Origin of the sequence: Chryseomicrobium imtechense (genome assembly GCF_041475995.1) — a bacterium.
Taxonomy (GTDB): domain Bacteria; phylum Bacillota; class Bacilli; order Bacillales_A; family Planococcaceae; genus Chryseomicrobium; species Chryseomicrobium aureum.
Genome location: NZ_JBGOBM010000002.1, coordinates 1 through 57,671, shown reverse-complemented (window position 1 = coordinate 57,671; position 57,671 = coordinate 1). Strand labels below are relative to the sequence as shown.

Annotated in this window: 54 protein-coding genes, 1 pseudogene and 1 other annotated feature (1 of these 56 running past the window's edge); of the genes and pseudogenes, 4 read left to right on the top strand and 51 right to left on the bottom strand. The window is 42.7% G+C overall.

What is annotated here, in order from left to right:
• The 12 genes from uvrC to zapA all read right to left on the bottom strand — a co-directional run.
• A protein-coding gene (gene uvrC / locus AB5N96_RS01940) for an excinuclease ABC subunit UvrC (protein WP_499704502.1) crosses the window boundary here: on the bottom strand, nucleotides 1-301 show its beginning. 1,493 nt of this gene lie to the left of the window's left edge; 301 of the gene's 1,794 nt are visible here — the first part of the coding sequence; the start codon lies at nucleotides 299-301; its stop codon lies beyond the left edge, outside the window.
• Nucleotides 302-392: 91 nt separating this feature from the next.
• Nucleotides 393-707, bottom strand: a complete 315-nt coding sequence (gene trxA / locus AB5N96_RS01935) for a thioredoxin (protein WP_204590345.1) — start codon at nucleotides 705-707, stop codon at nucleotides 393-395.
• 103 nt (nucleotides 708-810) lie between these two features.
• Nucleotides 811-1,785, bottom strand: a complete 975-nt coding sequence (locus AB5N96_RS01930) for an electron transfer flavoprotein subunit alpha/FixB family protein (RefSeq protein WP_499704501.1) — start codon at nucleotides 1,783-1,785, stop codon at nucleotides 811-813.
• Nucleotides 1,786-1,820: 35 nt separating this feature from the next.
• Complete coding sequence (locus AB5N96_RS01925) at nucleotides 1,821-2,591, bottom strand: electron transfer flavoprotein subunit beta/FixA family protein (RefSeq protein WP_204590343.1); 771 nt, start codon at nucleotides 2,589-2,591, stop codon at nucleotides 1,821-1,823.
• A gap of 21 nt (nucleotides 2,592-2,612) precedes the next feature.
• Entirely contained in the window at nucleotides 2,613-3,386 is a 774-nt protein-coding gene (locus AB5N96_RS01920; RefSeq protein ID WP_499704500.1) for an enoyl-CoA hydratase, read from the bottom strand.
• Between the two features lie 13 nt (nucleotides 3,387-3,399).
• Nucleotides 3,400-3,984: a fatty acid metabolism transcriptional regulator FadR gene (fadR, locus tag AB5N96_RS01915; protein ID WP_204590341.1), complete on the bottom strand. Its 585-nt coding sequence runs from the start codon at nucleotides 3,982-3,984 to the stop codon at nucleotides 3,400-3,402.
• Nucleotides 3,985-4,059: 75 nt separating this feature from the next.
• Complete coding sequence (locus AB5N96_RS01910) at nucleotides 4,060-5,754, bottom strand: long-chain-fatty-acid--CoA ligase (protein ID WP_499704499.1); 1,695 nt, start codon at nucleotides 5,752-5,754, stop codon at nucleotides 4,060-4,062.
• A gap of 249 nt (nucleotides 5,755-6,003) precedes the next feature.
• Nucleotides 6,004-6,420, bottom strand: a complete 417-nt coding sequence (locus AB5N96_RS01905) for a DUF350 domain-containing protein (protein ID WP_204590339.1) — start codon at nucleotides 6,418-6,420, stop codon at nucleotides 6,004-6,006.
• A gap of 63 nt (nucleotides 6,421-6,483) precedes the next feature.
• Nucleotides 6,484-8,850, bottom strand: a complete 2,367-nt coding sequence (locus AB5N96_RS01900) for an endonuclease MutS2 (RefSeq protein WP_499704498.1) — start codon at nucleotides 8,848-8,850, stop codon at nucleotides 6,484-6,486.
• 13 nt (nucleotides 8,851-8,863) lie between these two features.
• A complete protein-coding gene (polX, locus tag AB5N96_RS01895; protein WP_499704497.1) occupies nucleotides 8,864-10,570 on the bottom strand; it encodes a DNA polymerase/3'-5' exonuclease PolX in 1,707 nt (568 codons plus the stop codon).
• Between the two features lie 69 nt (nucleotides 10,571-10,639).
• Nucleotides 10,640-11,191: a CvpA family protein gene (locus tag AB5N96_RS01890; protein ID WP_392454027.1), complete on the bottom strand. Its 552-nt coding sequence runs from the start codon at nucleotides 11,189-11,191 to the stop codon at nucleotides 10,640-10,642.
• Nucleotides 11,184-11,456 carry a cell division protein ZapA gene (gene zapA, locus AB5N96_RS01885; RefSeq protein ID WP_204590335.1) on the bottom strand — a complete coding sequence of 91 codons (273 nt, stop codon included), beginning with the start codon at nucleotides 11,454-11,456 and terminating at the stop codon, nucleotides 11,184-11,186. The genes AB5N96_RS01890 and zapA overlap by 8 nt, the downstream gene beginning before the upstream one ends.
• Nucleotides 11,457-11,533: 77 nt before the next feature.
• On the opposite strand from zapA, the gene rnhC reads away from it, so the two are divergent.
• Nucleotides 11,534-12,454 (top strand): ribonuclease HIII, encoded by a 921-nt coding sequence (gene rnhC, locus AB5N96_RS01880; RefSeq protein WP_499704496.1) that lies wholly within the window; start codon nucleotides 11,534-11,536, stop codon nucleotides 12,452-12,454.
• Between the two features lie 339 nt (nucleotides 12,455-12,793).
• Here rnhC and pheT read toward each other — a convergent pair whose 3' ends face one another.
• The 6 genes from pheT to AB5N96_RS01850 all read right to left on the bottom strand — a co-directional run bounded on the left by pheT (nucleotide 12,794) and on the right by AB5N96_RS01850 (nucleotide 20,384).
• Nucleotides 12,794-15,202: a phenylalanine--tRNA ligase subunit beta gene (gene pheT / locus AB5N96_RS01875; RefSeq protein WP_499704495.1), complete on the bottom strand. Its 2,409-nt coding sequence runs from the start codon at nucleotides 15,200-15,202 to the stop codon at nucleotides 12,794-12,796.
• A gap of 12 nt (nucleotides 15,203-15,214) precedes the next feature.
• Nucleotides 15,215-16,252 carry a phenylalanine--tRNA ligase subunit alpha gene (pheS, locus tag AB5N96_RS01870; RefSeq protein ID WP_499704494.1) on the bottom strand — a complete coding sequence of 346 codons (1,038 nt, stop codon included), beginning with the start codon at nucleotides 16,250-16,252 and terminating at the stop codon, nucleotides 15,215-15,217.
• A gap of 43 nt (nucleotides 16,253-16,295) precedes the next feature.
• Nucleotides 16,296-16,518 (bottom strand) — a binding site (T-box leader).
• Nucleotides 16,519-16,555: 37 nt separating this feature from the next.
• The gene (locus AB5N96_RS01865; RefSeq protein ID WP_499704493.1) at nucleotides 16,556-17,320 is read right to left on the bottom strand and encodes a TrmH family RNA methyltransferase; all 765 of its coding nucleotides are present in this window, start codon (nucleotides 17,318-17,320) and stop codon (nucleotides 16,556-16,558) included.
• 304 nt (nucleotides 17,321-17,624) lie between these two features.
• Nucleotides 17,625-18,587 (bottom strand): ornithine carbamoyltransferase, encoded by a 963-nt coding sequence (gene argF / locus AB5N96_RS01860; RefSeq protein WP_499704492.1) that lies wholly within the window; start codon nucleotides 18,585-18,587, stop codon nucleotides 17,625-17,627.
• Nucleotides 18,588-18,737: 150 nt separating this feature from the next.
• Entirely contained in the window at nucleotides 18,738-19,829 is a 1,092-nt protein-coding gene (locus AB5N96_RS01855; protein WP_204590329.1) for a M42 family metallopeptidase, read from the bottom strand.
• A gap of 66 nt (nucleotides 19,830-19,895) precedes the next feature.
• The gene (locus AB5N96_RS01850; RefSeq protein ID WP_499704491.1) at nucleotides 19,896-20,384 is read right to left on the bottom strand and encodes a dUTP diphosphatase; all 489 of its coding nucleotides are present in this window, start codon (nucleotides 20,382-20,384) and stop codon (nucleotides 19,896-19,898) included.
• Nucleotides 20,385-20,475: 91 nt separating this feature from the next.
• On the opposite strand from AB5N96_RS01850, the gene AB5N96_RS01845 reads away from it, so the two are divergent.
• Nucleotides 20,476-20,865, top strand: coding sequence for a sigma-w pathway protein ysdB (locus AB5N96_RS01845; protein WP_499704489.1), 390 nt, complete (start codon nucleotides 20,476-20,478; stop codon nucleotides 20,863-20,865).
• Nucleotides 20,866-20,876: 11 nt separating this feature from the next.
• Here AB5N96_RS01845 and AB5N96_RS01840 read toward each other — a convergent pair whose 3' ends face one another.
• The 33 genes and pseudogenes from AB5N96_RS01840 to AB5N96_RS01680 form a co-directional block, all read right to left on the bottom strand.
• Nucleotides 20,877-21,137 carry a DUF1294 domain-containing protein gene (locus tag AB5N96_RS01840; RefSeq protein ID WP_338032453.1) on the bottom strand — a complete coding sequence of 87 codons (261 nt, stop codon included), beginning with the start codon at nucleotides 21,135-21,137 and terminating at the stop codon, nucleotides 20,877-20,879.
• Nucleotides 21,138-21,412: 275 nt separating this feature from the next.
• Complete coding sequence (rplT, locus tag AB5N96_RS01835; RefSeq protein ID WP_094944136.1) at nucleotides 21,413-21,772, bottom strand: 50S ribosomal protein L20; 360 nt, start codon at nucleotides 21,770-21,772, stop codon at nucleotides 21,413-21,415.
• 36 nt (nucleotides 21,773-21,808) lie between these two features.
• Nucleotides 21,809-22,009 carry a 50S ribosomal protein L35 gene (rpmI, locus tag AB5N96_RS01830; protein ID WP_094944135.1) on the bottom strand — a complete coding sequence of 67 codons (201 nt, stop codon included), beginning with the start codon at nucleotides 22,007-22,009 and terminating at the stop codon, nucleotides 21,809-21,811.
• Between the two features lie 31 nt (nucleotides 22,010-22,040).
• Nucleotides 22,041-22,559 carry a translation initiation factor IF-3 gene (gene infC, locus AB5N96_RS01825; protein WP_338032455.1) on the bottom strand — a complete coding sequence of 173 codons (519 nt, stop codon included), beginning with the start codon at nucleotides 22,557-22,559 and terminating at the stop codon, nucleotides 22,041-22,043.
• Between the two features lie 251 nt (nucleotides 22,560-22,810).
• Nucleotides 22,811-24,745, bottom strand: a complete 1,935-nt coding sequence (thrS, locus tag AB5N96_RS01820) for a threonine--tRNA ligase (protein WP_499704488.1) — start codon at nucleotides 24,743-24,745, stop codon at nucleotides 22,811-22,813.
• A 312-nt stretch (nucleotides 24,746-25,057) separates the two neighbouring features.
• Nucleotides 25,058-25,771, bottom strand: a complete 714-nt coding sequence (locus AB5N96_RS01815; RefSeq protein WP_204590325.1) for an ABC transporter ATP-binding protein — start codon at nucleotides 25,769-25,771, stop codon at nucleotides 25,058-25,060.
• Nucleotides 25,768-27,327 (bottom strand): ABC transporter permease, encoded by a 1,560-nt coding sequence (locus AB5N96_RS01810; RefSeq protein WP_499704615.1) that lies wholly within the window; start codon nucleotides 27,325-27,327, stop codon nucleotides 25,768-25,770. The genes AB5N96_RS01815 and AB5N96_RS01810 overlap by 4 nt, the downstream gene beginning before the upstream one ends.
• 598 nt (nucleotides 27,328-27,925) lie before the next feature.
• Nucleotides 27,926-28,993: a Fe(3+) ABC transporter substrate-binding protein gene (locus AB5N96_RS01805; RefSeq protein WP_499704487.1), complete on the bottom strand. Its 1,068-nt coding sequence runs from the start codon at nucleotides 28,991-28,993 to the stop codon at nucleotides 27,926-27,928.
• 93 nt (nucleotides 28,994-29,086) lie between these two features.
• Nucleotides 29,087-30,031 (bottom strand): primosomal protein DnaI, encoded by a 945-nt coding sequence (dnaI, locus tag AB5N96_RS01800; RefSeq protein WP_392454039.1) that lies wholly within the window; start codon nucleotides 30,029-30,031, stop codon nucleotides 29,087-29,089.
• A 5-nt stretch (nucleotides 30,032-30,036) separates the two neighbouring features.
• Nucleotides 30,037-31,371, bottom strand: a complete 1,335-nt coding sequence (locus tag AB5N96_RS01795; RefSeq protein WP_392454040.1) for a replication initiation and membrane attachment family protein — start codon at nucleotides 31,369-31,371, stop codon at nucleotides 30,037-30,039.
• Nucleotides 31,372-31,385: 14 nt separating this feature from the next.
• Nucleotides 31,386-31,853, bottom strand: a complete 468-nt coding sequence (gene nrdR, locus AB5N96_RS01790; protein ID WP_204590321.1) for a transcriptional regulator NrdR — start codon at nucleotides 31,851-31,853, stop codon at nucleotides 31,386-31,388.
• Nucleotides 31,854-31,954: 101 nt separating this feature from the next.
• Complete coding sequence (gene speD, locus AB5N96_RS01785; RefSeq protein WP_204590320.1) at nucleotides 31,955-32,329, bottom strand: adenosylmethionine decarboxylase; 375 nt, start codon at nucleotides 32,327-32,329, stop codon at nucleotides 31,955-31,957.
• A 211-nt stretch (nucleotides 32,330-32,540) separates the two neighbouring features.
• Entirely contained in the window at nucleotides 32,541-33,560 is a 1,020-nt protein-coding gene (locus AB5N96_RS01780; protein ID WP_204590319.1) for a glyceraldehyde-3-phosphate dehydrogenase, read from the bottom strand.
• Between the two features lie 111 nt (nucleotides 33,561-33,671).
• On the bottom strand, nucleotides 33,672-34,274 hold the full coding sequence (gene coaE, locus AB5N96_RS01775) for a dephospho-CoA kinase (RefSeq protein ID WP_499704486.1): 603 nt from the start codon (nucleotides 34,272-34,274) through the stop codon (nucleotides 33,672-33,674).
• Nucleotides 34,275-34,283: 9 nt separating this feature from the next.
• Nucleotides 34,284-35,156, bottom strand: a complete 873-nt coding sequence (gene mutM, locus AB5N96_RS01770) for a bifunctional DNA-formamidopyrimidine glycosylase/DNA-(apurinic or apyrimidinic site) lyase (RefSeq protein WP_204590317.1) — start codon at nucleotides 35,154-35,156, stop codon at nucleotides 34,284-34,286.
• 12 nt (nucleotides 35,157-35,168) lie between these two features.
• Entirely contained in the window at nucleotides 35,169-37,796 is a 2,628-nt protein-coding gene (gene polA, locus AB5N96_RS01765; protein ID WP_499704485.1) for a DNA polymerase I, read from the bottom strand.
• A 73-nt stretch (nucleotides 37,797-37,869) separates the two neighbouring features.
• Nucleotides 37,870-38,802 (bottom strand): protease modulator HflC, encoded by a 933-nt coding sequence (gene hflC, locus AB5N96_RS01760; RefSeq protein WP_239584904.1) that lies wholly within the window; start codon nucleotides 38,800-38,802, stop codon nucleotides 37,870-37,872.
• A 44-nt stretch (nucleotides 38,803-38,846) separates the two neighbouring features.
• On the bottom strand, nucleotides 38,847-39,806 hold the full coding sequence (gene hflK, locus AB5N96_RS01755; protein ID WP_392454045.1) for an FtsH protease activity modulator HflK: 960 nt from the start codon (nucleotides 39,804-39,806) through the stop codon (nucleotides 38,847-38,849).
• A gap of 169 nt (nucleotides 39,807-39,975) precedes the next feature.
• A complete protein-coding gene (locus AB5N96_RS01750) occupies nucleotides 39,976-41,193 on the bottom strand; it encodes a carboxylate--amine ligase (RefSeq protein WP_204590313.1) in 1,218 nt (405 codons plus the stop codon).
• Between the two features lie 14 nt (nucleotides 41,194-41,207).
• Nucleotides 41,208-42,629, bottom strand: a complete 1,422-nt coding sequence (pnpS, locus tag AB5N96_RS01745) for a two-component system histidine kinase PnpS (RefSeq protein ID WP_204590312.1) — start codon at nucleotides 42,627-42,629, stop codon at nucleotides 41,208-41,210.
• Nucleotides 42,626-43,330: a response regulator transcription factor gene (locus AB5N96_RS01740; RefSeq protein WP_204590311.1), complete on the bottom strand. Its 705-nt coding sequence runs from the start codon at nucleotides 43,328-43,330 to the stop codon at nucleotides 42,626-42,628. The genes pnpS and AB5N96_RS01740 overlap by 4 nt, the downstream gene beginning before the upstream one ends.
• A gap of 48 nt (nucleotides 43,331-43,378) precedes the next feature.
• Nucleotides 43,379-43,855, bottom strand: coding sequence for a MaoC/PaaZ C-terminal domain-containing protein (locus tag AB5N96_RS01735; protein WP_204590310.1), 477 nt, complete (start codon nucleotides 43,853-43,855; stop codon nucleotides 43,379-43,381).
• Between the two features lie 66 nt (nucleotides 43,856-43,921).
• Nucleotides 43,922-44,182: pseudogene (locus AB5N96_RS01730) on the bottom strand (transposase zinc-binding domain-containing protein); the annotation flags it as partial.
• Nucleotides 44,183-44,281: 99 nt separating this feature from the next.
• Complete coding sequence (gene icd, locus AB5N96_RS01725) at nucleotides 44,282-45,547, bottom strand: NADP-dependent isocitrate dehydrogenase (RefSeq protein ID WP_204590309.1); 1,266 nt, start codon at nucleotides 45,545-45,547, stop codon at nucleotides 44,282-44,284.
• A gap of 73 nt (nucleotides 45,548-45,620) precedes the next feature.
• The gene (citZ, locus tag AB5N96_RS01720) at nucleotides 45,621-46,736 is read right to left on the bottom strand and encodes a citrate synthase (RefSeq protein ID WP_204590308.1); all 1,116 of its coding nucleotides are present in this window, start codon (nucleotides 46,734-46,736) and stop codon (nucleotides 45,621-45,623) included.
• A 347-nt stretch (nucleotides 46,737-47,083) separates the two neighbouring features.
• Nucleotides 47,084-47,470, bottom strand: a complete 387-nt coding sequence (locus tag AB5N96_RS01715) for an FxsA family protein (RefSeq protein ID WP_204590307.1) — start codon at nucleotides 47,468-47,470, stop codon at nucleotides 47,084-47,086.
• Nucleotides 47,471-47,482: 12 nt separating this feature from the next.
• A complete protein-coding gene (pyk, locus tag AB5N96_RS01710; protein WP_204590306.1) occupies nucleotides 47,483-49,243 on the bottom strand; it encodes a pyruvate kinase in 1,761 nt (586 codons plus the stop codon).
• 18 nt (nucleotides 49,244-49,261) lie between these two features.
• Nucleotides 49,262-50,221: a 6-phosphofructokinase gene (pfkA, locus tag AB5N96_RS01705; RefSeq protein WP_392454048.1), complete on the bottom strand. Its 960-nt coding sequence runs from the start codon at nucleotides 50,219-50,221 to the stop codon at nucleotides 49,262-49,264.
• 171 nt (nucleotides 50,222-50,392) lie between these two features.
• On the bottom strand, nucleotides 50,393-51,346 hold the full coding sequence (gene accA / locus AB5N96_RS01700; RefSeq protein WP_499704484.1) for an acetyl-CoA carboxylase carboxyl transferase subunit alpha: 954 nt from the start codon (nucleotides 51,344-51,346) through the stop codon (nucleotides 50,393-50,395).
• Nucleotides 51,340-52,203: an acetyl-CoA carboxylase, carboxyltransferase subunit beta gene (gene accD / locus AB5N96_RS01695; RefSeq protein ID WP_204590303.1), complete on the bottom strand. Its 864-nt coding sequence runs from the start codon at nucleotides 52,201-52,203 to the stop codon at nucleotides 51,340-51,342. Before accD ends, accA begins: the two co-directional genes overlap by 7 nt.
• The gene (locus AB5N96_RS01690; protein ID WP_499704483.1) at nucleotides 52,200-52,832 is read right to left on the bottom strand and encodes a FadR/GntR family transcriptional regulator; all 633 of its coding nucleotides are present in this window, start codon (nucleotides 52,830-52,832) and stop codon (nucleotides 52,200-52,202) included. Before AB5N96_RS01690 ends, accD begins: the two co-directional genes overlap by 4 nt.
• A gap of 108 nt (nucleotides 52,833-52,940) precedes the next feature.
• Nucleotides 52,941-55,958, bottom strand: coding sequence for a DNA polymerase III subunit alpha (locus AB5N96_RS01685; protein ID WP_499704482.1), 3,018 nt, complete (start codon nucleotides 55,956-55,958; stop codon nucleotides 52,941-52,943).
• A gap of 9 nt (nucleotides 55,959-55,967) precedes the next feature.
• Nucleotides 55,968-56,894 carry a DHH family phosphoesterase gene (locus AB5N96_RS01680; RefSeq protein WP_499704481.1) on the bottom strand — a complete coding sequence of 309 codons (927 nt, stop codon included), beginning with the start codon at nucleotides 56,892-56,894 and terminating at the stop codon, nucleotides 55,968-55,970.
• A gap of 90 nt (nucleotides 56,895-56,984) precedes the next feature.
• On the opposite strand from AB5N96_RS01680, the gene AB5N96_RS01675 reads away from it, so the two are divergent.
• On the top strand, nucleotides 56,985-57,287 hold the full coding sequence (locus tag AB5N96_RS01675; RefSeq protein WP_499704480.1) for a YtpI family protein: 303 nt from the start codon (nucleotides 56,985-56,987) through the stop codon (nucleotides 57,285-57,287).
• A 151-nt stretch (nucleotides 57,288-57,438) separates the two neighbouring features.
• Nucleotides 57,439-57,671, top strand: a 233-nt coding sequence (locus tag AB5N96_RS01670) for a transposase (protein WP_499704479.1), incomplete at its 3' end; no start/stop codon positions are given.

Sequence of the window (57,671 nt, the reverse complement as noted above, 5' to 3'; positions counted from 1 at the left end):
ATGGATACGTCTTGTCGTCTTTAAGCATGACATTGTATTTAGGGTCATGCTTTTTGATTAGATGAAGCTCTAGAATGAGTGCTTCTAAGTCGGACGACGTGACGATGTATTCAAAGTCTTGGATGTCCTGCACGAGTCGCTGAGTCTTCCCATTATGTGTTCCCGTGAAATACGAGCGGACTCGGTTTTTTAACACTTTTGCCTTCCCGACATAAATGATGGTTCCGTTGCCATCTTTCATCAAATAGCACCCAGGTTGTTCGGGAAGGATCTCTGATTTTTGCCGAACGAGTTCGTTCATATGTGCACCTACTTTCTGCACGCGTTCCGTACAAGTGTTCGAGTGGTCCTTTGAAAAAACCGGAATCCCCTAAGGACTCCGGCTCTATGACTTACGCGTGTTTGTTTACTAAGTTTGCAAGGTTTTCTTTTGGTTGGTAACCAACCACTTTATCGACTGGTTGACCGTCTTTGAAAAGGATCAATGTTGGAATCGACATAACCCCGAACTGGCTAGCAGTTGCTTGGTTCTCATCTACATCTAACTTTGTAATTTTTACTTTGTCAGATAGTTCGCCGTCAAGCTCTTCAAGAACTGGAGCGATCATTTTACATGGTCCACACCATGGTGCCCAAAAGTCTACTAATACTAAACCTTCTTGAGTATCTTGTGCAAATGTTGCATCTGTTGTGTGTGTAACTGCCACGATAATTCCTCCTTCATTTGTATCTATATGCGATTATATCAAATGATACCCGAACCACCTAATAATAAAACTCGGCTTCCGTGAAGGAAGCCGAGTGATTGGTTTACTTCGATAAAACTGCGCGGAACTCTTCTGTTAGAAGTGGAATGACTTCAAAAAGATCTCCTACAATTCCGTAATCTGCAACTTTGAAAATGCTTGCTTCTGGGTCTTTGTTGATTGCAACAATGACTTTTGAGTTCGACATACCCGCTAAATGCTGGATTGCTCCAGAGATACCTGCTGCGATGTATAAGTCAGGTGTAACAACTTTACCAGTTTGACCGATTTGTAATGAGTAATCTACATAATCCGCGTCACATGCTCCGCGTGATGCACCAACTGCTCCACCTAATAGGTCAGCAAGTTCTTTTAATGGCGCAAAACCTTCTGCACTCTTCACACCACGACCACCCGCTACAACAACTTTCGCTTCCGAAAGATCGACGCCGTCTGTTGATTTGCGCACAACTTCTTTAATGATTGTACGTAAGTTCGTGATATCTACTGATACAGATCCAACTTCAGCAGTCTTGCCTTCTTCTTTCGCAAGAGGAGCGATGTTGTTTGGACGGATTGTGATGAATTTTAACTCATCTTTTAATTTTACTTTTTCGAACGCTTTACCAGAGTAGATCGGACGAACGAATACTGCGTCGTCTCCTTCTCCTTCGATATCTGTTACATCGGATACTAGTCCGACTTGTAGTTTTGCTGCAACTTTAGGAGATAAATCTTTTCCTAGAGCTGTGTGACCAAATACGATAGCATCTGGCTTTTCTTGTTCGAAAACAGCCATCAATGCTTGACCGTATCCATCTGAAGTATATTGTTTTAAATGTGAGTGTTCTACAGTGATGACGCGGTCCGCACCATAAGCACCTAGTTCAGCTGCCAAGTCGCCGACTGAATCGCCAAGTAAAACTGAGACAACTTCTCCGCCACCTGAGATTTTTTTACCTGCTGCGATTGCTTCAAATGAAACGTTACGTAAAGATCCTTCACGGGATTCAGCTAATACAAGTACTTTCGTTGACATGCTAAGTTCCTCCTTCAGTGTTGTTCATATCAGATTTAGATTACTTTTGCTTCCGTGCGGAGTAAGCCGACAAGTTCCTTAACTTGGTCTTGTAAGTCGCCTTGTAGAACTTTTCCAGCTTCTTTCTTCGGAGGAAGATAGATTTCGATTGTTTCTGTTTTTGCTTCTACATCATCTTCGTCGATATCTAAATCGTCTAACTCGATCTCTTCAAGAGGTTTTTTCTTTGCTTTCATGATACCTGGAAGAGATGGGTAACGTGGTTCGTTCAATCCTTGTTGTGCTGTCACAAGAAGTGGAAGCTTTGTTTCAAGCTCTTCTGTGTCTCCTTCTACATCGCGTTTGATAGAGACTGTATCTCCATTGATTTCTAGGTTTGTGATGGTCGTTACATAGTTAATGCCTAATAATTCTGCAACACGAGGACCTACTTGACCTGATCCACCATCGATCGCGACGTTTCCTGCAAGAATAAGGTCTGCCTCTTTGTCTTTCAAGTATTCCGCTAGCACGTGTGCTGCACTGAACTGATCCAATTCTTCCACATCTTCTGTATTGATTAAAACTGCTTTGTCAGCACCCATTGCTAGAGCTGTACGTAGTTGCTTTTCTGCTTCTTCGTCACCCATTGTGATGACGGTTACTTCGCCGCCGTGTGCGTCACGGACTTGAATAGCTTCTTCGATTGCATACTCATCGTAAGGATTGATGATGAATTCTGCACCGTCCTCTTGGATGTGGCCACCAGAAACGACGATTTTTTCTTCTGTATCGAATGTACGTTTAACTAAAACATAAATATTCATTGAATTCCCTCCAAAAGTGAATTAATTTCCTTTAAAGTTTGGTTGACGTTTTTCTAAAAACGCTGTAATTCCTTCTTTGGCATCTTCTGACACGAAAACGGTTCCAAAAGAATGCGCTTCAGCGTCTACACCTTTATGATACGAGTCATCTTTTGTATATTGGAGCATTTCAAGTACGTATTTCATCGCAACTGGACTCTTTTTTGCAATTTTAGCTGCCAGCGCATGTACAGTTTCCTCAAACTGTTCTTCTGGAACAGCGTGATTTGCAAGCCCATAATGCGCTGCCTCTGTACCACTAATTGGATCACTTGTTAAGAGCATCTCTGCTGCTTTTGCGAAACCAACATAGCGTGGAAGACGCTGCGTTCCTGCAAAACCAGGAATCAATCCTAACTGCAATTCCGGAAGTCCAAGCTTCGCGTTTTCCGTCACGATGCGAATGTGACAGCTCATTGCGAACTCAAGACCTCCACCAAGTGCTGCTCCATGAATCGCAGCGATGATTGGTTTTGAGAATGTTTCAACACGTTCAAAAATGTCTTGCCCGTTTTTCGCTAGTTTTGAAAATTCTTCTCCGCTTGTGATTGACGTGAATTCTTTGATGTCTGCACCTGCTGAGAAAAAGCGTCCTTCCCCTTTGAACACAATTACGCGTACATCGTCATTGTTTTCAACTTCGTCTAAAAACGAATTGATGTCCAAAATCAATTGACGTGATAGTGCATTTGCTGGTGGACGATTCAATGTGACGACTGCCACATGATCTTTAGTTTCCAATGAAAGAAATTCCATTCGTTCACATCCCCTATTCAGCTTTGATGGCATTAACTAACAACTGATGGACTTTTGATGAGAGCGCTACCAAATTATATTTGTATTCGTTCATCACCCATGTCGTAGTTGTCTCATCAATTGTACCAAAAACCATCTGTCTCGCTAAGCGAATATCCATATTCTTATCGAATTCTCCGTTTGCGATGCCTTCTTTTAGTATCGTATCGAGTAAAACCAAATAGTTTTTTAACACTGCGTTGATGCGTAAACGAAGTGCAAGATTCGACTGGCGAAGCTCCAACTGAGTCACTGTTGCAAGATGACGATCCGCAGATAGCACGGTAAAATGATTTTCGACCATTTTGTATAGTTTTTCAGATGCACTGATTGGTTCTTCGATGATTTCATGTAGACGATCCGCAAACATTTCCATCTTTTCATCAAACACAGAAATTAAAATGTCTTCTTTGTTTTTGAAATACAAATAGATGGTGCCATCTGCGACGCCTGCCTGCTTCGCGATTTTGGAGACTTGGGATTGATGGTACCCGTTCTCGGCAATCACTACTATGGCCGCATCAATGATTTGTCGGTATTTAGGTTTTTCCTTCTTCATCATCTCAACCCCAAAAATAAAAATATGAATGACTATTCATTCATATTTTTATAGTAGTATTTATTTTGTTTTCTGTCAACTCGTTTGTGCTTGCTTTACTTTCTCTTTTTCCTCTTCAATCAATGTACGACGCAATATCTTCCCGACAGCTGTTTTTGGCAGCTCATCACGGAATTCATAAAAGCGTGGTACTTTGAATGAAGCAAGTTTTGTACGGCAATACTCATTGAGCTCGTCTTCTGTAATGGTATGGCCTTCTTTCAAGACGATGTATGCCTTCACTGTTTCACCACGGTATGGATCAGGAATTCCAGCAACCACACATTCTTGGATTGCCTCATGTTCATAGAGCACTTCTTCAATTTCGCGTGGGTAAATATTAAACCCACCAGCAATGATCATATCTTTTTTACGGTCTACTACATAGAAGTAACCATCTTCATCCATATAGCCAAGGTCACCTGTGAGCAACCAACCCTCCCGAAGTGTCATTTCTGTCTCTTCTGGGCGGTTCCAATATCCCTTCATCACTTGAGGGCCTCGTACAGCAATCTCTCCTACTTCTCCGACTGGTAGTGGTTCTGTAGAATCCATTTGGAATACAGCAGAATCTGTGTCGGGCCAAGGAATTCCTATAGAGCCTTTCACACGCTTATCTGTATACACCAAATTTGCATGTGTGACTGGTGACGTTTCTGTTAATCCGTATCCTTCAACTAGTCGTCCACCCGTGACGCTTTCAAACTTCTCTTGAATCTCAACTGGTAAAGCGGCCGAGCCACTGATACATGCATTAATAGAAGAAAGATCATATTTCGATAAGTTTGGTGAGTTTAAAATACCAATATAAATGGTTGGTGCGCCTGGGAATAAAGTAGGCTTTTGCTTGTCAATTGTTTTGAGAGCGGTTTCAACATCAAATTTAGGAAGCAAGATCATCGTGTTTGCCTGCATTACCGACAAGACGAGGACTGTGGTCATTCCATAGACGTGGAAGAATGGTAAGATTCCCATTACACGCTCTTTGCCGTCTTCACACTCATATAGCCAATGTTTACACATTGTCACGTTGGTGACAAGATTTTTATGCGTCAACATAACACCTTTCGGGAATCCTGTTGTACCCCCTGTGTATTGTAACATCGCTAAGTCATTCTCAAAATCGACGGGAGACGTGATTTTTTCCGCCTTGCCGACTTTCATGACTTCTGTAAACAAGTGATTGGATCCACGATGTTCTACTTTTACGCTGAACCCGTACTGCTTCTTTTGGATGAACGGGTAAATCATATTTTTAGGGAACGGAAGATAATCTTTGATTCCCGTGATGATGAGGTTTTCAAGGTCTGTCTCTTGCATGATTTTTGAAATACGTGGATATAAAATGTCGAGTGTGATAATGGCTTTTGCACCGGAATCTTTTAATTGGTATTGAGCTTCTCGTTCCGTATAAAGTGGATTCGTTTGAACGACGATTCCGCCAGCATATAAAATACCATAATACGCAATGACACCTTGTGGACAGTTTGGCAGCATGATCGCTACACGATCCCCTTTTTCAATGCCAAGTGTTTGTAAGTAGTTTGCAAACTTTAATGATGACTCGTACAGTTCTTGGTAATTCATCTCTTTCCCCATGAAATGAATCGCCGTGTTGGATGAAAATTTTGTTGCAGATCTTGTTAAAAACTCTTGAATCGGAATTTCTTCATACGTTAACGTGTGCGGAATTTGTTCTGGATAGTGCTTTAACCATACCTTTTCTGCCATGTGAAGACCCCCTTGATTAGAATAGCGTGAATATTCCTAACTTTAGTATATGAAAAAATGAATGGGTATTCAATGAATTTATCAAGTTTTTCATGACTTCTATCAAAAAAATAACAAGAATCGCCTTGATTTCAATGAATTCTAGGCAATCCTTGTCGTTTAGCGCAAAAATACGTAATATATACCAACTGCTATAAATAATACACTTACTACAAGTAAAACTTTAGCTAACTTTTCCATACGTCACTCCTAGTTTGAGATACTGGCCCCAATGACAAAGGATAAACCGACCGATAGTATAAAGGAAATGAAACCGACAGAGCGATTGTCTTTTTCAATTTCTTGATCGACATTGAAGGATGGGGTGAGAAATTCAAATAACCAATACGCGATGATGAGAAGTGCAAATCCAAATGTTCCCCATCCAATCATCTCTAAAAAAGACGCATGCTTTTCGATGGAAAAGCGAAAGATATTTGCTACACCAAATATCTTCCCACCAGTCGCCATAGCAACAGCTATGTTCCCATTTTTAATTTCTTTCCAATTATCGTACTTCGTGACCACTTCAAATAGAACCATCGCAATAATAAGGCATAAGATCACGACACTAAAATAACCTGCTGATTCTACAAGTGGGTGTTTCCAAAATGATAAAAGTGTCACACCGATTCCCCTCTACTTTTGACTGTTTCATAGATGTACGTTTTAGTTCGTGAGAGGTTTCATTTATTTTAATTCAACGATTGTCACACCATATCCACCTTCGCCTGCTTCACCAAAACGATAGCTTTTTACACGACGATCCTTCTTCAACATCTGTTGAATCCCTGTTCGAAGTGCTCCAGTCCCTTTTCCGTGAATGATTGACACACGCGGATAGTTGGCAAGCACTGCATCATCTAAATATTTCTCTGTTCGAAGCAGAGCATCTTCATAGCGTTCGCCTCGTAAATCAAGCTCTAATTTAACGCCACCAGCCGAACGTCCCGCAACGTTATGCACGGAAACAGTTTTGAGTGGTTTGTCCGGCTTCACATACTCAAGGTCAGACTCATTCAACTTCATTTTCAGCACACCGATTTGAACCGCCCATTCAGTAGCTGAGACTTTTTCAAGCAACGTTCCTTTTTGACCGAATGACAACACTTTTACTTCGTCTCCAGCTTGCAAGTTTTCTGCGCGCTGCTTCTTTTGTTTTTCTTTTTTTAGCACTGGATTTGTAGGAAGAGCATTTTCTAAACGTTTTCGAGCGTCAATGAGTTCATGTTCTTTCACACCAGCAGCTGCTTGTTTTTGAAGCTCCCGAAGTTCTTGTACAACTGCTTCAGACTCACGGCGCGCGTCTTCCACAATTTTGCGCGCTTTTTCACGCGCTTTCTCTGCTAATTGCTCTTTCTTCCCTTCATAGGCTGCAAGTTCTTCAGCAAGTTGACGCTTCAATTGCTCTGACTCTTTTAAAATACGTTTTGTTTCATCTGCATCTTGTTCTGCCCGTTTGCGGCTTTCTTCCAACGAAGCAATCATCGTATCGACTTCACTACGGTCTGTTCCCGTAAAGCTTTCAGCATGTTGAATGATGTGATGTGGAAGTCCAAGTCGTTTGGAGATTTCAAAAGCATTACTTCGCCCCGGAACGCCTAGTAAGAGTTTGTAGGTCGGACTAAGCGTCTCGACATCGAATTCCACACTAGCATTGACAACACCCGGCCGGTTGTAGCCGTACGCTTTCAATTCAGGGTAGTGCGTTGTCGCCATCACGCGTGCACCTTTTCCATGCACTTCGTCCAAGATAGAGATGGCCAGTGCCGCCCCTTCCTGCGGATCAGTCCCCGCACCTAACTCATCAAAAAGAATGAGGGATTTGTCATCAAATTTCTTTAAGATGTCTACAATATTGACCATATGGGAGGAGAATGTACTTAAACTCTGCTCAATGGATTGCTCATCCCCGATGTCTGCAAAAATCGATTCAAAAATAGCGACTTCGGAACCGTCTAATGCTGGAATCGGGATACCACTTTGCGCCATCAGTGTGCACAGTCCGACTGTTTTTAATGTAACGGTCTTTCCTCCTGTATTTGGGCCGGTAATGACAACTGCTGTGTCAGGATCCCCAAACTCAATTGTATTTGCGACCGCTTCACTTTTAGAAATGAGTGGATGGCGCGCGCGTACTAATCGAATGCGTCCTTCTTGATTAATGAGAGGTCGCGTACAGTTTTCAGCCGTCCCGTATTTCGCTTTTGCAAAAATTGTATCAAGTGTAGCCATTGTTTTGACAAGATGGAATAAATCAGATGCCACAATCTCGACTTGTAACGTCAGTTCTTTTAAAATGCGTTCAATTTCTTCTTGTTCTTTCACACGTAGTGCTCGTGCGTCGTTATTTAACTGCACAACAGCGTTTGGCTCGATGAACAATGTTTGTCCTGATGAAGATTGATCATGGACAATGCCGCCGTAGTGACTGCGGTATTCTGCTTTTACAGGAATTACGTAGCGATCATTACGAATCGTCACAATCGCATCGGATAACATCTTCGTGGCATTTTGACCACGTGTATAACTATCCAGTTTTTCTCGAATACGTTGGACAGCCGTGCGCAGTTGTGACCGGATCGAGCGTAGTGTTTGACTCGCGGAGTCTAGCACCATTCCATTTTCATCCACGCACGCGTTGATTTCATGTTCAAGCTCTGTCAAGACTGGAATACTTTCTGTATATCCGTGTAGGTGCTTTACGGAGAAGTCTTCTGCATCTCGCACATCTTCTATGAAGCGGCGAATAATTTTACTCGCTCGGATCGTGGAGGCAATCTCCATAAGCTCCGTTGCACTCAAAATTCCACCGATTTGCGCACGGCGGGCATGCGGGCGAATATCAAATAAACCGCCTAGTGGCACGTTGCCTTTCACGCGTAAAACTGCTAAAGCTTCATCTGTTTCTTCTGTCCACTGTTCAATTTCCGAAAAATCTGTTGAAGGTTTCAACTCTTCAATCATTGCCTTTCCGACGGAAGAGGTCGTATAGGTTTTGACGTGTTCAATTACTTTCGGAAATTCTAATGTCTTCAGCGCTTTTTCTGTAATCATTGTGCGCCTCCTTTTACTTACGAGCTAAATAGTCGAGTAGTTGTTTGGGTTGCCATGTGTTGACGATCAATTCTTTTTTCAGCCATGCTTTTTGCGCATGACGTACACCGATATCCATAAAGCGTAAATGGTCAAGATGATGGGCATCTGTATTGATTGCCACTTTCACCCCTAACTTTTGTGCGCGCTCTAACCAATTCACTGCAAGGTCTAATCGGTATGGATTTGCGTTTAATTCGACAATCTTATCGAACTCTTTTGCCCATTGTAAGAGTTGTTCTACATCTGGCTCGTATCCCGGACGTTCTCCGACTATTCGTCCTGTCGGATGCGCAATCATGTCGACATTGGGGTTCGAGATTGCTGTATATAAGCGTTCCATAATTTTCTCTTGTGGTTGCGAAAAGCTAGAATGAATCGATGCAATGACAAAATCAAGTTCTGCCAGGAGTTCGTCCTCAAAGTCGAGTGTTCCATCCGGTAATATGTCCATCTCCGTTCCAGATAAGATATGAATACCGGGATATGACTTTTGGAGTTCTTTAATTTTTTTGTTTTGCTCACGTAGTTGTTCAGGAGTCAATCCGTTCGCGACCCGCAGATAGCGCGAATGATCAGTGATGATCATTAGTTCATAGTCTTTTGCTAGGCATCCCTCAATCATTTCTTCTAATGAATGGGCACCATCTGACCATGTCGTATGCATGTGTAAGTCTGATTTTATGTCTTCTAGTTGCACAAGCTCGTCAAGTAGATCGAGTTTATCGAGTTCTTGCCCGGACTCCCGGACGCCCGGTGGAATGAATGGCAAATCGAAGTCTGCGAAGAATGCTGCTTCTGATTCGTATGTCGTCACCGACCCATCTTCTTTTTCCACTCCGTATTCACTGATCTTCCAGTCGCGCTCTTTCGCGAGTTGACGCATCCGAATATTGTGGTCTTTCGAGCCGGTGAAGTGATGCAGTGTCGAGACAAACTCTTCGTCTTTCACAAATCGGAAATCAACATCCACGCGTTCCGGTTTAGCAAGTGCTACCGACATTTTCGTATCTCCATTGGCAATCATTTCTTCGATATCTAATGTTTCTTTCAGAAGTTCCTTGACTGCTGGGACATCTGTCGTTGCAATGACGAAGTCGAGGTCTTTACTCGTCTCTTTCGTGCGTCGGAATGAACCCGCAACAGATGCACGTGAGACGGCTTCATGATTGTGTAACAGTGATTCAATGTGCGCCACAATCGGTTCAAGTTTCCAAATCGGATACCGGTCTGGGCGGCTTGCAAGTTGGTCGAGCTCTTTTAAAATCTTTTCTTCTGTCTTTTTACCGAAACCTGCTAGGGCCTGGACTTCGTTCTTCTCGCAAGCTTCACGCAGTCCTTCAAGTGTTTCAATACCTAGTTCTGCGTGCAGTTTGGCAATTTTTTTGCCTCCCATTCCAGGGATTTGCAACATCTCCACTAAACCTTGTGGTACTTTTTCCTCGAGCTCTTTTAACAGACTCGACTCTCCGTCGTTTAATAAGTCGGTAATCACGCCTCCGGTAGCGGCGCCAATACCTTTTAACTTTGTCGGATCCTCCATCTCGGAGAGGCTTCGAGAATCCAGTTCTAATGTTTGTGCCGCTTTTCGAAAAGCACTGACTTTAAACGGGTTCTCTCCTTGCAGTTCCATTAGAAGTGCAATGCGCTCAAGTGCGCGAATGATTGTTTTTTTATCCATGACGTACCACTCCTTTGTCGTAAAAGCGAGAAAAACTCCTCCCAACTGGCGAGAGAAGTTTTTGATTCGTTATGCGGAACGGTTCTCCTGGTAGATATACCACCAGTCCTTCACCGCCTCTGATAAGAAAGGTGTATTTTCTAAAACAAAATTAGCGATTGCTGACCCACCGATTGCCGTCTGAATCATGTCTACAGGCAGTAGCGCTAGTACATACAGCAATACAAATAGTAGGAAGTAAATTTCGATAAATCCTAAAATCGCACCTAAAATACTGCTGATTTGTCCGAGCACTGGTAAAAACTTAAGGAAATCAAACATAGAGGCAACGATTTGTAAGGCAAATTTTACAATAAAGAAAATAAGTGCAAATGCAATGATACGATAAAACGTTTGATCAAGATCTAGTGTTTCCACTGCAAATGATAATTGCGAGTTCGATGTGATGGCTGGGAATGGAACCCACAGCACAAACTTTTCTGCGAGAGGTTTGTAATACTTGAAGGCAACAATCAAAGCGACGACGAATCCAATCATATGGATCAATTGTACAATCAGTCCACGCTTTGCCCCTACTATGATGCCTCCAACAAGAATAATCAGTAATAAAATATCAATCATTTAGACCGCCCTTTAACTGTTTCAATTGCTGTTCAAGTTCTTCTAGTTGTTCTTTCACTTTTAAATAGTCGTGCATCGTATTGACGGCTGTTAGTACGGCAAGCTTTGCCGTGTCAAGACTTGGATTTGCCGATTGGATCTCACGCATTTTATCATCGACCATCGTCGCGACTAAACGCATATGTCCTGCTGGCTCGTACCCTGCCATTTTGTATGTAGTACCGTAAATATCCACAGCTACTCGTGTAATTGTTTGATCTGACAAAGACAAGACCTCCTCAGAAAATCCTAATAACTATGATACCATGAAGTGGAGAGAGATGGAAAGAAAGGAACATAGCTATGTCAAACATTGTCATCGTATTAGATAAATCCCAAATAAATCATTTGATTTCGCAGTATGATTTGCACGCAATTCCTGCTAAAGCTCCTGGAATGGTATTTGCCGCTAAGCTTCCAGACGCACGCATCAGCGTTTACAAGTCTGGAAAAGTGATGTTTCAAGGAGACGGTGCCACGCGTGAAGCAGAACAGTGGCAAGCTTTTACGTCGTCTGAACCTATTCAGTCGAATTTGCTGCCAGAAGGTTTTCATAAATTGTCCGTTATCGGATCTGATGAGACAGGTACGGGTGACTTTTTCGGACCCATCACTGTTGCAGCATGCTATATTCCTGCCGATAAAATTTCGCTTGCCGAAGAACTTGGGTGCAAAGACTCTAAACAATTGAACGATGCATTCATACGAAAGGTTGCACCGGATATTAAAGCAGCCTTTACCCACAGTATTCTTATCCTTCCCATGGCCAAGTATAATGATGCGACTGACAAAAAATGGTCGCAGGGTAAAATCAAAGCGTTGTTGCACAATCAAGCATTAAAACACGTCTTGCGGAAACTCGGTGATGAAAAACCAGATGCAATTTTGATTGATCAGTTTGCGGAGAAAAGTATCTATTATCGTCATATCGCGAAGCAAAAGGAAATCATCGAAGAGAATGTGTATTTCGCCACAAAAGCAGAAGGTCTGCATGTTGCTGTTGCTGCCGCCTCTATTTTAGCGCGCAATGCGTTTTTAGAGGAGATGGACAAGTTGTCTCAGCAGGTCGGCGTCACAATTCCTAAAGGCGCCGGGGCAAAAGTTGATGAGGTTGCTGCACGGATTCTCCACAAGAAAGGATTGGCGTATTTAAAGACGTTGACAAAGGCGCATTTCGCGAATACACAGAAGGCTATTAAGATCGCTGAGAAGTTGAAACATTGATAAACAGCACCTTCTGATTTAGAGGGTGCTATTTTCTATACTAAGAAGTGCGAATTAGTTTCCATAAAACGACTTCGGTAGAAGAAATCTAGATTTGGGTAGAATAAATTACACTTTGGGTACAATAAAACTGCATTTCGGTAGAAGAAATTTCATTTTCGGTAGAAGAACGGTCGCTCAGTTTTCAAGCTACCAACTTTTCTTGTTATAAACCCTTCACTACTTCCCCTAAACCTACTCTTTTTCTCCCCAACCACTAGAAAAAGGGCTGATTACAATCAGCCCTCAAGTCATAAAGCCCTTACTAGGAAAAGATTCAACAGGATTTCACTCTAAAACTTATCCGCGTAGTTCCGCATTTGCTTCTGATGCTAGGGCAGCGACTACTTTATCATGTGCCGCCACTACTTCTTCATCCGTCAACGTCCGCTCCGCATCTTGATATGTGATTGAGAATGCAACAGACTTCTTATCATCTGCCATCTTCTCCCCTTGGTACAAATCAAACAGACGAACTGCTGAAACTAAGCGACCACCCGAACCACGAATAATCGTTTCAAGCGTTGACGCCGGCAATGCACGGTCCACAACTAATGCAATATCGCGTGTGATTGCTGGGAAACGCGAAACTGGCGTGTAGCTAATTGTTGGTTTCTGTTCAGTAATCAACCGCTCCAAGTTTAATTCGAATACAAATGTATCTTTCAAATCAACACGTTTTTGTTCATTCGGGTGCAATTGACCGATGAAGCCCACTAGCTCTTCCCCTAAAAAGATTTCTGCTGTGCGACCAGGGTGCAAGCCGTCCATCTTCGCTTGTGTGTAGGAAAGTGTCACGCCTAGCTTAGCAGCAAGAGCTTCCACGATACCTTTTACAACGAAGAAATCAACTGGCTTTTTCTCACCTTGCCACATGTGATCTACCCAAAGACCTGTCACGATTCCAGCCACATGCTCGATTTCAGTAGGAAGCTCGTCCACACCATTGTCTAGGAAGACTGAACCTACTTCATAAAGCGCAACACTCTCAACACGGCGCGCAACATTGTAGCTCGCCGCTTCAATTAAGTGAGGAATTAAACTTTGACGAAGGGTGCTGCGTTCTTCTGACATCGGCATCAATAACTTTGTTACGTCCGCTTGATGTAATGCAAACTTTTGCGACTGCTCATGGGATGTTAATGAGTATGTTACAGCTTGATAGAGGCTAGCCCCCTCAAGTGTTTGACGCACAAGACGACGCTTTGCTTGGTAAGGTGACAACCCACCTGCTTGATGTGCGCCTTCTGGGAGAGTCATCGGGATGCGATCATAGCCGTACATACGCGCAATCTCTTCGACGATATCTTCTGGAATAACGATATCTTGGCGACGAGTTGGGGCGTCAATATAGAACAAGCCGTTTGCAACCTCAAACGGAAATTGTAGACGTGTCAAAATGTGCTGCATTTCATCCAATGAGATTTTCATCCCTAAACGTTCGTTGATGAAGTCTGGAGACACTATGACTTTTTTCGGTGTTTTATCAAGTTCATCGACAACAACTGAGCCTGTTAACACTGTTCCACCTGCAAGTTCTGTAAGTAGTTGTGCTGCTCGCTCTGCTGCTGCTTCCACACGGTTCGGGTCGACACCTTTTTCAAAACGTGCCGATGCATCCGAACGAAGGCCAAGTTTCTTCGACGTTTGACGAACAAAACTGCCTGTGAAATAAGCAGACTCAAGAACGATCGTTGTCGTCTCGTCACTTACTTCACTATTTGCACCGCCCATGACACCCGCAACTGCAACAGGTACTTCACCATTTGTAATTACAAGGTCCGTATCCGCAAGCGTGCGTTCTTGATCATCGAGCGTCGTGATTTTTTCGCCTTCTGATGCCATACGAACAACGATTTTTTTCGTTTCCAATCGGTCATAGTCAAACGCATGTAGTGGCTGACCATATTCCATCAAAACATAGTTCGTGACGTCAACAACATTGTTGTGTGGACGTACACCAACAGCCATCAAACGGTTTTGTAGCCATTGTGGGGATGGTCCGACTTGAACATCTTTAATGACTTTTGCACTATAGTAAGGGTTTGCGTCTTTCGCCTGAACCTCTAATGCTAAGTAATCTGCCGCTTTTTCAGAGCCTTCTGTGTAGCTGATTTCTGGAAGTTTCACGTCTTTCCCTAAAATCGCTGCTACTTCATAAGCTACACCAAGCATGCTCATCGCGTCTGCACGGTTTGGAGTCAAGTCGAGCTCCAACACTGTGTCGTGGAGTGATAAATACTCAAGCGCATCTGCTCCGATTTCCGCCTCTTCCGGCAATACAAAAATGCCATCTGCAAATGCTTTTGGTACTGCTTTCCCTTCGATGCCTAACTCTTGAAGCGAACAGATCATACCATGCGATTCTTGCCCACGTAATTTTGCTTTTTTAATTTTGAAACCGCCTGGTAGACGTGCGCCTGGAACGGCGACTATGACTTTTTGTCCTGCATCGACGTTTGGTGCGCCACACACGATTTGCGACAATTCGTCTGCTCCTACATTGACTTGGCAGATGTTTAATTTATCTGCTTCCGGGTGCTTCTCTTTGGAAACAACATGCCCAACCACAATATTTTTCATATCTTGTGAACGAACTTCCAGTGCATCGACTTCAATGCCAGAACGCGTAATTTTTTCAGCGAGTTCAGACGGGTTTTCGCCTGAAAGATCGACGTAGTTTGCTAACCAATTTAGTGATACTAACATATGCTTTCCACCTTACCCTTCCGTGCGTTCAAACTGTTGAATGAACCGCATATCGTTTGTATAGAAGTGACGAATATCTTCGACTCCGTATTTCAGCATCGCAATACGCTCTGCTCCGATTCCGAATGCAAATCCCGATACTTTCTCCGGGTCGTATCCTGCCATCTCTAAAACATTCGGGTGTACCATTCCGGCCCCTAAAATCTCAATCCAGCCAGTGCGCTTACATACAGAACATCCTGAACCGCTACATTTGAAACACGAGATATCCATTTCAACGGATGGCTCAGTGAACGGGAAGAAGCTTGGGCGTAGACGAATTTCACGGTCTGAGCCGAACATTTTCTTGCCGAGTAAGTCGAGTGTTCCTTTTAAGTCCGTCATGCGAATGTTTTCGCCTATGACGAGTCCTTCAATCTGCATGAACTGGTGTGAGTGTGTTGCGTCATCGTTGTCACGTCGGAATACCTTACCTGGACAGATAATGCGAATCGGCTCGCCTTTTTTCTTTTCCATCGTTCGTGCTTGCACGGGAGACGTATGCGTACGTAATAGAAGTTCTTCTGAAATATAGAACGAGTCTTGCATATCACGTGCTGGGTGCCCTTTTGGAAGGTTCAGTGCTTCAAAGTTATAGTAGTCTTTCTCTACTTCTGGACCTTCTGCGATTTCATAGCCCATACCGATGAACAAGTCTTCAATTTCTTCGATGACTTTTGTTAATGGATGGTGATTCCCGATTTGTACAGGACGACCTGGTAACGTGACGTCGATTGTCTCATTCGCAAGTTGCGCTTCCACTGCAGCCGCTTCAAGTTCTGTCATACGTGCATCTAAAACAGCCGTGACTTCTTGGCGCATCTCATTAACAAGCGCCCCCATCTTCGGTCGTTCTTCAGCAGGAAGTTTCCCCATGCCTTTTAATAGATCCGTGATAGGCCCTTTTTTTCCGAGATAAGCTACACGGACGTCTTGCAATTCTTTGACTGTTGAAGCGGCTTGGATTTTTTCAAGAACTTCTTGTTTTAACGCGGAAAGTTGTGCTTCCATTGTCGATTCCTCCTTATTTTGACAAAACAAATAACTCGCCCCAAAAAGGGACGAGTTATCATCGCGGTACCACCCTAGTTATCATGCTAAAAGCATCATCACTCAAACGAATAACGGCTCGGAACCGGCCACCTTTACATTTCTGGTCCAAGTGGCAGCTACCTGGGGTGAACTTCTAAGAAGACAATGGGAAGTGGTTTCAGTCTAGCCACATTCTCCCTGAGCCATTGTGCTCTTCTTATACTTTTCCCGGTCATTGCTGTTGTATTTTCATACTCATTATACGAGTCAGTTCTAGGAATATCAAGCTTTTTCAGCGAAGTGATAGAGTACGATGGCAGAGGCAATGGCTACATTCAACGACTCTGCCTGTCCATAAATCGGAATTTTCACGCGTGCATCCACTTGTTCTAAAAGGTTCGCTTGCACGCCCGCTCCTTCATTCCCTAAGATGAACGCCATTTTGTCAGAAGGTGCGACATCCTTATAATTTTTGGCACCTTCTAGAGCAGTTCCAATCAAGACAAATCCTTCGTCTGCTAAATTGGCGATCCAGTCTTCGAGGTCCGCTTTCACAACAGGTAAATGGAATGTTGAGCCTTGTGCTGAACGCAGTGTTTTCGGATTAAATGCATCTGCACTTCCTTTGCCTAAAATCACAGCATCCACTCCTGCTGCATCTGCCGTGCGGATCATAGTTCCGACATTTCCTGGGTCTTGCACAGCGTCAATCAGCAATACACGAGACCATGCGTTGAGTGCGAGCTTATATGCAGGTTGTTGGCAATGTGCGAAAATCCCTTGAGTATGTTCCGTATCTGCTAGTTCCTGAACAACTTCTGGACTGATTTCAAGCAGTTGAATGTCCTCGGTCTGCCATTTATGATCGAGAGTAGCATGGTCGCCAATCATAATGTGTTTGACCATACCAGGCACTTTGAGTGCTTCTTCTACTAAATGATGACCTTCTACAATAAATTCTTTTGTTTTTTCACGTTCTTTGCGAACGGTTACGAGCTTCTTCCAATGCTTGACGAGTGCATTGCTTTTTGATTCGATGCGCTTCATAAAAGCCTCCTATTTTTTCTTTCAGTGTATCATACCTTTTTGTATAAAAAAGACTATCAGAAAACATACTATACAGGAAACGGAGGGATGATGAAATGGCTTTTCAAATTCGCGAATCAATCTCATCAAGTGTCGCAGGTTCCACTTCCGAAGACATCTACTCGATGATCGAGGATGCTGTTAAATTGCTTGAAAAAACAATCCATTAAAAAAATGGCCCAGCGTCTCCCGGGCCATTTTTATGTACTTATTTTTATGCCCTCTGGCACGAATGTTCTATAGCGGACACCTGCCGTTTTAGAAATTATAAGAGTGAGGCTAGTACTGCCTTTTGTGCATGTAAACGATTTTCAGCTTGTTGGAATACATAAGAATTCGGTCCATCTATCACACTCGCTGTCACTTCTTCTTCGCGGTGCGCAGGAAGACAGTGTAAAAATACATAATCCGACTTTGCATGCGCAACTAAGTGATCATTTACTTGGAATTGTTCAAATGCTGCAAGTCGTGCTTCCGCTTCTTGTTCCTGTCCCATCGATGTCCACACATCTGTGTAGATACAGTCGGCAGATTTCACAGCTTCCACAGGATTGCTTGTCACTGCGTATGACCCTCCATTGGTAATGGCAAGTTTTGAGATCTTTTCACTGATCCACTCAACAGGTTCATACCCTTTCGGAGATGCGATATGAATATGCATCCCCATGTGCGCTGCGGCAATGGCTAAAGAGTGCGCGACATTGTTGCCATCTCCGATATACGCAAGTTTTTTCCCTGCAAGTCCTCCTTTAACTTCTTGAAGAGTGAGAAGATCGGCAAGTGCTTGGCACGGGTGAAACAAATCAGTCAACCCATTGATTACTGGAATCGACGCATGCTCTGCAAGTTCTTCTACCATCTCGTGGGAATTTGCACGAATCATAATACCGTCTAAGTAACCGGATAATACTTTCGCAGTATCTGGAATGCTCTCTCCGCGTCCGATTTGTAAATCCCGAGAATGCATAAACATACCATGCCCTCCTAACTGTTGCATGCCTACTTCAAATGAAATACGCGTGCGTGTCGAATGCTTCTCAAAAATCATTCCAAGTGTCTTCCCTGCAAGAAGTGGAGGGCATTTTTCTTCTTTTGTTAAAAACTTCAGATTTATTGCTAGTTCAAGAAGTTCTTTTACTTCTTCAGTTGAGTAATCAAAAAGTGTCAACAGATCCTTCCCTTTCAAACTCTCTACAGGTTTAATGTTCACCCATTCTAACAACTTCATATTGCCTCATCTCCCTAAAATGTATATTCATGTACTTTATATTATAAATATACATAACAGTGTATGTCAATGCATGAAATAAAATAACCCCTGCAGTTATCACAAAAGGGAGCGAACTCGCTTTCGTGTAACCCAGGGGTTAAACTTCTATTAGTTGAACTTCAATGTCTCAACCGTATCTTTATCCAATTTTTTAATGACTTCAACAATCAATTTCACAGCATTTTCGTAATCGTCACGATGCAAAATACCTGCATGCGAGTGAATGTAACGTGTCGCAACACCGATTGCAACTGCTGGTACTCCATTCATCGTCAAATGAATTGCACCTGCATCTGTTCCGCCTCCAGCAATTGTTTCGAACTGGTACGGGATACCTGCTTCATCTGCTGTGTCGACAACTAGGTCACGCAATCCTTTGTGAGAGACCATAGAAGCGTCGAACAGGACGATCTGAGGACCTTCGCCCATTTTTGACGTTGATTCTTTTGGTGTAACACCAGGTGTGTCACCTGCGATACCGACGTCAACTGCAAATGCGATATCTGGTTGCACTTTCATAGCTGCAGTTTTCGCACCACGTAGACCCACTTCTTCTTGCACTGTTCCAACACCGTAGACCGTGTTTGGATGTTGTTGATCTTGAAGGCCTTTTAAAACATCAATCGCAATGGCACAACCGATACGGTTATCCCATGCTTTTGCAAGAAGCAATTTCTCATTGTTCATCACGTGGAATTCGAAATAAGGTACAATCATGTCTCCTGGTAATACACCCCAAGACATTGCTTCCTCTTTAGAAGAGGCACCGATATCAATAAACATATCCTTGATATCTACTGGCTTTTTACGAGCTTCTGGTGATAAGATGTGAGGCGGTTTTGATCCGATGACTCCAGTAATGTCCCCTTTTTTACGCGTAACAATCGTCACACGCTGAGCAAGCATGACTTGATTCCACCATCCACCTACTGGTTGGAAAAATAAGAATCCTTTGTCGTCGATACGAGATACCATAAAGCCAACTTCATCTAAGTGACCTGCGACCATGATTTTCGGTCCATCTTCTGTAGAACCAGTTTTTTTCGCAATCAAGCTACCTAAATTGTCATATGAAATTTCATCAGCAAATGGCGTGATGTACTTTTCCATAACCTCTCGTGCTTCACGCTCATTGCCTGGAATTCCGCGTGCATCTGTTAAATCTTTTAGCATTGTCAATGTTTCATCTAGCTTCGTCATTATTTCGACCTCCTAAACAATCTATTCCCATTATACGAAAAGACTGAATAGAATGTAAACAACAAGTTAGTATCCTGTCTGTTGTCTAGTATAATTTACTTCATTTTTGGCGTGGTACGCCTCGACCACTTCATCCGTTGTGAACCCAAGAAGTCGTGCAATTTCTGCATAGCCTTCCCATATTGAAGTATAGTTTTTTGCAGACGGCACTTGTTGGAAATTCGAAATTCCTTTGTAAGTCGCTAGAAATGCTTCATTTAAATCCATATATTCTGCTCCGATTGGCCATTCAATGAGCTCATCGGCAAGTGACTTTTCAATTCCTATCGAGAGCAGGAAGTGAATCGAATCCACATATTCTTCGAGAATAATCGCTTTTTCAGAAGGCCCCTTATCACTCCAAAACTTGAAACTTCTCGTTTCGTTGGCCAGTTCTCCAAGTTCTACTAATAGAGCAATCACTTTTCGGTCAAAAACATCTTCTTCAATACCACGTTTTTGTTCAATATAGCTATCTAATTCTCGTTGCATCTTCACTAAAGATTGGAGATTCAAAGTTTTTCACACCTTTTTCAAATAGTTTGAAACCAAATCAATTTTGGTTCGTATAGATAATGGAATGGTTATGTATAAAGGGAGTGGTATCATGATATTTCGGCTCGTACTGATAGTTGTTGTCGCCTACGCATTGTATAAAGTCATGCGATATTTACTCGATCCAAAACGAAAATTGGATGAAGCGGTGCAACAGGAGTCCTACTATTTTTATGACGACAGTAAAAATGCGCGAAAAAACTTTTTGATCGCGTACCAAGGTACGTTATTTGAAGGTGAAAAATACCTCGGCACAACAGAAGACGCATTCGACGTCGTCTCCATTTTTGTCTGGGCACATGACGCTACAAAACTGCAAGGAATGACGCGTGAAGATTTTTTATTCCTTGAAAAAGAGATTCAGCTTAGCTATCCAAATGCCGTAATCAGCTGGAAGAACCCAATCGAACAGTTGATGAAAGGTTACCGAGAGTCCGTGTAAACGGGCTTTTTTTAATTGTAGAGATATACAAGTAAAAACAGTTGTGCTACGGCAAGCATTAAAAATCCGATTCGGAAAGATGTATGTTTGGTCTTATGACGAAACATTTGCATCCCCGCGTAAGCACCTGGTCCTCCTCCAAGAATTGCGAGCAACCACAGTGTTTTTTCAGGAATACGCTGCCCTCCTTTTTGTGCTTGTCGTTTGTCATGGCGCATTGTGAATAGTGCAGCGATCGACATCCCAACGACGATGATCCACATGTATTCCATGTTTAGACGCCCCCTTTCTTTACTTAGTGTATAGGAAAATTACCGGAGGAACAAAACAAAGTTACGAGTTGATTCGTAACTAGTTTTCCCCAAGAGCAAGTTTTACGCAATGGAGGGGCTGACTCTGGAGGGATTAAAAGTTGGAACGTGAGGCCCCGCAGGAGTGTGCGACGAGGAGACTCACGATCCGCCCTCGGAAAGCAGCCCCGGAATGGAGCACAACTTACGAAAAAAAACTCCCCTTCCATAAAGGAAAGAGAGCTCATAGCTTGAACTTATTTGTCCATTGCTTTTTTAGCAGCATCTGCTAACTGAGTGAATGCAGCAGCATCCGTTACAGCTAGGTCAGCTAACATTTTACGGTTAACTTCGATACCTGCTAATTTAAGACCGAACATTAAACGGCTGTAAGAAAGACCATTCAAACGTGCTGCCGCGTTGATACGTGTGATCCATAATTTACGGAAATCACGTTTCTTTTGACGACGGTCACGGTATGCGTACATACCAGACTTCATAACTGCTTGGTTAGCAACTTTATAAAGTGTGTGTTTTGAACCGTAGTATCCTTTAGCTAATTTAATGACTTTTTTACGACGCTGACGCGTTACTGTTCCACCTTTTACACGTGGCATATTAAACAACCTCCTGCTATTTCATTTATAGTCGAATTACTTCATGTACGTTAATAGTGTGCGGATGCGCTTGTAGTCGCCTGAAGAAACTACTTTAAGCTTGCGAAGTTTACGTTTCGCTTTTGTAGATTTGTTTCCAAATAAGTGGCTACCATATGCACGGTCGTGCTTAAGTTTACCAGTACCCGTCTTTTTGAAGCGCTTAGCTGCTCCACGGTGAGTTTTCATTTTCGGCATGTCGAATTCCTCCTAAACAATTTCTAAATGCTTATTTCTCGTTCTTTGGCGCTAAAACCAAGAACATGCTGCGTCCGTCCATTTTCGGTTTCTGCTCTACAGTAGAAACCTCTGCACATGCTTCTGCAAAACGATCAAGGACACGTTGTCCAATCTCTTTATGCGTAATCGCACGGCCTTTGAATCGGATCGATGCTTTCACTTTGTCCCCTTTTTCAAGGAACTTAATGGCATTACGAAGTTTCGTTTGGAAATCATGTTCGTCAATCGTCGGGCTCAAACGAACCTCTTTCAATACAACGATTTTTTGATTTTTACGAATCTCGCGATCTTTTTTCTGCTGTTCGAATTTGAATTTACCATAATCCATAATACGAGCAACAGGTGGCTTGGCTTGAGGGGCCACAAGGACAAGGTCTAAGTTAACGCGAGCAGCAATCTCGAGTGCTTCGTTACGTGTTTTGAGTCCAAGCTGATCACCATTTTGGTCAATTACACGAATTTCTCTTGCACGGATGCCTTCGTTTACATACATGTCTTTGCTAATAATAATCCACCTCCAAATAGTATCGCGAATACAAGGTCGGGTATGAAGTGCAGTTGCTATTCACAACTTGTACCCATATAAAAAGCGGGCAGACATCTCTGTCTGCCCGCCGCTATACGACATGCAAAATTGCATGTGAAAGTCGTTCTTGTGCGAACCAGTCAACAAAGAGTCGAACAGGTGAGAAGCGGGCAGCCTCTTCTTATACCACAAACATGTATTCAATAACCTTATTTACTATAGCACCTGAACAATCAGTTGTCAACAGATGACTGCACTTCTTTTACAATATGCGCAAAGAAGTCTTCAATTGCCATGCTCTCTGATTTTTGTTCGCCGTATTTACGGACGTTCACTTCGCCTGCTTCTTTTTCTTTATCCCCAAGAACCAGCATGTACGGAATCTTTTGCATCTGGGCCTCACGAATCTTGTAGCCAAGTTTCTCTTCACGGTCATCAATGTGCACTCGGAAGCCTTTTGATTTGAATTTCTCTTCTAATTGCTTCGCGTAGTCATGGTGTACTTCGTTTGAAACCGGAATAATCTGTACTTGGACTGGAGCCAACCATGTTGGGAATGCCCCTTTGTACTCTTCAATAAGGAAGGCAACAAAGCGTTCCATAGTAGAAACGACTCCACGGTGGATAACGACTGGGCGATGTTGCTTTCCATCTTCTCCGATATAGTTCAAGTCAAAGCGTTCTGGAAGAAGGAAATCAAGTTGTGCAGTCGACAACGTCTCTTCTTTTCCAAGAGCCGTCTTGACCATGACATCAAGCTTTGGTCCGTAGAATGCTGCTTCGCCTTCTGCTTCATAGTACTCAAGGCCAAGCTCGTCCATCGCTTCTTTTAACATCCCTTGTGCACGTTCCCACATTTGATCGTCATCGAAGTATTTCTCAGTGTCAGCCGGATCTCGGTATGACAAACGGAACGAGTAATCTTCTAAGTTAAAGTCTTTGTATACTTCTAAGATTAATTGAACAACGCGTTTGAACTCTTCTTTGATCTGGTCTGGACGAACGAAGATATGCGCGTCATTTAAAGTCATGCCGCGAACGCGTTGCAGCCCGGATAGAGCACCTGACATCTCGTAACGGTGCATTGTGCCAAGCTCTGCAATGCGAATCGGCAAGTTCCGGTACGAGTGAATGCCGTTCTTGTAAATCATCATGTGATGCGGGCAGTTCATCGGACGAAGAACGAGCTCCTCATTGTCCATTGCCATCACAGGGAACATGTTTTCCTGATAGTGATCCCAGTGACCACTTGTCTTGTACAGTTCCACACTTGCCATGACTGGAGTATACACATGATCATAGCCAAGCTGTACTTCTTTGTCGACGATGTAACGCTCGATAATGCGGCGGATTGTTGCGCCTTTTGGTAGCCATAACGGGAGACCTTGACCAACTTTTTGGTTGTTCATAAATAGGTCGAGTTCTTTTCCGATTTTGCGGTGGTCACGTTCTTTTGCTTCTTCAAGTAAACGAAGATGTTCTTTCAAATCTTCTTTAGTGAAGAATGCAGTCCCGTAAATACGCTGAAGCATCTTGTTGTCACTGTCTCCACGCCAATAAGCACCGGCAACGCTCAATAATTTGAACTCTTTTAACTTCCCAGTTGATGGCACGTGTACACCACGACAAAGGTCGAAGAATTCACCTTGCTCATAAATCGATACTTGTTCATCCGCTGGAATCGCCTCAAGCAACTCGAGTTTATAAGGATCCTCAATTTCAGAAAAACGTGCATAGGCTTCGTCACGCGATACATCGTGTCGTGTGATTGCAATATTTTCGTTAATGATTTTTTTCATTTCTTTTTCAATTGTAGGAAGATCTTCAGATGTGATGGCAGTCTCCGAATCAATATCGTAGTAGAATCCACCTTCAATGACTGGACCTACACCAAGCTTTGCATCTGGATATAGTCGTTTCACAGCTTGCGCTAACAAGTGCGCGGATGAATGACGTAAAATTTCAAGTGCCTCGGGTGCGTCGGGTGTGATGATTTCCATCTTTCCACCTTCAGCAAGCGGTGCTTTCAAATCAACAAGTTTGCCATCGATCTTAGCAGCGAGCGCTTTTTTTCGAAGTCCTGGACTGATTGACTGAGCAACATCTTCCATCGTTGTGCCCTGTTCAAACTCCTTAACAGTGCCGTCTGGATAAATCAATTGAATCATACGAATCTCTCCTTTTCATGTGGTGCGGAACGCAAAAAATCCCCGTCCCAATAAAGGGACGAGGAATAAATTCGTGGTTCCACCCTTCTTCTGTCTACACGGATGCAGACGAAGCTCTACGTCGGATAACGGCCGGTGCCGGTATGCATTGGTTTGCATACTGTTCAGAGGTGGTAATTTAAGGGCTATCCATAAGAAGCTCACAGCCTAGGCTTCTCTCTCTAAAATGGCAGGACCAAAAATCATGTCCTCGTCACTACATGTAACGATTATGAAAATTAGTATACCGATACGGGCACGATTGTGCAAGACTTATTTCAAGATGACCTCTGGACGCTTGAGTGGTGTACCCAACATGTCGCAAGGGCGGCCAATCTTGGATATCTTTCCTTTGTCGAGTTTGACGATGCGATCCGCAATCGTATGTGCATCATCTTCATCGTGTGTCACAAAAATCGAAGTGATCTGGGCACGTTTTAAAATCGAGTACAATTCTTCTCGGATTTTGTATTGCAGTTCTTTATCTAAATTTGAGAACGGCTCATCCAGCAGTAACAACTTCGGATTTGGCGCTAAAGCACGTGCGAGAGCCACACGTTGTTGCTGCCCGCCACTCAGTTGATGCGGATACCGTTTCTTATATTCCGTCATCTCAACTAATTCCAACACTTCATTTGCACGCTTCAATCGGTCCGTGCGTGATAATTTGCTAAGACCAAATTTCACGTTATCGAGCACTGTCATATGTGGGAAGAGTGCATAGTCTTGGAACACCAGTCCAATCCCCCGCTTTTCGGGCTGCACGAAATGATTCCCATCAAATAATACGTCATCGTATAATTGAAATTTTCCTTTAGAAGGAATTTCAAGACCTGCTAAGATCCGAAGCATTGTGCTCTTTCCACTTCCACTTCGTCCGAGTATCGAAATCACTTCTCCAGTCTCGATCGACATCGAAAAATGATCAATTGCTAAGTCTTTGCTGTTGCGGTACGAAAAACATACATCTTTTATCTCAATCGTCATTTCGCATCCTCCTTATCCAGAAGTTTATAAAACACAAAGATGGCCAAGGCACTCATCGCGATGATGATAATGGACGGTTGACTCGCTTGCATGATTTTTTCATCGCTGGCATACTGGAATGCTTTTGTTGCGAGTGTATCAAAGTTAAATGGACGTAAAATCAGCGTTAGTGGTATTTCCTTCATAATATCAACAAACACTAGGATGAAGCCAGAAATAATAGCTCCTTTTAATAATGGGATGTCGACCTTGAAAAATGTCTTTGTCACCGAAGCGCCGAGCATTCGGGAAGCCAAACTAAAATTGACACCAATCTTATCGTAGCCTGATTCAACCGCATTGTAGCCGATTGCAAAGAATCGCACGATGTACGCTACAATTAGCATCACGACGCTTGTGCTCAGTACAAGTGACGAGCTAAAGCCCCATGCTGTATAGAGAGGCACGAGTTGACGATCTAACCAAATGAACATCGTCACGATCGCCACGGCAATGACCGCTCCTGGAATCGAGTACCCGACAATTGTAAACTTCGGCAAGATTTTTCCGATACGTCCTCGTGTGAAGCGCTGGAAGTTCCCAACGATTAATGCGCCAATGACAATTACAAATGCAGCTACTCCCGCAACATATACCGAGTTTCGAATGTACGTTGTAAATTCACCATTAGGAATGGATCCCCATGTCAATACAAACCAATCGACAAGTTGAATGACAGGAATCAAGAATGCCAAGCTGAAAATAAACGTTACATAACCGAATGCTCCCCATTTTTTAAACCCCTTCAGTTGGACTTTCGGAAGCGGATTCACTTTTGTGTTCGAGTAACTAAATTGTTTTGTTCCGCGTAACAGCTTCTCAATGACGAGCATCAACACAACAAACGTCATCAAAGATCCTGCTAGCTTGATTGCTGCATCTATATCCCCGAGTCCAAACCAAGTTTGAAAGATTGCTGTACTAAACGTCTGGATGCCATAGTATTTCACAACACCATAATCATTAAGCACTTCTAGTGATACTAAGCTTACCCCACCAATAATGGCAGCACGTGAGATTGGCACCACTACTTGCAAGAATATGGACCATGGCCCTTTTCCAAGTAGTTTAGCGCTTTCAACAAGTGACGCCGCTTGCTGGGACAAGAATACTCGTGTGATGGTGTAAACATATGGATACAGGAACATCGTATAAATGAAAATAGCTCCTGGAATATTCATAATGTCAAAGAACCGTTGATCGACTTGAACATCGAAAACGTTCCGTAATGTCGATTGGATAACACCGGTGTAGCTCACCATACCTGAGTATGTATAGGCCGCTATGAACGGTGGAATCGACAATGGTAGAATCAACGCCCATTTGTAGAACCGACTGAGTGGAAACTCATACTGGGCAATCAACCAAGCAAGGCTCGTTCCAATTACAATGGTTCCAATTGCCGTGTAGAAGACCAACAGGAAAGTGGTTTCCATATAGTTCCACAGCATATATTCTTGAATATGCTCCCAGTTCTCACTTGCTGGTGCTACTAGTCCACTGATAATGGGTAGCATTGGTGAAAGTAAGGAAAGCACGATGATGACCGAGAGGATAGTCCACCCGTTCAAGTAATACGAGAGTTTTCTCACGTGGCTTCAGGCCCTTCTGAAATCCGATTTCTTCGCGAGTTTCATTATAGCATGACCACTGCCCTGGTGTATGTGAAATGATACTCATTCTCGATGAATGTTCACAACTTAGCAACTATTTGGTTTTTGACCCCCCTACGGTCAGGTCACCTTTTCCTGGGGGAGTTTCCCTGAGCCTCCCCACGTAAGCTGAAAGAAGAACACTTTCAGCTTCGTTGCCGGGTCTCAGGAAAACTCCGATTGCCCGGGAAAAGGCAACCTGACCTCCGGGGGTTCAAATTTAAAGTAATTAGTTTCCATAAAATCATTTGTGGCGCTAAACGAGGGTCTGCGGTCGTTAAATACCAGTTCACGGTCTTTAAATGTATGATTACAGTCGTTAATTGCCGGCTCTCGGGCCTTAAAGAAGTAGAAGGTGACAGGTATCTTTTGCCAGGAAAAGGCAACCTGACCGTAGAGGTTCAAACTTTCAGGACAAATCAAGAACACTAAAAAAGCCCCCCGAAATGGGAGGCTCACTGTATTATTTCCAACCTACTTGGTTGAAGATCATAATTGTTTTTGCATTGTTTGTACCAAGCTCAGACAAAGGAATGTCTTGCTCTTTGAACTCGCCCCAAGACTGAAGAAGTTCAGAAGCTGGTACACCTTCATTTACTGGGTATTCATAGTTTGTTTCTGCAAACACTTCTTGTGCTGCATCTGCTGATAAGAACTCAAGAAGCTTAATAGCATTCTCTTTGTTTTTCGAACCTTTTACAACACCCGCACCTGAAATGTTCACGTGTGTTCCAGTTGTTTCTTGGTTCGGGAAGAAGACGCCTAAGTTTTCAGCGACTTTTACTTCTTCTGGGTCTTCAGAGTTTAACATTTGCCCTAAGTAGTATGTGTTCATGATGGCAACATCACCAATACCAGCTGCGATTGCTTTCGCTTGGTCACGGTCTCCACCTTCAGGGTCACGCGCGAAGTTGTTTACTAAACCTTCTGCCCACTCAGTAGCTTTTTCTTCTCCATCGATTGCGATGAATGAAGCAAGTAGTGATTGGTTGTACACATTTTCAGATGAACGGATCAACACGCGGCCATTCCACTCGTCTTCTGTTAATGCTTCATATGTTGAAAGGTCTTCCGGTTGAACAGTGTCTTGGTTGTATACAAGAACACGTGCACGTTTTGTTAGACCAAACCATTGGTTGTCTCCATCACGATATTTCTCAGGAATTTGCTCATTTAAAACATCACTTTCCGCAGCTTCCAAAACGCCTTCTTCTTTCGCACGGAACAAACGACCTACGTCAGCTGTGTATAGAAGATCTGCTTCAGTTGCTTCGCCTTCACGCTTAATGCGCTCTAGCAGCTCATCAGCTTCACCTTTGATTACGTTTACTTTGATTCCAGTTTCTTCAGTGAACTGTGCATATAATTCGTCATCCACATCGTAGTGACGGCTTGTATAAAGGTTTACTTCGCCAGACTCCTCAGTTGCTGCTGGTTCAGTAGAAGTTTCTGTTTCAGCTGGCTCGTTGTTAGAAGAACAAGCTGCTAGGAATAGTGCCAAGATGGCAATCAGTGAGAATAATTTCTTCATGATGTAGCTCCTTTTTAATTGATAATGAATTTCATTTCCATGGATTAGTATAGCGTCATTGAGAATGAAAATCAACAGAAAAGACGAAAAAGTTTAGTAACTTTCTCGCCAGTTCTTCCCTTGCAATTGTATAGGAGTTGTAAGAGCTTTGATTCGTTCCATGATACGTCCTGCTTTCACGGGCTCTTTTTCACCTCGTTGCGTGGTTGTAAAATGGTGTTTGAGTTCATCATACGTAAAGTTTGAAGAGATGAATGTTGGAAGTCCTTGAGCCATTCGATGTTGCAAAATCGTGCCGATAATATCATCCCGGGTCCAACTCGACATGGTCTCTGCTCCTAGATCATCAAGCATCAATACAGGTGCATTTTTCACCACTTCCATTTTCTCACTGAGAGAATTCTCTTGAATGGACTGACGCATCTCACGCAGAAACTCAGGAACGTAGACTAAGACCGTAGCAACTTGACGGTCTGCTAACTCGTTTGCAATCGCCCCGAGAATATAGGATTTGCCGACACCAAATGGCCCGTGCACATAAAGACCTTTCGTCGGAAGTTCTCCTGAGGATTCATACGAATCTATAAACGTTTTCGCAGCGCGAATTGCGAGCACGCGCGAACCATCCGTCAAATCGACATTCGAGAAAGTGGCCTGCAACACGTCTTTTGGCATATGCATACTGTGTATCATAGCAGAAATCGATTGGCGCTCGTCTTCGATACGGCCGTTTCGGCAACGAAGATAGTCAAGTTCAATACGTCCTCTTCCCATTACAAGACGCGGTTCGAAGCCTTTGATCAGATTCACACAACCGGCAACATTGGGACAGCCTTTGCAGTCGTGGGTCTGCTCGATGTATTCATACAGTTTGCTCATACTCGATTCCAATACAGCAGGAGATACTTCCGCCTCATTTTCTTGTAGAAACTCTTGGATATCTCGATTTTCTAATACTTCTCGTTTCATTTCTTCCATTCGTGTCGCAAACGAAGGATTTGAAATCATCCGTTTAAGCGTTCGATTGATGGGTTCCACTTCGATCACCGGCCTTTCGTTGCGCTGATTTCAGCAAGCAACTTTTGACGTTCTGCTTCTATATCTATAGAGTCATCCACTTTACTAGCTTTTGGTTTTTGATCTAACCAGTCCGGAACCTTCTCTTGACGTTTATATGGTTTCCCGGAGGCACTTTGAGCGGTCTCTCCATTTTTCCATTTCATGTATTGCGTATGTTCTTTACGCGCAAGTTCCATTGCTTCTTTTGCAGTCTTGACATTTTTACGCACCCAATGAGAGGCAATTTTTTCAGCGAACGATTTCGTGAGTTTCATGTCCGTCCGCAACATGACGTATTGGATGAGAACATTGATCACACCGACTGGCATTTCGTAAACGGTCGCAAATCGATTGACCAGTTCAACGTCTGCTGGGAACGGCTCTTTTCCACCCGCACTATCACGAAGCACATCAAGCGGCGCACTTTCCTCTAGATAAACAAGATACTCTTGTTCTTTTGAAAGTTTGGGAGACGCCGATTCTGGAGAATTCTCCCGTTGCACTTCAGGTGTTTTAATTGATTGCAATCCGACTTGTTCCCTCGCATGCAATTTAAAATAATCTTCACAAGATTTTTTTAGACGCTCCGGAGAGATCTTTGTCGGATCTTCGACTGCGAGGAGAATAATTTTTTGCATATCGAGCGGTGAAAAACTATATAAAAATGCAAGCTTTGCAATCAGTTGTTTAATGTCCGTCGTCAGCAATTTTCTTGGTAATAGATGCTCACTTAATCCGTCGAGTAGGAGTTGGAAGTCAAATTCATGCTCAAACTCATAATTTTGTGTTTTGGGTTGGCGGATATCACGTGTAGCACGCGTATTTTTTAAGTTTGGTTGGAATACATCCGTGAATGTGCGAGTCACTTCTAGTGCAGATGATTTCCACGTGTTAGAAGGTAAATAGCGTTTTTCAAGATTTTTAAACCCTTGATCGCCTACTTTATTCCATAGAAACACGGATAATAACGGGTCAGCAAAAAAACTTTGAGGTGAAAGTGGCTTTTGAACTTCGTAATAGAATGTCCGTGTTTCACCAGAATCACTCCGCCAAGTGCGTAGTAGACCGATTGCCTCCAAATGCGCGCGTGCTTCAAAGATTCGATTGATTGATAAGGATAGCGCATTCATCAAAGTATAGTGTGAATACTCTACTTGTTGAGTTCCCGTCATCGTCCAAAGGTGCTGATACAGTGTAAAAGCTTCCGGACCAATAAGTGGTTGATAAAGTAGCGTTACTGTTTGTAGATCGTCACTGGATAGAGGAGCAGCGACACGGGTTTGAAAGTGATCCATCGGTTGCAGTTCGTTGTGTACCATCTGCTCTCCTCCTTTTAGTGTTGAGTGGGGTTACGTTTTAAAAGTTCACGGACCTCTTCCATGAACACATTGATGTCTTTAAATTGACGGTAGACAGATGCAAAGCGTACATATGCGACTTCATCGACAGCCGCCAATTTTTCCATGACTTGCTCGCCCACCACTTCAGATTTGATTTCCGAATTGCCTGTACGACGCAGTTCTTTCTCAATCGTAAAAACGACTTCTTCTAATTGTTCGAGTGTCACCGGGCGTTTTTCACATGCACGGATCAAACCACGTAACATTTTTTCTCGACTGAATTCTTCACGCGAGCCATCTTTTTTCACGACGATGAGTGGGGTTTCTTCTACTTTTTCAAACGTTGTAAACCGAAAGCCGCACTGCTCACATTCTCGTCTTCTTCGGATGGATTTATTTTCGTCAACCGGTCGTGAATCGACTACTTTCGTGCCGTTGTATTGGCAGGAAGGACATCTCATAATTAGCGCTCCTATATGCTCGTATTTCATTCATTATACTAAAGTTAGGCCTATTCTGCACCCACAGAAAAAGCAGAGGGAGATTCCCCTCTGCTTGTAAATTACACAGTTTGTAATGATTTTGCTGCAACTGGGCCCATACCACGTGGAAGCTCAATCAATTCACGCGTTTTCGCGTTCAAAGCTTCGGCAATATAATTGGCTGCAATTGTTGGATCTAGGTCACCGCATGTATAAACATCGATACTTGCGTAACCGTGTTCCGGAAAGCTGTGAATCGTTAAATGTGATTCAGAGATGATGACGACTCCACTTACACCTTGTGGCGCAAACTTGTGAAACGCAACTTCGCGGACTTCCGCACCTGATTTAAGTGCAGCATCTACAAAAGTTTGTTCGATGAAGTTCATGTCATTCAGCTTGTCAAAATCGCATTCCCACAGTTCAGCAATGATGTGACGTCCCATTGTTTCCAATGTCCGTTTCCCCCTTTGACTGGATTTTTTAATCAAAGTGACTACCACGGGGGAAAGTTAGTCCAGAGAGGTCCTAACCCTTTAAGTAGCCGGTGCTATTTGGCACGATTTTCATTATAGGACGCCTTGTCGGGAAATGCAATAGAATTTTGATTTTCTAGTAAAAAAGAAGCCTCTCCATTAAGAGAGACTTCCATTCATCCGTACACTATTAAGCTGTAATAGCTTCCAAAGATTTTGCGACACGCTGTGTTAAATCTACAACACGTGCAGAGTAGCCCCACTCGTTATCGTACCAAGCAAGCACTTTTACTTTGCGCTCACCGATTACCATCGTTGTTAACCCATCAACCGTAGCAGAAGCAGTCGTTGTGTTGAAATCAACGGATACTAATGGATCTTGCGTAATTGCTAAAATCCCGTTCATTGAACCAGCTGCCGCTTTTTCAAACGCCAAATTCACTTCTTCGACCGTCACATCACGCTCGACATCCACAACTAAATCAACTAGTGAAACGTTAGGTGTAGGAACGCGAAGTGCTAGACCATGCATCTTCCCTTGCAACTCTGGTAACACTAATGTTAGGGCTTTTGCAGCACCTGTAGAAGTTGGAATGATCGATTGTGCACATGCACGTGCACGACGAAGATCTTTATGTGGGTTGTCTAAGTTATTTTGATCATTCGTGTATGCATGAACTGTTGTCATCAAACCGTTTACAATGCCGAATTCATCATTTAATACTTTCGCTACAGGAGCTAGACAGTTGGTTGTGCAGCTAGCATTTGAAATAACGTCATGCTTTTCTAAATCAAGTTTGTCGTCATTTACACCTAAAACGACCGTGATGTCTTCATTTTTACCAGGAGCCGTCAAAATGACTTTCTTTGCACCAGCTTCTAAGTGAAGAGCTGCACCCGAGCGCTCGTTGAACTTACCCGTTGCTTCGATGACGATGTCGACACCCATCTCTTTCCATGGAAGGTTTGCTGGATTGCGATCGCTCACGATTTGAATGCGCTTTCCATTTACGATAAGCGCGTTTTCAGCTGTTTCGACTTCCCCTTGGAAAGTACCATGTACTGAATCGTAGCGAATCAAATGTGCTAGAGTTTCAACTGGGTAGCTCGCGTTGATTGCTACAATGTTTACATCATCCTTTACAATCGCTTGGCGGAAAACCATGCGTCCAATTCGTCCAAAACCGTTAATCGCAATAGAAGCTGTCATATATACCGTTCCTCCTGTTAACTATGTGATACTAATTCACTTAATATGCAATTAGTATAACACATTAGAGTCGTTATGGTACGCTAATCCAAACATTCTAAAAAAGTTCAATTATTCTGAAAGCGATTTCATCCATTTGCTCACAAGTGCATCTACTTGAGCCTCTAATTCTTCTAAAGTTCCATCATTTCTAATCACTTCATCCGCCCATTTGGCTTTATCATCGATTGATAACTGAGAATTCATTCGCTCCAGAGCCTCTTGTTCGGACAATCCATTCCGAGCCATCAGACGTTGCTTCTGAATCTCTCTAGAAGTAGCGACAACCAAGATTTGCTCTACAAAATGTTCGAGCTTGCTTTCAAACAATAATGGAATGTCTAAAATCACGATTTTCTTCCCATTTGCCAGATGGTGATCTTTTTGACGAAGCATTTCCTTTCGAATTGCAGGATGGATAATGCCATTTAGTAGGGCACGTTTCTCTTCATTCCCGAAAATTTGGCGCCCAATTTCTTCTCGGTTCATCGTGCCATCTGCATGAAGTGCACTTTCTCCGAATGCTTGTGCAATTTTCTGTAATGTTTCACTTCCTGGTTCGACGACTTGGCGGGCAATCAAATCTGCGTCGACTACTGGAATGCCATGTTCTTTGAAACGATTCGCTACCGTACTTTTGCCGGTAGCGATACTTCCTGTTAATCCAATAATCATAGGGCCCTCCTATTTCTGACAGGTCGGACAGTAAGTAGATGTCCGGCCCCCAATTACTTTTTGTTTTGTGGCTGTGCCGCAGGTCGGACAAGTCTTCTTGCCGTACATCTGTAAAAAGTGTTGCATACTTCCGGCTCCTCCATTGACGTTACGGTAATCCGAAATACTACTTCCACCTCGTTCGATACTCTCACGAAGGACAGCGACAATTGCTTCATAAAGAGCCATTTTCCGTGCCGTTGAGATGCGTCCCACTTTTCGACTTGGGTGGATGCGCATGCGGAATAGTGCCTCTGTTGCATAGATGTTTCCGCACCCTGAAATGACGTGACCATCCATGATGAACTCTTTAATAGGTTTATTAATGTATTTTGTGCGCTGTGCCATCTCTAAATAATGCGGTAACCCTTCCTCCGCAAATGGTTCAGGCGCCATTTGTAAAAGTGGCGGATGATCTGAGATGTCATTCAGTAAACGCATTTCCCCGAAACGGCGAATATCGGAATAGACTAGTAAATAGCCACCGGACAGTTCGAACACGACATGAACATGATTACGAAACTTAGTTTCTGTTATTTCATCAAGAGAATGTACAGGAAACCAGGCTCCTGTCATCCCTAGATGGCCAACAAGAACGGCAGCGCCTTTTTCGTTCATCAAATCAAAGAACATATATTTAGAGCGACGGATCAAACTGGTAATCCGGTAGCCGACCATCGCGTTTTGAAAGTCTTCAGGTGTAGCGCCTTTAATAATCGCTTGTTTTCCCTCTATATGACTCTTCCTCACTTGATCTGACACATGGACGGCCACAATCGTTTGGTCGATGACAAAGGGGCGAAGGGATTCGACGACCCCTTCGACTTCTGGTAGTTCGGGCATTGCGTTCTCTCCTTACTTCGTTTCGTACCATGTCGTGCCAAATGCAAAATCGACTTTCAAAGGCACCGATAGTTCTACGGCATTTTCCATGACTTCGGGCACGAGCTTTTGAATTTCCTCTAACTCGTCAACAGGTACTTCAAAAATTAGTTCATCATGTACTTGAAGAAGCATTTTGGTTTTCAATCCGCGTGACTCAAGTTCGCGGTCCATGTCGATCATCGCTTTTTTGATGATGTCGGCTGCACTCCCTTGAATCGGTGTATTCATCGCAGTACGTTCTGCAAATCCACGCAGGTTGAAGTTTGAACTCGTGATATCCGGCAAGTATCTGCGGCGGTTCATGATTGTTGTGACAAACCCATCCCGTTTCGCACTCGTAATCGCATCATCCATGAAGTGTTTAACACCGGGAAAACTCGTCAAATAGTTATCGATAAACAGAGCCGCTTCTTTGCGTGTGATGTTCAGGCTTTGGGACAATCCGTAGTCACTGATGCCATAAATAATTCCGAAGTTCACTGCTTTGGCAGCTCGGCGCATGTTGCCGTCTACTTCATCTGCCGCTACTCCAAACACATCCATTGCCGTTTGCGTATGGATATCACGGTCTTCTTGGAAGGCTCGGACTAGCTTTTCGTCTTGAGACATGTGTGCCATGACGCGAAGCTCAATTTGTGAGTAGTCGGCGGCGAATAATACCCATTCTTTTTCAGATGGAACAAACGCTTGGCGAATCTTTCGGCCTTCTTCAATTCGAATCGGGATGTTCTGCAAGTTCGGATTGATTGAACTCAAGCGACCTGTAGACGTCAATGCCTGTTGATAGCGTGTGTGTACTTTCCCATCGTCATGAATCTCTTTTAACAAACCTTCGATATACGTCGACTGAAGTTTCCCTAATTGGCGGTACAACAAAATTTCTGAGATAATTTCGTGTTCCCCTTGCAACTTTTCAAGTACATCTGCAGCAGTAGAGTAGCCAGTCTTCGTTTTCTTAATGGGTGTCAAACCGATTTTTTCAAACAATATGACACCTAATTGTTTTGGCGAATTGATATTGAATGATTCACCAGCCATCGCATGGATACGTTGTTCTATTTCAGCTAGACGTCCTTTTAGTTCGACACCCATTTTTTCTAGTGTTTCTCGGTCCACTTTGATTCCGAATGATTCCATTTCACCTAAGACACTTGCAAGGGGTAGTTCAAGCTCATGGTATAAATCATACTGTTTCGTTTCTTTCAGTTTTGCTTCGACTGGTTCCTTTAACTCCCACACGGCAGTTGCTTTGCGAAGGGCATGATGAAACAATGCTTCGTCTTCTGGAGCTTTTTTCTTAGCCCCTTTTCCATACACAGCTTCTTCTTCATCCACTTCCGTATATCCGAAGTGTTTTGCAAGGGAAGCAAGATCTTGGCTTGATGAAATGGAGGGATCCGAAATATACGCAGCTAAAATTAAATCAAAACTCGCCCCTTTCAGTTCGCATCCGAACCGTTTCGACACCGCTTGGAACGCTTTGACGTCATAACAACGCTTTTGCTTTGAATCGTCTTCAAGCCACGCTTTGAAGAGTGGTTGCGAAAAAGCCGCGTCCCCTTTCATCACATAGTGCTTTGAATCAGTTGCAAGGACGACTGCCAAAACTTCTGTTGTGTGATAGTGCTCATCGTATAACTCGATATGAAACGTCATGTCGTCTTCAAAGTGACTGTCTTCCCAATTAGACATAACTTCGAAATCAATGTCTTTAAGTTCTTTTGCCTCTGTTTGGAATGCGGACTTTTCTAAAAGTGTCTTGAATTGCAGTTGGTGCCATATTTCATGGACAGCCTCCATATCTGGACCTGGGTAATTTAATGTATCTAAAGTGACTTCAATCGGTGCTGCGCGCTCAATTGTTGCGAGCTGTTTACTAATATGTGCTAACTCTTCATTCGCAACAAGCTTTTCTTTCATTTTCGACGCCTTCATCTCATCGATATGTGCGTACACACCTTCCACGGTTTCATAGGCTGACAGTAACTTGATTGCTGTCTTTTCACCTACTCCAGGCACTCCAGGAATATTATCGGAAGTATCGCCCATCAATCCTTTCATATCAATGATTTGAATAGGGGTTAGACCGTATTTCTCTTGAATATGCGCAGGTGTGTAGCTTTCTAGATCGGTGATGCCTTTTTTTGTGATTTGAACGGTCGTCTTGTCACTAGCCAGTTGAGTCAAATCTTTGTCTCCACTAATCACAATCGTTTCGATATTTTTTTCTTCTGCGATGCGTGAAAGCGTACCGATGATATCATCGGCCTCGTATTGATCTAATTCATATTGTGGAATCTGATACGCATCTACAAGTTTTCGGATATAAGCAAACTGCTCGGATAGTTCAGGTGGTGTCTTTTGGCGTCCACCTTTGTATTCTGAGAATGTTGCATGACGGAACGTCGTCTTTCCTGCATCCCATGCAATCAACATATGAGTCGGCTGTTCTTCTTCTACAATCTTTTGCAACATCATTGTAAAGCCATATGTGGCATTGGTGTGGATGCCTTGCTCATTTGTGAGTAATGGCAATGCGAAAAATGCTCGGTACGCTAAACTGTTGCCGTCAATCAGTACTAATTTTGGATTGGTCACTACATGTCACTCCTTTTAATAAACGAAAAAACCTTGCCTTCAGTTTACCATGACTGAAAGCAAGGTGTTGTCTTTACGGTGTAATCCCGGAAAGAATTTGTGCGTATGGTGAGTCAGATGGAAGCATAATGACAGTATCTTCACCGATTGTAGATTTATACGTTTCTAACGTCCGGAACAAGTTATAGAATTCCGGATCTTTTGAGAAAGACTCGTTGTAAATACGTGCAGCTTCCGCTTCTCCTTCAGAGATGATGACAGCTGCTTCACGTTCTGCATTGGCAATGATTTCACGCACTTCACGGTCTGTCTCTGCTTCGATACGACGTTTGTCTGCATCCCCTTCAGATAAGAACTTCTGTGCAATCTTCTCACGTTCTGAAATCATGTCTTGATAAACCGCTTGTTCATTTTCTACTGGAAGATCTGTGCGTTTGATGCGCACATCGAGCACTTCAATTCCGTAGTTGTCTGCCGAGAGCAATTCGTTCACGCGAGCTGTGACTTGTTCTCCAAGACTGCCGCGTGATGAATCTTCATCATTGATGATTTCTGCATACGCTAAACGACCAAGTTCTGTTCGGACAACCGAATAAATGAATTCTTCCATACGAGCTTCTGCATTGATTAACGTTCCTGCATTGGCAATCATCAATTGCGGATTATTGACTTTCCAGACCGCATAATTGTCAATGATGATGCGTCGTTTATCAAGTGTATTGATTTCTGCTTCTGAAATCTCATAGTTCATTAAGTACTTCGGAACAGTCGTTGTACTTTGAATAAATGGAACGGTTACACCTAGACCAGGTTCATCGACAACTTTCACGATTTCACCAAACTGGCGCACAATTTTGTACTCGCCTTCTTTCACGACATACACATTGGTGAGCAAGATGACTAGAACGATGAATCCAACAATGACACCTGCAATGATTTTGCCGTGTTTTTTCCAGTCGATTTGAAAGTCAGATGCTTTACCAGCGGGCTTTTTCTTTTTGTTCATAGCAAAGCGTTCTTCAAGTGAGACAAACTTTGGATCTTTATCGGTCATTCATTATCCGTCCCTTCTGTTACGACTGGTGCAGCTGCACGAGGACCCGTTAATGGTAGGTACGTCATTGGTCCATTGTCGCCATTCATGATGTAGAGTTGTGCATTCGGAAGCACCGCTTCTAACGTTTCCAAAATCAAACGGTCCCGCGTGATTTGTTCGTTTTGCGCGTATTCCGCATAGAGCTCATTAAATAATGCTACATCTCCGCGCGCTTGTTCGATACGAGCAATCTTTTCTCCAGTAGCATTTGAGATAATAGCATCTTTTTCACCATTTGCTTCTCCAAGGCGTTGATTTTCGTAACGACCAGCTTGGTTCACTTTAATATTTTTTTGTTCTTCAGCATCACGAACTGCAGTGAAGGCTTGACGCACTTCTTCATTCGGAAGTTCAACGTCTTGTAGGTTTACAGATAACACTGAGATGCCGATATCGTATTTTGTTACAAGGTCAGCTAGTAGATCGCGTGTGGAAGCTTCAATTTCTGCTTTACCAGAAGTTAATGCATCGTCAATACGTGAGCTACCAATTACAGATCGAATGGAAGCGGATGTTGCAGAGTGCAACAATTCCCTCGGGTTTTCTGAATTGAAAAGGTAATCACGTGGATTTGTAATACGCCACTGCACCACGAGGTCAGCAAGGACGATGTTGTCATCCCCTGTAATCATTTTTGTTTCATCATCATACGAGACGATTTCACCGTCTGCTGTTTGTTGATAGCCAAATTGAAGGCTAAACGTTTCTTTCGACAATTTTTCAACAGTCTGGACTGGCCATGGCATTTTGAACTTTAGCCCTGGTTCTGTAATCGGGTCACCTGCATCACCGAATGTGATGACAATAGCTTGTTCAGATTCGTCCACTGTATACCATGAGGTAGCAAGTGCAATAAGTAGGAAGAGTCCAGCAATCGACACACTGATAATTGTAAGTACGCGTTTTGTAGTCATTATGTAATCTCCTTTCAGTTGTCTGTACTTTATACGGACGACCTTCTGGAAAGTTTCATAAAAAAAGAAAACCGAGCCAGCATTTGCCGACTCGGTTTCCTTTTTCCAGTTTGGAAAAGGGGTTATCTTTATAATAAGCGAACATTGTAAAGGACATATGAATCGCTTGTTAAGATTCCCACTGATTATTCTTATACTTCCGGTAATAGTTCACCTGACGCGCAACTAAATAGAATTTCCGTTTAAAGTTTGTATCGCCTTTATAAAACATCGGGTTGCCCCATTTGCCTTGGCGAATCAACTTTCGGCATTCTTCATTGATGGCATGGTTATCGACAAACTTTTTCAGGACAATTTTAGGAACGACTGTAAACAAATACTCCGTATTCAAATAGGTCAGTTCTTTCTCAACACCGAGTAAAATATCGTCAACAAAGTATTTTGCCATGTTGTGCCCACAAGCCGTTGTGTAGTAGCTTGATCGTCCTTGGCGAATATTGACTTCAAACACTTTGTACTTACCGTCACGTGCATCGTATTTTAAATCAAAATTAGCAAAGCCTTGATAACCGACTGCCTCTAAAAAGTGTTGCAACTTTTTCATCAGCTCTTCATCATAGCGCGTCACTAGTGCTGTATAATTTCCGATAGCTGTCACGGTATGTTCTTGTAACACGACTTGCGCAAGCGTCCCTAGCTCAGATTTTCCGCGAGAGTTCACATAAAACACGGAGTCCCACATGAACGTGTCGTCCCCTGGGATGAAGTCTTGAATAATCATGTCTTCTTGATAGCCAGACGCATTCACTTGATCAAGGACGTGTTGGAGCTCTTGTTTCGATTCAACACGGTAGACTTTTTGTTGCCCAGGGAATTTATTTTTATAATATTCGACTCCATTACTTGGTTTGATAATAACGGGGTATTGGATGTCTTTATCAAAAATCCCTTGCTCTTTACAGCTATAGAAATACGTATCCGGGGTGTCCAATCCGTGTTCGTCGCAAAGTCGATAAAAATTCTTTTTCACGAGCAAATCGTTCATTAGATCTTCTGACATGTAATTGAATACATACCATTGACGTAATTGTTCTTGATTTTCAATAATTAAACGTACATAAAAATCGTTTGTTCCAATGAGTACAAGCTGCACGTCTGGCTGTTGGTACTTCTCTGCTACAGAACCTAGAATCGACACAAATGCATCTTTGTTCCATAAATCTTTATCATATTCAATCGCTCGAGGAATCGAGCTTAAGCTCGTAAATGACATCTCTTCTTTTCCTACGAGTACGGAGTGAACTCCGTATTCTTCATGAAATGAAATCGCCATATTGTAAGCATTCATATCTGTTCCTATAATGACCGGTAAAAACTTCTGTTGCATAACTTTCCTCCAAACTAGGAAGTGACTAAAGGGACATACACTTTGAATGTTGTTCCTTTTCCAACTTCACTTTCTACTTCTATTTTTCCATTGTGTGCTTCTACTAAATGTTTGACGATAGCGAGTCCAAGACCTGTTCCCCCGCTATTTCGTGACCGTGCTTTATCCACACGGTAAAACCGCTCAAAAATTCTCGGAAGTTCATCAGGACCCATACCAATCCCTTCATCTTGAATGATCAAAATACCGTATTGCTGGTGTTTGTCACTTCTTAGGGTGATGGCGGTGCCTGGACTTGAGTACGTTATAGCATTACTCACTAGATTGACGACAATTTGTAGCAAACGGTTCTCATCGCCTTTTACAAGCAGTGAGTCATCTCCTTCAATGAGTGGATGAATTTCTTTTGCTTCAGCCGATTGCCTTGTAATCTGGAGAGCTCTCTCAAAGAGAGTCTGTACAGAGACCGCTGTTTTTCGCATTTCAAATTCCTGCTGTTCCATTTTTGAAAGGTCAAGCAAATCATCAATCAACAATTGCAGACGGTCGCTCTCTAGTTTAATGATTTCTAAGAACTCTAGCAAGGTCTCTTCCTTTTGATAAGCGCCGTATAGTAATGTTTCGGTGAATCCTTTAATCGATGTGACCGGTGTTTTGAGTTCATGTGACACGTTCGCCACGAAGTCTTGACGCACTTTTTCAAGGTGTTTCAGTTCGGTGATGTCGTGAATGACGATGACCATGCCCAGCCATTTACCGTACTCTCCGATAACCGGTGCTCCGTAACACTCTGTATACCGAAAACCCTTCGCTGTATTTAAGCGTAATTGTTTTCGTGTTGGCGTTTCTGTCATCAAGAGCTGATAAGCAAATGATTCTAAATCTTTAGGAAGGCCAATGTCTTGATAGTTTTTGGAACGAACTTCTTTGAACTGTAAGCCAAATAACTGGCCAAATGTTTTGTTCATGATGGAAATCGTACCAGATCGACCAAGTACAATAAGACCCGAACCCATTGTCTCAATCAATGTTTTTAGTCGCTCTTGCTCACTTTCACGCTGTTGAGACATCTCTTGAAGATTCCGTGCTAAAACGTTTAGAGAATGGCTAAGTGTAGTGATCCCTGTCAGATCATCTTCAAAAACACGCACTGTGTAATCGCCATCAGCAAGCTGCAGCGCCGTCGTTGAAATATCATCAAATGGCTTAATGTAACGAGCAAGTACTCTACTCGCTACCCATAAAGAGACGAGATAAAACAGTCCAAGAACGACAAACAATACGATATAAAAAATATAAAGGTCTTCACGCTCTACCTGCAATCGCTGGGCGAAAACAATTGGAAAAAGCTGTCCTAAGACGATGCCGAGAGCAGCGAGCATCACGGCATACAGGACAGCAAAGACGAAGAGGAGTCGACTATAAAACGTTCTCATCCTCTTTTCGGCTCCTCAAATTTGTACCCCAATCCACGAATCGTTTTGATGTAGAAAGGTTTGCGACTATTTTCCTCGATTTTTTCACGAATATGACTGACATGAACATCCACAATACGTGTGTCACCTGCAAAATCGTAATTCCAAACCGAACTCAACAGCTGATCACGTGTTAATACGCGGTTTTTATTTTCAACCAAGTACACCAATAGCTCAAATTCTTTTGGCGTAAATTCAAGACTCTCGCCACTTTTCAAAACCTCAAAACGGTCTGGATAAATGACAAGATCGCCAAACTGGTATTTCTTTTCACCTGATGAATCGAAGCCTTCGTTAATACTGGAGCGTCGAAGTAGAGCTTTCACACGTGCAAGTACTTCCCGTGGACTGAATGGTTTCGTCATATAATCATCGGCTCCAAGCTCAAGCCCCAACACTTTATCAAATTCAGCATCTTTCGCTGTTAACATGATGATAGGCACTTGGTTTTTTTGAAGGCGAAGATTTTTGCATATATCCATTCCATCCATATGCGGAAGCATCCAATCCAATAAAATAAGATCCGGATTTTCCTGCTCCGCTTTTTCAAGCCCTTCACGACCATCTAGTGCATTGATGACTTCATAGCCTGCCTCTTTTAAATTGTACGTCAATAACGTTTGAATCGATTGTTCATCTTCAATAACAAGAATTTTAGCCATCGTCTTTTCCCCCTCAGTGATATGAAAACCCCTTTTCAAACCTGAGTATTAGAAATTCTCCATTGATTGTTCCATCATTCGATTTGAAAGTCTTGGCGGAAGCACCTGTAACTCCCCAACAACCACGACTTTTTGTTGCTCATTTTTCGCTTCGACTGCCACAGTAATTTTATTGTTGGCAGCGTCTACTTCTTTCACCTCAAAAATAAATTCAAGCGTATCATAGTGATAGCTTGCATGAGGAAACGAGAGAATTTGTTGGAAGACATGTGAACCAGGACCTGGCATATATTTCGACACAGCGGATGTGACAATACCAGTGAGCATGATCGTTGGCACGACTGGCTTTTCAAATGTGGTTTTCATGGCATAGTCATGTTGTATGTAAAGCGGATTTGCATCATTTGTAAGACCTAAATAAAGTAGTAAATCTTTATCTTCTATTTTTTCAGTGATGACGAGCTTTTCACCGACTGAGATATCTTCTATTTTGCGCCCTAGTTTTCGCTTCTTCCCTAATAACACGGACAATTCCTCCATTCTTCCCTTTGATTCTAGTGTATCAAGAAAGGCAATCTGTCGCTAGTCAAACAAGATGCGACTCCACTCTTCACTCTCACCTACTGAACATGTCGTACAGAATCTACCTTTGCAGCGGTAGGCCACCTTTTTAGTATGATGGCATCCCTCACACACAAACAATTTGAATCCATTGACAACCTTTCCGCACCCTTGAAATTTTTTGATCTCTTTCAAGACCACCGGTCTTATAAGTCTGCGATGCTTTTGAACAAACTTCTCCCAATGACGATTCTGATCAAAGAAAATCTGCTTAAGAATATTTGTCTCCATAAAATCAAAATACCATGAACACTGGGCTCATGGCATCAAAAATTATATACTTTCTTATCTTTTAAAAAACCGGACCCAAAAGGATCCGGTAAAAAGCAATTACATGTTTTTGATTAACTCGTCAGCGAACTCCGAACATTTCACTTCTGTAGCGCCGTCCATTAGACGTGCAAAGTCATATGTTACAACTTTAGAAGAAATTGTTTTCTCCATAGAGTCCATGATTAGTTTCGCAGCTTCTGTCCATCCAAGGTGCTCAAGCATTAATACTCCTGAAAGGATTACTGAAGATGGGTTTACTTTATCAAGACCTGCATATTTCGGAGCAGTTCCGTGAGTTGCTTCGAAGATTGCGTGACCCGTTACATAGTTGATGTTTGCTCCTGGTGCGATTCCGATTCCACCTACTTGTGCAGCAAGTGCATCTGAGATGTAATCTCCGTTCAAGTTCATTGTAGCTACTACATCGAACTCTTTTGGACGAGTTAAGATTTGTTGTAAGAAGATATCAGCAATCGAATCTTTTACTAAGATTTTGCCTGAAGCCAGTGCATCGCTTTGCGCTTTGTCAGCTGCTTCTGTCCCTTGCTCTTCTTTAATTTTATCGTATTGGTTCCAAGTGAATACTTTGTCGCCAAACTCTTGCTCAGCCACTTCATAGCCCCAGTTTTTGAAAGCTCCTTCAGTGAACTTCATGATGTTCCCCTTGTGAACAAGTGTTAATGATTCGCGGCCTTCTTTGATTGCATACTCAAGAGAAGCACGTACTAAACGCTTTGTTCCCTCTTCAGATACAGGTTTGATCCCGATACCAGAAGTTTCAGGGAAGCGGATGTTTTTAACGCCCATTTCACCTTGTAGGAAATCAACAAGTTTTTTCACCTCGTCAGAACCTTTCGCGTACTCGATACCTGCATAGATATCTTCTGTGTTTTCACGGAAGATGACCATGTCTGTATCTTCTGGACGACGAACTGGTGAAGGAACACCATCGAAGTAACGGACTGGACGTACACATGCGTACAGGTCAAGCTCTTGACGAAGTGCTACGTTCAATGAACGAATTCCGCCACCGATTGGTGTAGTAAGAGGTCCTTTGATTGCTAAAAGGTACTCATCAATTGTGTCTAGAGTTGCTTGTGGTAACCACTCACCTGTTTGGTTGAATGCTTTTTCTCCAGCTAAAACTTCTTTCCACTGGATTTTTTTCTCGCCACCGAATGCTTTTTCAACAGAAGCATCTAATACGCGAACTGCTGCGTTCCAGATATCTGGGCCAGTTCCATCACCTTCGATGAATGGAATTACTGGTTCGTTTGGTACGTTAAGTACACCGTTTTCTACTGTAATTTTACCGTTTGTCATTGTAGTAGTCTCCTCCTAAAGGTCATGAGTAAAGGGCTAGACGCATAAAATGCGGTAGCCCTCGTCGTACTGATTAGCGCTCGTCAATCGGTACGTAAGTCTGCATGCCAGGTCCTGTATATTCAGCACGTGGGCGAATTAGACGGTTGTCTGAATATTGCTCTAAGATATGTGCTGTCCAACCAGATACACGGGAAACCGCGAAAATTGGTGTGAACAAATCGTGATCAATATTCAATGAGTGATATACGGAAGCCGAATAGAAGTCCACGTTTGGTGGAAGTTTCTTCTGGCCAGTTACCAACTCTTCAATTTTAACAGACATCTCGTACCATTTCGACTCTCCACGTAAAGCTGTCAATTTCTGTGACATTTCGCGAAGGTGTTTAGCACGAGGATCGCCATTGCGATATACGCGGTGACCAAAGCCCATAATTTTTTCTTTGTTGTCGAGCTTGTTTTGAATATAGCTCTCTACATTTTCAACTGAACCGATTTCAGAAAGCATTTTCATTACTTGTTCGTTTGCTCCGCCGTGAAGTGGCCCTTTTAGTGCACCGATTGCAGCTACAACACCTGAGTACATGTCTGAAAGTGTAGCTACACAAACACGCGCTGTAAATGTAGAAGCGTTTAGCTCGTGGTCAGCGTGAAGAACTAGTGCTTTATCGAACGCTTCGATTTCAATTGCTTCTGGCTCTTTACCAGACAACATGTATAAGAAGTTAGCAGCATATGTTAAGTCTTGACGTGGTTGTACTGGCTCTTCACCTTTACGCACACGTGCAAATGCTGTTACAAGAGTTGGTAACTTTGCTTGTAGTTTGATTGCTTTTAAGTAGTTTGCTTCGTCTGACATATCTTCAGCTGCCTCATCAAAAAGACCAAGCATCGATACTGCCGTACGTAGAGCAGTCATTGGGTGAACAGATTGACTATCATATGTTTTAAAGTGAGCTAACACTTCCGCTGGTACTGCCATATGCTCAGCTAGTTGCTGCTTCAATTCTGCTAATTCATCGTGCTTTGGAAGACGTTTGTGCCATAAAAGGTAGACAACTTCTTCAAAGCTTGCGTTGTTCGTTAAATCATCAATGTCATAGCCTACGTAAGTCAACGTATCGTCAATAATTGAACTGATCGCTGATTGCGTTGCTACAACACCTTCAAGTCCACGTGTGGATGTCATGTGTCTCTCTCCTTTGAATTGTTTCTATGTACCTCTCAACAACCTTACCTTTCGTATTATAGCTAATTATGGCGGGTTTGTGAATGAAAACGCTTGAATTTATAAATAAATAACAATTGTGCGACAGTTCATTCCCTAAATATTTGAAAAGATTGGATGTAATTGATGAGTCCTTCTAGCAAAAAAATACTATTCTTTGGTAGTTCAGTTGTACTCGTTCTTTTTTTCCTACAATTTGTGACACCCGTTTATACTGCTCTTTTTCTAGCCTTTGCTTTATCCCCTATAATGACCTGGGCTAAAGCACATCACAAAAAAAGCCTGACCAGTAAACTGGCCAGACACGATTAACGCACAACAATAATATTCCCTTTACGGATTTTACGTTGGATGAATCGATTGATAGCAGGTCGATACAGTTTTCGAGTTGGCGCTAACAGTAGCGTAATTCCAATGACATCTGTCAAAAAACCTGGTAGCAGCACTAGAACTGCTCCAATACCAATTAATACACCATCCACTACGGTATTGGCAGGATGCTCTCCTCGCTCAATCTGTTTGGGGAGTTCTTTAAAAGCTTGAATTCCTACAGTGCGAACTAAATAAATTCCCACGATTCCTGAAACGAGAATCAGCCCGAGCGTCCATAAGACACCGATCGCCTTACCAACTGTCAGAAAAAGAATGAGTTCGACGATAGGAAAAAGAACAACGGACAATAGAATCCATTTCACGTCATCACGTCCTTAAATAATATGGGCCTGACCGTGATAAATTGCACCAGACTCTGCATCTATTGTAATTTCTTGCTCGTCTTCAATCAAGGAAGTCGCATTCTCTACTCCTACGATTACTGGTTTACCAAGTGTTAAACCTACAACTGCTGCATGGCTTGTTAAACCACCTTCTTCAGCAACGAGGCCTGCACAGTTTTCAATTGCTGGTACCATCTCTTTATCTGTACCGACTGTAACCAAAATTTTGCCCTGCGCTCTTTCAGGATCTGCTATTTCACCAGGTTTAACAACATACGCATTACCGATCGCAGTTGTTTTTCCGATTCCTTGACCTTTAGCAACCATGTCACCTATAACATGGACTTTCATAAGGTTTGTTGTACCAGCTTTTCCGACAGGAACACCAGCAGTGATGATGACCAAATCACCATGTGACACGTAACCATGTTCTAAACTCTCATCAATCGATGTTTCTAAAATTTCATCCGTCGTATGTGCTTTTGCACCAATAATTGGATAGACACCCCACACGAGTGTTAGTTGGCGTGCAGGTCGAGGAGAAGGTGTTACACCGATGATTGGAACACCAGGACGGAATTTTGAAATCATTTTTGCTGTGTGACCACTTTCCGTTGGTGCTAGCACTGCTTTTACATTTAAGTTAAGGGATGTATGCGCAACTGCTTGACCAATTGCATCCGTCATGTTGACACCACGTTTTTTGCTCAGTTTTCCTACAACTGAACGATAATCGACTGCTTTTTCAGTACGTACTGCAATTTTATGCATCGTCTCAACTGATTCTACTGGATACATCCCAGCAGCTGTCTCACCTGAAAGCATGATTGCATCTGTTCCATCTAAAATTGCGTTTGCAACGTCAGAAGCTTCTGCGCGTGTTGGGCGTGGGTTACGTTGCATCGAATCCAACATTTGCGTAGCTGTAATAACCGCTTTCCCAAGTTGATTACATTTTGAAATCAATTTCTTTTGAACAAGAGGCACTTCTTCAGCAGGTATTTCAACGCCTAAATCTCCACGGGCAACCATCAACCCGTCCGATACTTCTAGAATTTTGTCGATGTTGTCGACACCCTCTTGGTTTTCAATCTTTGGTACGATTTGAATATGGCTTCCACCATTTTTCTCAAGTAACTCACGAATTTCTAATACATCCGAATCGCGACGCACGAAAGATGCGGCAATGAAGTCAACGTCTTGTTCGACTCCAAATAAGATGTCTTGTGCATCTTTTTCTGTAATTCCTGGCAATTGTACAGATACACCTGGGACGTTTACACCTTTGTTGTTCTTAAGAGTTCCTGCATTGATAATTGTTGTGTGGATTTTCCCAGCTTCCATGTCGATGGATTCTACGCGAAGTTCAATCAAACCATCATCCAATAAGATAATCGAACCTGGAGTAACATCTTCAATCAACTTATCATACGTAATCGAGAAGACTTCATTGTTCCCAAGAACTTCTGTTGTTGAGATGGCAATCTTTTGTCCTGTTGCCAATTCAATCGCATCATTTTCCATTTTGTGTGTGCGAATTTCAGGCCCTTTTGTGTCGAGTAAAATACCTACAATTTTGTTTAATCGTTTTGATACTTCACGGATGCGCTGAATACGAGCACCATGTTCTTCATGACTTCCATGTGAAAAGTTTAAACGTGCAACGTTCATGCCTGCTAAAATCAACTTTTCTAACATTTCCTCGCTTTCACTGGCTGGTCCAATGGTACATACAATTTTTGTTTTTCTCATGTTTAATTAGCTCCTCGCTTAGATAGATAATTCTTTTGATAGATGATACATGGATAGATCTAAATCATGTTGCCCTTCGAAAGCTTCTTTCATATCATAATCGACCACTTTATTGTGGCGTAAACCGATTGCACGTCCGCCTTTATTTTGTAAGAGCACTTCAACTGCTTTTGCTCCGAACTGGCTGGCCATTACACGATCGCGCGCAGAAGGTGTTCCTCCTCGTTGGATATGTCCAAGAACAGACACACGCGTATCCATCGATGTATACTCTTTAAGTTTTGCAGCAAAATCGTTTCCACTCATCACGCCCTCAGCTACAACAATAATACTATGTTTTTTTCCGCGTTCAGAACCGCTTTCTAAGCGTTTCACTATGGACTCCATCGATTCGTTCACTTCTGGAATCACAATTGTTTCCGCACCTCCAGCAAGTCCTGCCCATACAGCAATATCACCAGCATCACGGCCCATCACTTCAATGATAAACGTGCGCTCATGAGATGTTGCGGTATCACGGATCTTATCGATCGCTTCTACCACTGTATTGAGTGCTGTATCAAATCCTAACGTATAATCCGTACCTGGAATATCATTATCAATAGTGCCTGGAATACCAACACATGGAATACCATGATTTGTTAAAACCATAGAACCTTGATAGGATCCGTCTCCACCAATGATGACTAAACCATCGATTTCATGCTTTTTAATTTGTTCTAGAGCTTTTTGTTGCCCTTCTTTCGTACGGAACTCTGGACAACGTGCGGAATACAGCTTCGTTCCACCACGCTGAATGATATCTCCTACGAAACCAAGGGTCATCGGTTCAATTTTACCTTCAATCAAACCCTGGTAGCCGTTATATATGCCATAAACCTCAAGTCCTTCATAAATCCCTTTTCGAACGACTGCTCGAATAGCTGGATTCATACCAGGTGCATCTCCACCACTTGTTAATACAGCAATTCTCTTCACAAGAAATCCTCCTCGCGTCACCATTTCTTCATTTAGCTTATCATGCAAGATGTCAGATGTCTAAGTTGGGAAACAATGAAAACGCTTTATTTTCAGAATTATTTTCATGGGACAAAAAAACCTTTTCTCGTTTCCGAAAAAAGGTAGGTGTATCTTTAAAACCATGCGATTCTAGGACGAAAATGATCCCATCTTCGCAAATTTTTCGTAGCGTTGCTCCACTAATTGGTGCGCATCTAAAGAAGAGAGTTCGCGTAAAGAAGACACAATTGCCTCTTTTACAAATACAGCTTGTTGCTGCTGATCCTGATGTGCACCACCCCTCACTTCTGGAATGATCTCATCAATGATTCCCATCTCTTGAAGGTCAGCTGCTGTTATCTTCATAGATTCTGCCGCCTTTTGAGCTAAGCTCGCGTCTTTCCAGAGAATAGAAGCGGCTCCTTCGGGGGAAATAACGGAATACGTGCTGTTTTCAAGCATGTGCACGTGATTTGCTACACCTAGTGCTAGCGCTCCTCCACTACCGCCCTCACCGATAATAATACTTACGACTGGAACTGAGAGATCCGCCATTTCAATTAAGTTTCGTGCAATGGCCTCACTTTGCCCACGTTCTTCTGCCGCTTTTCCAGGGTATGCCCCTTTTGTGTCAATCAAACAAAGGATAGGACGGCCAAATTGTTCCGCTTGCTTCATTAAACGCAACGCTTTCCGGTAACCTTCTGGATGTGGCATCCCGAAGTTACGGCGCACATTTTCTTTCGTGTCACGCCCTCGTTGATGTCCGATAATTGTGATCGGGTTGCCATTTAATTTTCCTAAACCGCCTACGATTGCGGCATCATCTCCGTAATTACGATCTCCGTGCAATTCAATGAAATCTTCAATTAAAGCATCAATGTAATCATACGTAGTCGGGCGCTCAGGATGGCGTGCAATTTGGACGCGGTCCCAAGGTTGAAGATTCGAATAGACATCTTCACGGAGTTCGTGCAAGCGCAGTTCTAGCTTTTCAATTTCTTCGGATAAATCCACATCAGCGTCTTCTGTATAGGATTTGAGTTCAGTAATTTTTGCTTGGAGCTTTTCAATCGGTTCTTCAAACGATAATGTTTTTACCATTTGACTACCTCCTTACTGTGCAAGGCTACTAAAGTTGAGAGAGTTTGTTTCAATTGATGGCGATGAACTACAGCATCGAGCTGTCCTTTTTCAAGTAAAAATTCTGCAGTTTGAAAATCTTCCGGTAATTTCTCTCGAACTGTCTGCTCGATTACGCGACGACCTGCGAATCCAATTAATGCTTTTGGTTCAGCTAAGTTAATATCTCCCAGTGAAGCAAAGCTTGCAGAGACACCACCTGTTGTCGGATGCGTCAAAACTGCTACATATAATAAGCCTTCATTTCGGTGACGGTTTAATGCAACGCTTGTTTTGGCCATTTGCATCAGTGAAAGAACGCCCTCTTGCATGCGTGCACCTCCACTTGCTGTAAACAAGATGAACGGTAATTTGTGTTTTGTTGCATATTCAATGGCACGTGTGATTTTTTCACCGACAACAGACCCCATTGAGCCCATGCGGAAAGTTGAATCCATGACACCAAGAACCACCTGTTGGCCTTCCAACTTGCCAGTCCCTGTCCAAACCGCTTCATTTAAACCTGTCTTCTTTTGATCCGACTGAATCTTTTCTGTATAACCTGGGAAGCCTAGTGGATTTGTCGTTTGAAGGTCTGTATCAAATGATTGTTGTCCTTCCTCCTCGAGTAAAAGTGCCACTCGCTGCTTAGCATTTAATGTATAGTGGTGTTCGCAGTGTGGACATACCCATAGATTTGCTTCAATTTCTTTGGTGAATGTATTTTTTTTACATGAAGGACACTTCATCATTATGCCTTCTGGAACATCATTTTTATGTGTTTTTCTTGGGACAGTTGCGTACTTCACTTTATTTTTTGCAAATAGTTCTCGAATCATTCAGTCTCTTCCCCTTTCAAATCACCTTGCCACTGTTCTAGCAACTGATGTGCCTTGGGCCAATCCGTTGTTTCAATGGCTGTCAGGAGCTTCTTCCACACCACTCGGTCTTCATCAGTTAGAGATGTACGTAGTGGATTGCTGCTGTATTCATTAAGTAAAAGCCAAATTTTTAATGCCAATCGATTACCTGAAGCAATGATCAATTCTTTTACTAGCCATTCTTGCTGGATATCATCTGTTGTTTCTAAAGCTTTTTTTAGTCCTACAAGATTTAGTGCATTTTGAGCACTCATTTCAAATAGCGCTTGTTTTTCAAGTGCTTGTCTTGTAGAAAGAATGTCTTCTAAAGACTTGGTATCTTTTAAAATAAATGTCGCAAGGACTTCTACTAATTTATGTTTACGAAAGTCTGCTAAAAAAGTTCCTTCTCCGCGTCTAGTTTCAATTAGTCCAAGTAATTCAAGGCTTCGTAGTGCTTCTCGAACGGTGGACCGGCCTACTTCTAAGCGTTCAGCTAATTCGCGCTCGGACGGAAGTTTCCCTCCGATTGGTATGCGTTGTTGCTCGATGATTTCTCGAAGTTTACGGACAATCTCAGTAAATAGTTTAGGTGAAGCATTCGTCATCTCGTCACCTTTTTCCATTTTTTTGAAAGTGGTCTGACCACTCACATGTAGTAGCATACCGTATTTTTTTCATGCTGACAACAAAAAAACCGCCAAATATCTTGGCGGTTAGACAGATTCTACTGTTGATACGATTAATTGCATTCTTCCGTTTCGTTGGTCAAGCTTTCCTTGTATCTTGTAGACCTGTTGCTCTTTCAGCTGCACATTGACAGCAGCAAATGTCTCTGGGAAAAAGGTGAGGTCAAGTTCATCACGTTCATCTTCTATCACAGCAAAAGCCATTGCTTGACCTTTTTTTGTGCGGATTTTTCGGATTTCCTTAAGGAGTCCTATGACTTTTACCTGCTTTCCAATCTGTTGTCCGATTTCATCTAAAGACTGTAAAGGAGGATGGAGCTTTGACCGAAATTCCTCTACTGGATGTGTTGAAATATAGGTCCCCATCACTTCTTTCTCATACGCAAGTTTATAGACTGTCGGCATTGCTGCACTCTCTGTATATTTGGGTTCTCCAAAAGAGGCAATCGATCCAGACAACAAATCTACTTTATCACTTGGTCGCACAAGTTCCGCATGCATGACAGCTGGATCAAGACTTGCAAGTAGAACAGCTCGATCTTTCCTTAAAAAATCTAGTGCTCCAGCTTTAATAAGTGGCTCAATCGTTTGACGCGTGAAATGCACTGCTGATAAATCAGAAGCGAGTTCAAATAACGATTGCCAAGGCGACTGCCTGAGTTTTCTCACTTCAAGAAGCTGAACTAAAAAGGGTTTTGAAATGCCTTTAATACTGCTTAATCCTATTCGAATTCCGTCACCGTCAACAGTAAATCGTGTTGAACTTTTCCAAAGATCTGGAGGCAGAAGAGGAATCGATCGCCGCTTCATCTCACGGAATAGTGCCAACTGTTTGTCACGATTGCCTGCTGATGAAGTAAGTAACGTAGCATAAAAGATTTTTGGATAATGGGCTTTGATATACGCCATTTGCATCGCAATTAAACTGTAAGCTGTCGCATGGCTTTTTGGGAATCCGTACTCAGAAAAACGTACAATCAATTCATATAAATTTGATGCAACCGATTCATCAACTTGTTGTCGACGTGCCGAATCTACAAATTTCTTTTTCTCGCGCATCAAAACGGCTCGATCTTTTTTACTCACTGCTCGGCGCAGCAAATCCGCTTCGGCATATGTATATCCTGCAACTGCACGTGCAATTTGCATGATTTGCTCTTGATAGACAATGATTCCATAGGTTTCCCGTAAAATCGGCTCAACCGAGGGATGGGGATAGCTCACCTTTTCTTGTCCTTTTTTCCGAGCAGCAAAATTCGGAATAAATGCCATTGGTCCTGGTCGAAACAAGGCATTTACAGCTACAACTTCACGGAATGACTCTGGATTTACAACCGTCAACGCCTTGCGCATTCCAGCGGATTCAAACTGAAATACGCCAAGTGTGTCACCGGATGCTAGAAGCTTTAATGCTCCTTTATCTTCTCGATCAATTTGCTCGGTACGAAAAGAGACGTTCTCAGTTTCTCGTATCCGCGCTGTCATTTGCTCGATCAACGTCAAATTTCGGAGTCCTAAAAAGTCCATCTTCAACAGTCCCGCTGCTTCTACTTCTTTCATTGTCCACTGAGTCAAATACATACCATCTTGATGCTCTTCAATTGGTACAACATCGACAAGTGGTACTGGTGAAATAATGACACCTGCAGCGTGAACAGTAACATTGCGCGGCATCCCTTCAAGCCTTGTTGCCAGGTCAAGCCAGAGCGCATGTTTCTCATCACGGGCTACAAAGGCTTGTAATTCTCTATTTTCTGCAAGCGCTTTTTGCAGGGATGACACTTGAGAAGGAATGGCTTTTGATAAAAAACTTAATGTTTCTTGTGAAAATTCCATCACCCGGGCTACTTCGCGAGCAACTGCTTTTGTTGAGAGTGTTCCAAACGCTAAAATCTGTGCAACGTACTGAGCACCATATTTATCACGCACATAAGCAATCACTTCATCACGGCGATAATCTGTAAAATCCACATCAATATCGGGAAGTGAGACACGCTCTGGATTTAAAAAACGCTCAAACAATAAACCATACTCAAGAGGATCAATACCAGTTATCCCAAGAGCATAGGCAACTAATGAACTTGCAGAAGAACCGCGACCTGGTCCGACAGAGATTCCTTTTGACTTTGCATAGTGAATAAAATCTTGCACGATTAAGAAATAATCACTGTAGCCCATCTTCTCAATGATAGATAGTTCGTAGTCGAGCCGCTCCTGATAAGCCGTAGGTAAATTCCCCATCAATTTCTCTAATCGACCATAGCTCAGTTGGCGCAAGTAGTCCGCAGTATTCGCACCTTCAAGCATAGGGAATTTCGGTAGTAAAGGCGTTTCAGATACCAAGGAATAGGATGAGGAAAACAACTTATAAAATGACTGATCCCATCCTTTTAGATTTGCGAACAATTCTTCCCATTGAGTTGTCGAATAAAGGGAATGAACCTCGGGCTCTGCTACTTCATGCAATTTTTTGCCTTGGTCAAGTGCTTGCAAAAGGCGATAGGCCAATTGGTCGTCTTTGGTCTCAAGCTGCGCAGGAGCGTATGGCATCACAAAAGGATGATTGGACTTTAACTGCGCTATAAATTCTTCGTCCGTTGCTGTTTCAAACGAGATAGCTGGAACAGTAGTGGGAGAATACAATGCGGAGAGTTGTGGGTACACGTGTCGCGTCGTTACAAGTAATGAAACCAATCCTTCAGAATACGCCGTAAACCATTTTTGTGGAACGGCTGGCACATGTCTCGTCTCGATAGCGCTTGAGAGCTTCAGTAAGTTTTTCCACCCTTTTTGTGTGCGCGCGTAACTCACCACTTCCACCCGCTCCCCTTCATTAATTTCCAATTGATAGCGAAGACCAATGATAGGTTGGATATTGCGTTTTACCATTTCAGAGTGAAACGCCTGCACCCCATAAAGGGTTGAATTGGTTAGTGCAGCTAATTTAATAGCATTTTTACTCAGATGGTCCCCTAGACGATCAAGCCGGATCGTACTTTGTAATAGATCCATCGATGTAATGATTTGTGGATAGCAGATCGTCATAGGCCCCTCCTATAAGTGATACATTTCGTTTAAGACATCTTCTACTTCATCCCATTTGTAAATCGTGGCACCAGAGGCTAGTGGGTGACCACCGCCATTGAACTTTTTAGCAATGCCGTTAATCACTGGACCTTTAGAGCGTAAACGAACGCGAATACTGTCAGAATCTTCAATGAAAAACACCCATGCCCGCATGCCTTGAACATCTGCAAGAGCACTCACTAAAAGAGATGCTTCAGATTGACTTACGCCATATTCTTCAAGTAGACGCTTCGATAATTTCACATGCCCGATGCCATTTTTCATCTCAAAATTCTCGTACACGTATCCTTTTAATTTCAATACATTTGGAGACACTTCATACATCTCATTAAATAATTTCGTACGATCGAAATCATAGCCCATTAATTCACCTGCATAGCTCATCGTTTTGAGTGATGTACTAGTGAACATGAATCGACCAGTGTCCCCTACGATTCCTGCATAGAGAAGCCGTGCTGCTTGATCCGGAAGTGTCCAGTCTTCTTGCTGCTCTCCTGTTTTGAATAACGAGTAAATAATTTCGCTAGCTGAACTTGCTTGTGTATCTACATACACGATATCTCCATAGGGATCTTCGTTTGGATGGTGATCAATTTTAATCAAGAATTCCCCTTTTTTATAGCGTTCATCATCGATTCGTTCTGTGTTTGCAGTATCTGTTACGATAATCAAGGCATTTTCAAATGCAGAATCCGGAACAACCATTGGTTTTGCAAGATAATCTAGAGTTAAATCATGTTTGCCTGTTACATAGATCTCTTTTTCTGGGTAGTTGTGCTTGAGTAGCATGTGAAGGCCGATTGAGGAGCCGTACGCATCTGGATCAGGTCGAACGTGGCGGTGAATCACAATTTTAGAATAGTGTTTAATTTTGTCCAGTATTTGACGATGCATATAGTTTCCTCCTGTAGAGTCGTTCCCAAATGTCGCATTTTCATGTAAAAGTCGTTAAACTAGAGAAAGTACGGTTTTGGAGGGAAACGAATGAATTCAATATTAGTAATTGCTATAGTTATCTCTATTGTATGGTATTTCTATTTTAAAACAAGACAATTTCGAACGGATCTTCCAATACGCAAGAAGTGGTATGCAGCTAAAGCAAGTATTTGTTTAGGCGCCTTCGTCTTCTTATTTGGATTAAATTATGTCTTTTTATTTCCAGAAACGTTAACATACGTTATTGCGGGTATCTTTATGGCACTCGGTGGATATATGGCTGTCTTTAATTATAAAGCGTCGAAGCATTATGGGAAGTATGTGCAAGAAGAGTTTGAATTGAATCAGTGAGTGAAGAGGCTGGGACAAAACCTAGACTCTAATTGAAAAAGCGCGCACTGCAGAAAATTCTGCGGTGCGCGCTTTTTGTGTACAAAAATAAGGACAACTTCTGATAGAATTGAGTCACCACAACAAAATCCAAATCGAAAGAAGTGTCCTTATGTTTAAAGATTATAACATGAATCAACTGGTCTTACCCCTAGATATCGAGATGAAATTATCAAAAGATGACATCGCCTTCTCTATCGACCGTCTGGTCGAGAGCATCCCTAATGAAGCATTTCAAGAATTTCGACGTGACAATGGGTGCCCAGCTTATCACCCGAAGATGATGTTGAAGATCATCCTCTGTGCATACACCCAATCTACCTTCTCCGGTCGCAAGATCGAGGA

Bases quoted from the DNA above. Each gene is read 5' to 3' on its own strand.
- AB5N96_RS01675 (WP_499704480.1), top strand. From the start codon at position 56,985: ATGAATTCAATATTAGTAATTGCTATAGTTATCTCTATTGTATGGTAT.
- polX (WP_499704497.1), bottom strand. From the start codon at position 10,570: ATGGATAAAAAAACAATCATTCGCGCACTTGAGCGCATTGCACTTCTA.
- pheS (WP_499704494.1), bottom strand. From the start codon at position 16,252: ATGGAAGCACAACTTTCCGCGTTAAAACAAGAAGTTCTTGAAAAAATC.
- coaE (WP_499704486.1), bottom strand. From the start codon at position 34,274: ATGATTATTGGATTAACAGGAAGTATCGCTACCGGCAAAAGTACGGTA.
- accA (WP_499704484.1), bottom strand. From the start codon at position 51,346: ATGGTAAAAACATTATCGTTTGAAGAACCGATTGAAAAGCTCCAAGCA.
- AB5N96_RS01685 (WP_499704482.1), bottom strand. From the start codon at position 55,958: ATGACGATCTGCTATCCACAAATCATTACATCGATGGATCTATTACAA.
- mutM (WP_204590317.1), bottom strand. From the start codon at position 35,156: ATGCCCGAACTACCAGAAGTCGAAGGGGTCGTCGAATCCCTTCGCCCC.
- rpmI (WP_094944135.1), bottom strand. From the start codon at position 22,009: ATGCCGAAAATGAAAACTCACCGTGGAGCAGCTAAGCGCTTCAAAAAG.
- AB5N96_RS01690 (WP_499704483.1), bottom strand. From the start codon at position 52,832: ATGACGAATGCTTCACCTAAACTATTTACTGAGATTGTCCGTAAACTT.
- rplT (WP_094944136.1), bottom strand. From the start codon at position 21,772: ATGCCACGTGTAAAAGGTGGAACAGTAACGCGTCAGCGTCGTAAAAAA.
- accD (WP_204590303.1), bottom strand. From the start codon at position 52,203: ATGATTCGAGAACTATTTGCAAAAAATAAAGTGAAGTACGCAACTGTC.
- AB5N96_RS01815 (WP_204590325.1), bottom strand. From the start codon at position 25,771: ATGACGATTGAGATAAAAGATGTATGTTTTTCGTACCGCAACAGCAAA.
- pheT (WP_499704495.1), bottom strand. From the start codon at position 15,202: ATGTTAGTATCACTAAATTGGTTAGCAAACTACGTCGATCTTTCAGGC.
- AB5N96_RS01740 (WP_204590311.1), bottom strand. From the start codon at position 43,330: ATGGCTAAAATTCTTGTTATTGAAGATGAACAATCGATTCAAACGTTA.
- AB5N96_RS01930 (WP_499704501.1), bottom strand. From the start codon at position 1,785: ATGTCAACGAAAGTACTTGTATTAGCTGAATCCCGTGAAGGATCTTTA.
- AB5N96_RS01805 (WP_499704487.1), bottom strand. From the start codon at position 28,993: ATGAAGAAATTATTCTCACTGATTGCCATCTTGGCACTATTCCTAGCA.
- AB5N96_RS01750 (WP_204590313.1), bottom strand. From the start codon at position 41,193: ATGCAACAGAAGTTTTTACCGGTCATTATAGGAACAGATATGAATGCT.
- argF (WP_499704492.1), bottom strand. From the start codon at position 18,587: ATGAAGTTGTTAGAATGGGTGAACATTAAACCTGTAGAGAGTTTGAAA.
- hflC (WP_239584904.1), bottom strand. From the start codon at position 38,802: ATGAACAAAAAGAAAAAGCCCGCTGGTAAAGCATCTGACTTTCAAATC.
- fadR (WP_204590341.1), bottom strand. From the start codon at position 3,984: ATGAAGAAGGAAAAACCTAAATACCGACAAATCATTGATGCGGCCATA.
- AB5N96_RS01845 (WP_499704489.1), top strand. From the start codon at position 20,476: ATGATATTTCGGCTCGTACTGATAGTTGTTGTCGCCTACGCATTGTAT.
- icd (WP_204590309.1), bottom strand. From the start codon at position 45,547: ATGACAAACGGTAAAATTACAGTAGAAAACGGTGTACTTAACGTACCA.
- AB5N96_RS01840 (WP_338032453.1), bottom strand. From the start codon at position 21,137: ATGGAATACATGTGGATCATCGTCGTTGGGATGTCGATCGCTGCACTA.
- AB5N96_RS01780 (WP_204590319.1), bottom strand. From the start codon at position 33,560: ATGACAGCTTCTATTGCGATTAACGGTTTTGGACGAATTGGACGCATG.
- AB5N96_RS01855 (WP_204590329.1), bottom strand. From the start codon at position 19,829: ATGACGAAGCTAGATGAAACATTGACAATGCTAAAAGATTTAACAGAT.
- hflK (WP_392454045.1), bottom strand. From the start codon at position 39,806: ATGACTACAAAACGCGTACTTACAATTATCAGTGTGTCGATTGCTGGA.
- pnpS (WP_204590312.1), bottom strand. From the start codon at position 42,629: ATGAGAACGTTTTATAGTCGACTCCTCTTCGTCTTTGCTGTCCTGTAT.
- AB5N96_RS01795 (WP_392454040.1), bottom strand. From the start codon at position 31,371: ATGGTACACAACGAACTGCAACCGATGGATCACTTTCAAACCCGTGTC.
- AB5N96_RS01900 (WP_499704498.1), bottom strand. From the start codon at position 8,850: ATGATTACAGAAAAAGCGCTGAAGACATTAGAATTTCCGAAAGTAATT.
- pyk (WP_204590306.1), bottom strand. From the start codon at position 49,243: ATGAGAAAAACAAAAATTGTATGTACCATTGGACCAGCCAGTGAAAGC.
- rnhC (WP_499704496.1), top strand. From the start codon at position 11,534: ATGTCAAACATTGTCATCGTATTAGATAAATCCCAAATAAATCATTTG.
- AB5N96_RS01865 (WP_499704493.1), bottom strand. From the start codon at position 17,320: ATGAAGCGCATCGAATCAAAAAGCAATGCACTCGTCAAGCATTGGAAG.
- nrdR (WP_204590321.1), bottom strand. From the start codon at position 31,853: ATGAGATGTCCTTCCTGCCAATACAACGGCACGAAAGTAGTCGATTCA.
- AB5N96_RS01910 (WP_499704499.1), bottom strand. From the start codon at position 5,754: ATGGCAGAAAAGGTATGGTTAAAGCACTATCCAGAACAAATTCCGCAC.
- thrS (WP_499704488.1), bottom strand. From the start codon at position 24,745: ATGATTCAATTGATTTATCCAGACGGCACTGTTAAGGAGTTTGAACAG.
- citZ (WP_204590308.1), bottom strand. From the start codon at position 46,736: ATGACATCCACACGTGGACTTGAAGGTGTTGTAGCAACGCAATCAGCG.
- AB5N96_RS01810 (WP_499704615.1), bottom strand. From the start codon at position 27,327: ATGCTACCCATTATCAGTGGACTAGTAGCACCAGCAAGTGAGAACTGG.
- AB5N96_RS01920 (WP_499704500.1), bottom strand. From the start codon at position 3,386: ATGGAATTTCTTTCATTGGAAACTAAAGATCATGTGGCAGTCGTCACA.
- AB5N96_RS01890 (WP_392454027.1), bottom strand. From the start codon at position 11,191: ATGATTGATATTTTATTACTGATTATTCTTGTTGGAGGCATCATAGTA.
- AB5N96_RS01925 (WP_204590343.1), bottom strand. From the start codon at position 2,591: ATGAATATTTATGTTTTAGTTAAACGTACATTCGATACAGAAGAAAAA.
- AB5N96_RS01680 (WP_499704481.1), bottom strand. From the start codon at position 56,894: ATGCATCGTCAAATACTGGACAAAATTAAACACTATTCTAAAATTGTG.